This is a genomic window from Bacillus sp. S14(2024) (assembly GCF_050473785.1).
Lineage (GTDB): Bacteria > Bacillota > Bacilli > Bacillales > Bacillaceae_G > Bacillus_A > Bacillus_A yunxiaonensis.
In genome coordinates this window covers 1249063-1306733 of record NZ_JBFLUP010000006.1, presented here as the reverse complement: position 1 = coordinate 1306733, position 57671 = coordinate 1249063, and the positions used below count along the sequence as shown (strand labels likewise).

Genomic DNA, 57671 nt, shown 5'->3' with positions numbered 1-57671 from the left:
CGACACCTGGAAGATTCGTTAAATAGAACGAAGCATTTTCCATTCCAATATTGTATCCACTCTTATCAATACCAGAGTGGGCCAATGCAACAATAATATCTGCACCTTCAGCTTTCATTTTTGGAACCATTTTTTTCGCTGTCTCTACAATATCTTTCGCTTTTACTTTTCCTTCTAAATTTGCTTTATCCCAGCTCATAATTTGCGGTGGAACAAAGCCCATTACACCAATTTTTACTTTATGTTTCTGACCGGACTCATCTTCTACCTCTTTTTCAAATATATGATACGGTTTGAAGTAATTTTGGTCATTTTCTTCATTACTATCTTTGTCATCTTTATATACATTAGAGTTAATTACAGGAAACTCTGTTTTGCTAATCGCTTTGTTTAAGAAGTCTAAACCATAGTTAAACTCGTGGTTTCCAAGAGAAATAACGTCATACTTCATCATGTTCATTAAACGATATAATGGATGCACATAGTTTCCATCTAGCCCTTTTACTTTTGCTACATAATCGCCAAGCGGTGTTCCTTGCAGTGCGTCTCCATCATCAAATAAAACAGAGTTTTTTGATTCTTCCCTCGCTTGCTTCACAAGAGTCGCTGTTTGAACTAATCCTACTTTATTATCTGTTTTTGTTTGATAGTAATCATAATTCATTAAGTTTACATGAATATCAGAAGTTTCTAATATTCTTAGTTTTACAGTACTTTCCTCCCCCTCTGCATATGCAGGTGTAGGCCATACTTGCGGAGCAATCACTCCCATTGCAAGTGCAGCACCAGCTAACGTTTTTGTCGATTTTTTCACATAAAATCCCCCTTGTAAAATAATCCCATGCGACTAAATAGAATAATAGTGTGTATCCCTTCACACCGTCAAATTCTGAAAGAAGTTAGGTGTCTTACTTCTTCTGAGAACATAATAAATCTACCTGTCTGACATCTATCATAACGAACAGGAATTTATATCGTCAATGTAATTTGACAGATTTCTACAAATCTTCCGTAAAAATAATGTAAATTTTTTTGAAGGCATAATGCCTATCCCATTACTCCCCCTAATGAATATGGTACAATAAGCATCTATAAGGAGAGTATAACGATGAAAAAGGTCATTTTATCTGCACTTTGTCTCCTCCTTCTTATCATTACACTTCTGTATTATGATCAGGATCATGAGACAAATGTTCAAAAAGAATCTTCAGCTGCTGCTGTTCCGCACTGGATTGATACTCAAACAGGTGCAACACTTCATCATCTTGTCTTAGGCGATTCTCTTGCAAAGGGCTACGGCTCTACACAAGGTGGATATACACAAATTGCTTCTCATAGATTAGAAGAGCAATTACAAAAACATATTATCGTCGATAACCTTGCTGTAAACGGCTTAACAACAGATGGTTTACTTCAAATGATACAAACAGAAGAAATAAAACAAAAAATAAAAGATGCTCACATTATTACAATTAGTATTGGTGGGAATAACGTTTTACACATAAACAGAAATGTCGGTATTATAGAAGGAATGAAATTATTAAATGAAGAAAAAGATCGTTTTGAACGAGATTTACAAAACATTGTAAAAACCATTCGTATGTCTAATCCGAATGCACTCCTCATTTTCTCTGAGCTCTATAACCCATTAAAGCTCGAAGATTCCATTGCTTCTTACGCAAGTATTTTCTTAGATAGCTGGAATAAAACAATATATTCAATTTCAAAAGAAAATCAGCCTTCACTCGTATTACCGATTCGTAAATTATTACCAAATGATCAAAAAGACTTACTATACGACCAAGTTCATCCGAATGATAAAGGATATGAAAAAATTGCAGAATCCTTTATACAGCAAGTGTTGTCATATAAAGTGAAACTTCCATAAGTAGGTGGTTTTCCTACTTATGGTTAGTTGAACCAATCGGGCCCTTACAGGCGGTTTTACGTCTTAGATTCCCCTAAACTACCGCCTGTTTGGGCGGGATAAAGTGAAACTTCCATAAGTAGACGATTTTCCTACTTATGGTTAGTTGAACCAATCGGGCCCTTACAGACGGGATTCCCTCTTATACCGCTCACACATACCGCTTGTTTGGACGGAATCAAGATACAAGCAAATAATTCTATTTTTATACATCATAATTTTTTGTTACAATAAGAATAGAAGGGGGCCTGTTATATGGAGTCACGTGAGTGGGAGCGTATCGTTGATCATCTTCTTTCGTTAGTGCCTCTTTTTTATCGCAAGTTTATGCTTCCTGGAGAGTTCTCTTCTCGTAGACATATGCCACCATCACATACACAGGTGTTATTGTTATTGCATGAACGAGATACATTAGCGGTTTCAGAAATCGGAAAACGGTTAGCTATTTCAAGACCGAATATGACACCATTGCTAAATAAACTCATTCAAGAAGAACTTGTAGAGCGCCATTATAGCGAAAAAGATCGGCGTGTTATTTTAATGTCTCTTACAGCCGAAGGAAAATTATTGGTAAATCAATACAAACAATTCCTTTTAGAAAAACTGAAGGAAAATTTACAAACGTTATCATCAAGCGACCGGGAACAACTGACCCATTCGCTACAAACAATTCAAAACTTAATTATGAAAGCAAATATATAAAGCTGCTTCTAGACAGAAGCAGCTTTATGTTTCGTAATAGTTTCCATAATATACATTGGAATACGGCCAAGTAGTTAAATACGGTTTACTTTCTTGTGATGGTTGAATCTGTCTTACGTACGGGACAGGATAATATACAATACGCTGATAGTACCTAGGAGCATAATAAGAAAAAAACATCAACTTTCCCCCTTTTTAGAAGCATATTCAAAAAGGAAATTTGATGTGCATTCATTATATTTGTGCAATTGGTCTTTTTATTTGTTTCTTTCTTTTCGTCAATCTCAGTTTGCGGTTTTTCTCATATAAATAGTACATAACAAAATAGGCAATTATGCCGAGTACGATCCCTAAAATTGTCATACCTATTAATACATATACTTCATTTTGTAACAGGCTTTTTAACATTGTTAGTGCATTCCAGGAAAAAAAGTCTCCTATTGTATAATGCTGATGGTGAATTTTTTTTATCTTAAATGGACAAATAAATTTCCCCAATGCATGTGCGAAAGGAATTAAAAGAACAGGTAAAAATGATACTTTCCCAATAATATTACCAATGACAGCCGCCGGAAACGAACCTTTCAACAATCGAACAAGCGGATAAAAAACAAGGTATATAAGAGAAGCCGTATGAATGACTAGCATTTCTATTCCAAAACCAACAGCAAATCCTCTTGATACAATTTTCGCGCCTTCTGGTGCACGCAATAATTTATAATAATTTAACTTCATTCCTCGCCAAATACGCTGAAGAAGTGAATACGTTTTCTTATTTACTCGCATCTGAATCAACTCTCTTATATTTTTCTATTGTTTATACTATTATAAAGTATAAAAAGAGAAAATGCGAAGCCTAGATAAGACATTTTAAATAAAAAACAACCTCCTCTTATTTAAGAAGGTTGTTTTTCTTGTAATAAACTAACTAATAATGCCTTTTGTACATGCAAACGATTGCCGGCTTGCTGAAATACAATTGATTGTGGGCCATCAATAATTTCTGCAGTTACTTCTTCTTCACGATGAGCTGGCAAACAATGTAAAAAATGATAGGTTGATTTTGCAAACTGAGTGAGCTGCTCGTTTACTTGATACGGCTGAAATAATTCATATTTCTCCTTACTATCTTCTTGACCCATACTCATCCAAACATCTGTATAAATAAAATCCGCTTCTTCAACAGCTTCTTTTGGATTATACGTAACTTCAACTTTCGCACCTGTTCCTTTTGCAATTTCTATCGCACGTTTTACAATCGCTTCATCCGCTTCATATCCTGGAGGTGTTGCAACTGTAATATTCATTCCTACTTTCGCACTCGCAAGCAGCAATGAATGACAAACATTATTTCCATCCCCAACGTAAGCAAGTTTGATATCTTGGAATGTATTCGCTTCTTCATAAATTGTCATTAAATCCGCAAGCGCTTGACATGGGTGATGTTCGTCTGTTAATCCATTAATAATTGGAATTGTTGCCTCTTTTGCTAATTCTTCTACTTCTGCATGTGAAAATGTTCGTATCATAATTCCATCAATATACTGTGACAACACTTTAGCCGTATCAGCAATACTTTCTCCTCTGCCGAGCTGTAATTCTTTACCGCTTAAAAACATGCCATGCCCACCAAGCTGAATCATGCCAGCTTCAAATGATACACGTGTACGAGTAGAATGTTTATCAAAGATTAATCCTAAAATTTTCCCATTTAAAAACGGTAATGTTTTTTCTTTTTTTACATACATCGCAAATTCGATAATTGCAATTATTTCTTCTTGCGTTAACTCTTCTAATGTTAAAATATCCTTTGTTTGAAGTTTAGGTACAGCCGTTGTTTTCATGCAAAATTCCCCCTCTATTTAATCAATGTTTGTTTGCATACACGATTCATCATATGCACCGCTTCATCTATTTCCTCTTTCGTTACGATAAGTGGCGGTAATACACGCAGTACATTGGGCCCGGCTTGCAAAACAAGCAGCCCTTCTTTCTCTAGCGCGGCCACCATAGCACTAACTTCTCCCTTGCAAACAACCCCAATCATAAGCCCTTTCCCGCGAATATCAATAATCCAATCTATATCCTGCAATTCTTCTTGTAATTTTCGTAAAAAATATGTACCTTTTTCTTGTACTTCTTGCAAGAAAGAAGACTGTGAAATGATTTGTAATACTTCTTTTGCTGCTGTCATAGCAATAAAGTTCCCACCAAACGTCGAACCATGTGTTCCTGGAGAAAAAACAGACCCTAACTCTTTCTTACCAAGCATCGCTCCAACTGGAATACCATTTCCAAGTGCTTTTGCGACTGTGACAATATCAGGTGAAATTCCCATTTGTTCATATGCAAATAACGTCCCTGTTCTCCCGATTCCTGTTTGCACTTCATCAATGATAAAAAGTGCTCCGTATACATGACACAACTTCTCGATTTCACGTAAAAATGTGATATCTGCTGGAAGAACACCACCTTCTCCCTGCACAATTTCTACCATAACAGCTGCAACCTCTTCATTCATTGCCTCTCGAAATGCAACAATATCATTAAAAGGTAGATGCAGAAAACTTGGGAGGAGCGGGCCGAATCCATCGTGGATTTTAGATTGTCCTGTTGCACTCATTGTTCCAAACGTTCGTCCGTGAAACGATTGTTTACACGTAATTACGACTGATTTCCCTGTATACTTACGGGCTAACTTCAGCGCTGCTTCATTCGCTTCAGCTCCGCTATTACAAAAAAATGCGTAGTCTAATTCTCGATCTTTCGTTAATAACGCGGCTACTTCTTCTTGCACTGTATGCGGAAATAAATTTGAAATATGCCATATTGTTTTTAATTGCTTTTCTACAGCATTTACGACCGCTGGATGACAATGTCCTAAATTGCATACTGCAATTCCAGAAGTAAAATCTAAATATTGCTTTCCTTGTTTATCTGTAACCTTTGTGCCGCTGCCTTTCACAATTTCAATGTTTCGTCTACTGTATGTTGGAAAAACATGCTGTCCCATTATAGATCCCCCCCTTTTTTATTGTTGTACCAACCCACTCTCCTTTATTTGTCAGAAAACGTTGCGTACCGTTTACAATTACAACATCCTTCACACCTAGTTCCAATGACATCAGTGCTGCTTTTACTTTCGGAATCATTCCACCAGTAATAATTCCATTGTCTATAAGCTCAAGAAGCTGCTTTTCCTCTGCTTGCTCAAGGAGCTCCTCCTTATATATGACACCATCTACATCTGTAATAAAAATTAAATTTTTCGCATTCATCGCTGTCGCAATTGCTGCTGCCGCTGTATCTGCATTGACGTTGTATACTTGCCCATCCATTACTCCAACAGGCGCAACAACAGGAACAAATCGATTTGCCAACAAATGTTCTAGCAGCATTGTTTGAACATATTGCACTTCACCAACAAAGCCAAATTCCTCTTCTAATGGAGCAACTTTCAATAGCATTCCATCACAACCGGATAATCCAATCGCTCCAAGCTCTTGTTCATTTAGCTTTGAAACCAATGTCTTGTTTGTACTACCGCATAATACCATTTGCACAATTTCCATTACCTCTGCTGTTGTCACACGTAATCCATCTTTCTTTTCAATCGGGATACTTAATTTGTTTAGCATCGCATCAATTTCAGGTCCACCGCCATGAACAATAATCACATCATACATTTCTACCATTTGTTTCATGCATTGGAAAAATGTTTCACCTAAATGAGCTAACATACTACCGCCACACTTTATTACAATACGCTCTCTCATCTCTTCTCTCCTTATGTGTGATAACAAGCATTAATTTTCACATATTCATAACTTAAGTCGCATCCCCATGCTCTTCCGCTTGCTTTGCCAATATGTACATATACATCCATAACAATCTCTGATTGCTGTAACATTTGTTTCATCTCTTCTTCTGAAAAATGTTGCGGTTCACTACCTTTTAATACGGCAATGGACTGGATATAAATATCAACTGTACTTGGCTCAATGACAATGCCGCTTTGTCCAATTGCGCTAATAATACGACCCCAGTTTGCATCCTCACCGTATGCAGCTGCTTTCACAAGATTGGAACCAACGATTTGCTTCGCAATCATATTTGCTTCTTCTACAGTTCGTGTGCCATGCACATTTATTTCAATTAACTTGGTTGCTCCTTCTCCATCTTTTGCAATTTGTTTTGCTAAATCTTCACAAACCTTTCCAAGCGCCATCAAAAATTTCTCCCATTCTGGATGCCCTTCACATATTGCGGTTGTATTTGATAGGCCGCTTGCCATAACAAGTACCATATCATTTGTAGATGTATCACCATCAACTGTAATTTGATTAAATGTTTGATTCGTAATTTGGGATAAAGCTCTTTGCAATGCTTCACTTTCAATATTCACATCAGTCGTAATAAACCCAAGCATCGTTGCCATATTCGGATGAATCATCCCTGATCCTTTTGCAGCCCCGGCAATTGTAACCTCTTTTCCTTCAATAGAGAGCTTATAGCACGATTGTTTCGCAACTAAATCTGTTGTCAAAATAGCTTCATAAAATGATGTAGCAATTTCTACTTCTTTTGATGGTTGTAAAGAAGCAATACCACTTCGTACTTTCTCCATTGGTAGAGGCTGCCCAATAACTCCTGTAGATGCTACCGCAACGTAATGCTCCTCTATATGAAACTGCTTGGCTACTAATGCACGCATTTCATATGCATCTTGCAGTCCTTTTGCCCCTGTACAAGAATTTGCATTTGCACTATTGACAATAATGGCTTGTAATTTTTGCTTGGCAGCAATACTTTCTTTCGTAACAACAAGAGGAGCTGCTTGAAATTGATTTTGCGTATAAACAGCCGCACAGCTAGCTGGTACTTCACATAGGATTGCCCCTATGTCTTTCTTCTCTTTTCTTAATCCTGCATGAATTCCAATCGCTGCAAACCCTTTTGGTGTTACAATCGAACCGTTTTCTATCTTCGTACATAATACCGTTTCAATCATCTTTCTTCCCCCTTACGGATACAACGGCATAAAGTGTAAATTCTTCGTTTCTTCCACTCCTGCCAATATATTTGCATTTTGCACAGCCTGCCCAGCTGCACCCTTCATTACATTATCAATAACTGCTACAATCGTAATTCGTCCTGTCCGCTTATCATAAGCCGTTCCAATGTCACAAAAGTTAGATCCCCTTACTTCTTTCGGACTTGGAAAAATTCCCTTTTCTCGTATTCTTACAAACGGTGAGTGGCAATAACTCTCTTCATAAACCTGTTGAAGTACATCATCTGTTATTTCCCGCTTTACCTTTGCATAGAGCGTTACCATAATTCCCCTTGTAATTGGAATAAGGTGTGTACTAAATGTGATTGGTTTCATGTTCTCATCCCACTCTTGCAACATTTGCTCAATTTCCGGGACATGCTGATGTTCGTTTACCTTATAAATGTATAAATTATCGTGAATTTCTGGAAAATGCGTCATACTTGTTGGTGTTTTTCCAGCTCCAGAAACCCCTGATTTTGCATCAATAATAAGTGAATCCACTTCAATTATGCCGTTTTTTACTAACGGCGCGGCCGCCAGCAATGTTGCAGTTGCATAACATCCCGGATTCGCAATTAAGCTTGCAGTTGCAATTTCACTTTTTTTCCACTCCGTCAATCCATATACAGCTTGTTGTAATACTTCTTCTTTCGCAGCTGTTTTTTTATACCACTCTTCATATATAGACGACTTTCGAATTCGAAAATCTCCAGATAAATCAATAACTCTCATACCAGACTCTAGTAAACTTGGAGTCAAATTCGCTGATACCCCAGCCGGTGTTGCTAAAAATACAAGATCTGCTTCTTTTGCAATTCCTTCAACATCTACTTCTTCTAATGTATGAGAAATAAAAGTAGATAAATGAGGATAAGGTGTTGTCATAACTTCTCCAATTTGCGAAAAAGAATGTACCGATGTCACCGTAAAGCTTGGATGATGTGTTAATAACCGTAAAAGCTCAATTCCTCCGTATCCAGTTGCCCCAATAATTGCCGCTTTCATAATTCCTCCTCATTACCTTTTAGATTTAAGTATGATTATAATATTGTATATTTATGAAGTCAATTAAATATTTATAAATTTTTTAATAATAAAAATTGATACAAAAAGTTGTTTTACTAATAAAACTTTTAAAATACATGAATTTTTATGCAAATTAACAATATAGAGACTTTCTTTTCTAATTCAAGTACAATAAAAACAATACATATATACATGTAGGTGGGAAAAATCATGAATGAAAAACTAATTCAAAAAATGATTATAAAAAGTTTTCAACAATATCAATGTACGCCAACTTCACAAGAAGACTATAAAATGCTTGTAGAACGTATTCAAAACATGATTTCTAATAATACAGAGATTGATTTGTATGAGGCTATAGAGGATGTTGTATATGAATACATTACGCTATCGTAGAGATTGAGAAACTTATAACATGTTAAAGGAGTAGGAAGCATGAAAAGGAGATTATAAAAAATGAAAAAAATTTTTATTCTTCTCGGATTACTTACTTTCTTTTTAACAGCTTGCCAAGATAGCATCATAAACTTTACGGACATTTATCCTCATGTTCATGTAACAAAAGTAGAAATAACGAAAGGAAACGGAGAAAATACGATTATCACAAATCAAACACATATCGATGAATGGATCAATCGCATGCAGTCTATTACATTCACAATAGAAAAAAAACAAGAAAAAATAGTCGGATATTTATATTCCGTAAAGATGTATAAAAAGAACGAAGAAGTAGGCCGTTTCACGACTTCTGAAATTAACGGATATTATTACAAAAAAAATACTGAACTAGAATCAGCAATAGAAAATTTAATGAATAAAAAATAGGAGATTCTCAAAAAGAGAATCTCCTATTTTTTACTTAGTGATTTTCCAGCTACACGCTCAAATAACCCTGGAAACAATGAAAAAATAATCGGCCCTAAACTCATCCACTTGGGTAGATTTACTTCACGCTTTTTCATTTCAATTGCTTTTACAACTTGATGCGCTACATAGTTTGGTTTTAATATGTAACGTCCCACACTTTTTACGTATGTACCAGATTGATCTGCTATCGTATGGAAGTTTGTATCAATTGGACCTGGATTAATGGCTGTTACAGTAATATTTGTATTTGCAAGTTCCATGCGCAAACTATTGGTAACCCCTAATACTGCATGCTTTGTTGCTGCATATGCACTTGATTTCGGTGTTGCAATTTTCCCTGCTAGCGAAGCAATATTCACAATTTGTCCACTATTTCGTTTAATCATATAAGGTAAAACCGCCTTCGTACACGCTACTAAACCAAATACATTTACATCAAACATATCCTTTACCTCTTGAACGGATGCATCAACGAATGTTTTAAAAACACCAAAACCAGCATTATTGACTAATATATCAATACATCCTATATCCTGAAGAATTTGTGTAAAAACAACCTCCACTTCTTCTTCATTACTAACATCCAAAACATAATAATGGCAAGGCGTACAATATATGCTTTCAATTTTTTGTTTGAGCGCTCGTAATTTTTCTTCTGTACGGGCAATTAATACAGGAGTTGCACCTTGCTCCGCTACTTGCAACGCTATCTCTTCTCCAATTCCACTGGAAGCTCCTGTAATGACGATTACTTTATCTTGTAAACGCCGATTCATAGATGTCACCTACTTTGCATAGTAAATCCATTGTTTAGATGACTTGTCAATCATCACTTGTTGATTATATGCTAAAAAATCTAATTGTCCAACTGTTTCAGAGATGGTAAGCGGTAACTGCTTTTCATATAGCGTAGGAAATAGTTTGACACACACCTCGAATGCTGTCATCGGTTGTGCTTTTAATAAATTTAATACTTTAAAAGCTCGTGCCTCTTGTTTTTGTAATCGCTCATTTACTAGTCCTACCACATCAAGAACATCTTCTCCATGCCCTGATAGAACACGTGAAATATTCATACGAGCTAAGCGCTTTAATGTTTCATTGTACTGCAGCATCGGTTGTGCTCGTTCTATTTCTCCCTCATATGGCGGTTCTAGAATTGGATTAGAAGAAATATGCCCAATCAACACATCCCCGCCAATTAACACCCCATCTCTTTCACGATATAAAGAAATATGGGTAGAAGCATGACCCGGTGTTTCAATCACCGTAAACTCCGGTAAAGAAGCAATACGATCTCCTTCTCGTACAGTATGTGTAAGCGAACGTTTACAGGAGTAAATCATTGTTTTCGTTAACAATGCACCTTGTGGTAACAAGACTTCTGGAACTCCAAACTGTACAGATGCTTCTAAAAAGAACTGTTGATAACGCTTTATAAATTGCGGATTTTGTGTAATCCATGGCTCATTCCACGGATGACCGACAATATTTGTTCGTTCAGAAAATATATCCAGCAATCCGCAATGATCTGCATGGTGGTGTGTAAGAACAACCGTTTCAATGTCTTCTACTTTATATCCTAATGCAGCTAGTTGTTTCTCCAGTGCAAGTCTCGATTCTTTTGTATTTGTTCCTGTATCAATTAATGTAAGTGTTTCTCCCTCTACTAAAAAAACATTGACTGTTTCAACCGCAAATGGAACAGGAATTTCCATTCGATGAATGACTGTCATACATATTCGCCCCTCTTTCTTTCCGTTTCAAAAAATGAATCTTCCTTCAGTTTACATCTTATATAAAAATTTGTCATTATTTTCAGACAAAAAGAAGGGATTTTCTATACAGAACCGAATGTATGTAAATTTATAAGTTATTCTCATATACACAGTAAAAGGAGGACTCATCATGTCACTACGAAAAATTGCTTTTGTCGGTGCAGGTTCAATTGCCGAAGCTACGCTTGCCGGCTTATTACAAGCTCACGTTGTAAAAGGGGAAGAAATTACTGTCAGTAATCGCTCTAATGAAAGAAGACTGCAAGAGTTACATCATCGCTACGGAGTACATGGTACACATGATAAAAAAGAGCTGCTTGCTCATGCCGATATTATATTTTTAGCAATGAAACCAAAAGATGTTGTGGAAGCTCTTACTCCATTACGGGATTACATTACAGAGAATCAATTAATCATTTCATTATTAGCAGGTGTATCTACGACATCCATTACTAATTTATTACAAAAAAATGTTCCTATCATCCGTGCAATGCCAAATACATCATCAGCAATTTTAAAATCCGCTACTGCTATTTCTCCTTCCGTTCACGCAAAAGAAGAACATATCATGCTTGCAAAAACGCTTTTTGAAACAATTGGTCTTGTTTCTGTTGTAAAAGAAAAACACATGCATGCTGTCACCGCTTTATCAGGAAGTGGACCAGCTTATATTTATTACGTTGTCGAAGCGATGGAAAATGCTGCAAAACAAATCGGCCTAGAGGAAACTGTTGCAAAATCACTTATTCTCCAAACAATGATTGGTGCCGCAGAGATGTTAAAAACAAATACAAAGCACCCTTCCATATTACGAAAAGAAATTACATCACCAGGAGGAACGACGGAAGCTGGCATTGAAATATTGAAAAGCTTTCAATTTCAAGAAGCACTTATTCAATGTATTACAGAAGCAACAAAACGTTCTCACGAGCTTGGTGAAACGTTAGAGAAATTTGTAAATGAAAAATAAAAAACCTTGCTGAGTAAGCAAGGTTTTTCTCTTATTCACTTTTCTTTCCAAAAATTTCCTCTTGCAAACGACGCCCCGTTGGCGTTGCCGCAAGACCGCCTTCTGCTGTTTCACGAAGCGCACTTGGCATCGATTGTCCGATGCGGTACATCGCTTCAATTACTTCATCACAAGGAATAGCACTCGTTACACCAGCTAATGATAAATCAGCTGCAATCATCGCATTTGATGCACCTGCTGCATTACGTTTTACACACGGCACTTCTACAAGCCCTGCAACAGGATCACATACTAAACCAAGCATATTCTTAAGTGCGATACTCATCGCTGTTGCTGCTTGCTCTGGTGTACCCCCAGCCATTTCAACAGCTGCTGCCGCTGCCATACCACTTGCTGAACCGACTTCCGCTTGGCACCCACCAGCTGCCCCGGCAATGCAAGCATTATTCGCTACTACCATACCGAACGCACCAGCTGTAAATAGAAATTCAATCATTTCTTCACGTGTTGGGTTTAATTTTTCTTTTAGCGCAAATAGTACACCTGGTACTGTTCCAGCTGAACCAGCTGTTGGCGTTGCGCAAATAATACCCATAGCAGCGTTTACTTCATTCGTTGCGACAGCTTTACTTACCGCATCTAAAATTGTATCCCCAGACAACCCTTTTCCGCTTTTCATGTACGCTTGTACTTTCACTGCGTCTCCGCCAGTAAGTCCAGTCGGAGATTTTACGCCTTGAATTCCACGCTCTACTGCTTTTTCCATTACAACTAAATTTCTTTCCATACCAGCGATTACATCTTCACGAGAAAGTTTTCTTGTTTCCATCTCACATTGAATCATAATCTCTGCGATTTTTACGTTTTTCTCTTCTGCTTGTGCAACTAGTTCCGCTGCGTTCCGAAACATGTTGTGTCCCCCCTGCTATTAATCCATGATGGTTACTTGACAAATATTTGACTGCGCGTTAATTTCATCGATTATCTCATCTGCTAACAACTCATCCGTTTCAATGACCATTAACGCTTTTCTTCCTTTTTCCTTACGTGAAACACTCATCATACTAATATTGATTTCGTGCTTTGCAAGAATAGATGTAACTGAGGCAATTGCTCCAAAACGATCATTATTTACGATAAGAAGTGCCGGACTTGTACCTGTTAATTGCAAATCAAATCCATTTAGCTCCACAACTTCAATTTTCCCACCGCCGATTGAACAAGCAACCACTTCAATTTCATCCTCAGCTTTATACAAACGAATTTTCGCTGTATTTGGATGTACTGCTTGTGCTTCTTCTTCAATAAATGTAACATCAATTCCACGTTCTTTTGCAATTTCAAGTGCCTGCGGAATACGAGGATCATCCGTTTCAAATCCTAGTATGCCCCCAACAAGCGCTACATCTGTACCATGACCTCGATACGTTTTCGCAAACGAACCATATAAAGAAATGATAATTTTCTCAGGTTCATGACGGAACAGCTGACGAGAAACTTGCCCCATTCTTGCTGCACCTGCTGTATGTGAACTAGATGGACCAATCATAACTGGACCAATAATATCAAAAACTGAGCGATATTTCATAATAGTTCCCCCTAAATCTTCATTATGAAAAAGTTACCTACTAATAATCTATTAATCTGTCGCTTTTTTGTTTTTCTATTTGTACTAATAAATTTATAGAATCAATTTAATAAACTGATACATACCATCAGCTATCATAATATATAAGAGTCATCTTGTCACTTCTTGATTTATTTTATTTTTTTACAAAAACAAACAAAACATAAATTTATTACGTACAAACAACTTGAATACGCTTTCATTATATCTCTTTTTTTACAGAATTTAAATTTTTTAATATTTCAAACTAAAGACGAATTTTTCACACATTCAGTTTAATAGTATTTTACCATAAGTAATTCTTCTCTATTTTACGAAAACGATACAATAAAAAACCATGACAGATACATACGTTATCTCTGTCATAGTTTTTTCATTATTTTGATACAGGAAAACTTTTTAAATCTGCTGCAATTTCCGTGTTTGGAAATACTTGTCTCGCTTCTTCAACGAGCATGTTACATGCTTCACCTTGATAGCGAGAACTAATATGAGTTAAAATCATTTGTTTTACATTTGCTTGCAGCGCAATATTCGCCGCTTGCTGTGTTGTAGAATGATAATAATCATGAGCTTGCTGTGAATCTTCCGCGCCGAACGTCGCTTCATGTACAAGTACATCAGCATCCTGCGCTAATTCAATACTGGCTTCGCAATAACGTGTATCGCCTAAAATTGTAATAATTCGTCCTTTTTGAGGTGGTCCAATGAAATCCTTTCCGCAAAGTATACGTCCATCCTCAATCTCTACTGTTTCTCCATCCTTTAACCGCCTAAAGATTGGTCCCGGTTTAATTCCTTCCTCTAATAATTTATCTACGAGAAGATGCCCTGGAATATCCTTTTCTACAATACGATAGCCAAAACATTCAATTCCATGTGACAACCGTTTCGTTTCCACAAGAAATTGCTTATCTTCATATACAATACCTTCTTCGGTAATTTCTATAATCTCTATCGGGTATTTCACATGTGTTGTACTCACTGCCAATGCTACTTCAATAAACTGTTTAATCCCTTTTGGGCCATATACAGTTAACGGAGTTGTTCCTCCTTGAAAAGAACGGCTGCCTAACAAACCTGGTAATCCAAAAATATGATCCCCGTGTAAATGCGTAATAAATATTTTCTCAATGCGACGCGGGCGCACTGATGTATGTAAAATTTGATGCTGTGTTGCCTCACCGCAGTCAAACAGCCACGTTGCACCTCGTTCTTCTAATAATTGCAAAGCTATCGCTGATACGTTTCTTCCCTTTGAAGGAACACCAGCTCCCGTTCCTAAAAATACAAATTCCACGTTGCATCCTCCAAGCATTTCATAATATCTATCGCTATCTTACGGAATATAAACAAAAATGGCAAATATACTTTGTACAAATCACTCATCTAGACAACTATATAACACGAACGTTTACCACAAAAAACTTTACACTCGTTCGTTTTTTTGTAGTAAAATGATACTATCATTTATACAAGGTGGCTGAAACAATGAAAGAAGTATTTCGTTTACAAACTGACTTTTCTTCTTCTTTTGATCGCTGGGTAAGTTCATTTATTTCTGAAACACCAGCAGAATTACAATGGTCTACATTAAAAGAATTAATTCATGAATATATTGCATTGCATACAGTTCAAGCGGTACCAGAATACATCTCTTCTTCCATCACATATTATGCACAACGCATTTCTACGACGACTAATACAGACATTGTGATTTACGAAAGTCCTTATATCTCATAATATATTTACGTATTAAAACATAAAAAGGTATCGGCTTCCGATACCTTTTTATGTTGGGATGAATAAGCAAAACGGCTGGTTTAAATACAAAATGCCTATCATTTGTCATGTATTGTTGCAAATTGCTTAATCATTTCATTTAAATCCTTCGCTGCTTTTGTAGGAATCTGATGCTTTACATTATCAATGAAATTTAATTTATTACATGGCAATTTTTCATATGAATTTATTCTCTAAATTTTGCTGAAATGTTCTCTCTTGTTGTCGAAACAATTGACTGCCGTGCTGAATAACCTTCGTACCATACTTACTATTTAGTTGTTCCATCACTGTCAAAAGCGGCTCTGCCTTCGCATCTTCTTCAAAAGAAAATAAATCAAGCTGTTTAGTCGCTTCTGTTTTCCATTCCAATTCACAAGCAGTAATGCCAAGTAATCTAACAGGGTCACCATCCCAATGTTTTTTCCATAGCCTTATTGTTGCTTGAAAAATATCTGGTGATTCCCAAATTGCATTTTCTAACAATTTACTGCGCGTAATCGTTCGGCGATTATAGTATTTAATCATAATTTGAATATTATATGTAACGAGAGCACGTTTTTGTAATCTTCGGCTCACAGATTGAGATAAGCGCTCTAACATATCCAGCAATTCCTTCTCTTCGTCCACATCTTTTGGCAACGTAATAGAATTTCCGATTGTTTTATATTGTCCCATTTGACTTGGATCAACATCCCTATTATCTATACCGTTTGCACGTTTTTGTAAATCCAATCCATGACTTCCAATTACAGAACGAATAATATGAGCTTTTCCAGTAGCTAAATCCCCAATTGTATGTATATGTACATCTTTTAATTTTTCTGCTGTTTTCTTTCCAATCCCATGCATCTTTTCAACTGGAAGCGGCCAAAGAAGCTCTTGTACATCTCGTTTACGAAGCACTGTAATACCTAGAGGTTTTTTCATATCAGAGGCTGTTTTTGCTAGAAATAAGTTCGGAGCAATCCCAATGCTGCACGGAAGCTGTAATTCTGTTAGTAATGTTCGTTGAATCATTTGAGCAATTTCTAACGGTGAACCGAGTCCATAACACTCTGTAATATCTAAATACCCTTCGTCAATTGAAACAGGTTGAATTTTTTCAGTAAACCGCGCAAGAATTTGAAACAATGCAAAAGAAGCCTCTCTGTATAACTCAAAATTTGGATGTTTTATAACAAGTTCCGGACATAATCGTTTTGCTTCCCAAACAGGCATTGTCGCACGAATTCCCTTCGCCCTTGCTTCATAACTGCACGTTACAATAATTCCTTTCCGTTCCTTCGCATCCCCAGCTATCGCTAACGCTTTACCTTGCAATGATGCATCATGTGCGATTTCTACAGATGCATAAAAACAATTCATATCAACATGCAAAATGACGCGGCCATTTTTCGGATACATTTCACGCATCGTTCTCACCTCACAGGAACATTCGTTCTTATTTTATCAAAAACATTATAAAAAAATCAATTTTATAGAGGAGGAAATTGCTAATTTATAGAAGTATGTCCACATGGAAATTTCAAGGAGGTTAAGGAGAAAACATGACTACACGTGTAAAACCCCTTTATCTAATTTCACTATCTGTTTTCTGCTTGTTGATCATCTATTTACTACTTCCAGTCATAGGTATCGATGCTCAAGGGCTTCTTTCCTCTCTATTACCATTTTCAACTTTATACATCCTCCCATGGATTTTTCTGTATTGGTTTATTCGCCTCGTGAAGGCGTTGGAATCAAAATAAAAAGAGGCTAGCTTTTATGCTAACCTCTATTTCCACATTACTTCGCTACTTCTTCAATAATCGCAACAACCATTTCTGCTGTTTTTACTAATTCTTCAACAGGAATTTTTTCGTTTGTTGTATGAATTTCTTCATAACCAATTGCTAAGTTTACTGTTGGAATACCATGTCCAGCAATTACGTTTGCATCGCTGCCGCCACCGCTTTGATGAAGAGATGGTGTACGACCGATTTTTTCAGCAGCACGTTTTGCAACCTCTACAACATGATCACCATCAGCAAATTTGAATCCTGGGTACATTACTTTTACTTCTACTTCCGCTTGTCCGCCCATTTCTTTAGCTGTAGATTCAAATGCTTCTTTCATTTTGCGAACTTGCTCTTGCATTTTTTCGTCTACTAAGGAACGTGCTTCAGCAAAAATTTCTACATAGTCACAAACGATATTTGTTTGTGTACCGCCTTCAAAACGACCGATATTTGCAGTTGTTTCAGAATCAATGCGGCCAAGTGGCATTTTTGCAATAGATTTTGCTGCAATTGTAATTGCAGATACACCTTTTTCTGGTGCTACACCTGCATGAGCTGTTTTACCGCGAATAATTGCATTTACTTTTGCTTGTGTTGGCGCTGCAACAACGATTTCTCCAACCTTTCCATCGCTGTCTAATGCATAACCATATTTCGCTGTTATACGTTCACGGTCTAATGCTTTTGCACCTACAAGACCAGATTCTTCACCAACTGTAATGATAAATTCGATTTTTCCGTATGCAATATTTTTCTCTTTTAACACGCGAATTGCTTCAAACATTGATGCAAGTCCAGCTTTATCATCAGCACCTAAAATCGTTGTACCGTCTGATACGATATAACCGTCTTGAATAGACGGCTTAATTCCTTTACCAGGAACAACTGTATCCATATGAGAAGTAAAGTAAATTGTATCTACGCCTTCTTTTGTTGCTGGTAATGTACAAACTAAGTTACCAGCACCGTGACCAGTCTCACCCATTGTATCGTCTTCAAATACTTCAACGCCTAAAGAAGAGAATTTTTCTTTTAATACTTTGCAAATTTCAGCTTCGTATTTTGTTTCAGAGTCTACTTGCACAAGTTCCATAAATTCATTCACTAAACGTTCTTGATTAATCATGAGAATGCGCCTCCTGCATTATGTATGTAACAATGACTATTATAGCAGAATTTCGTAAAATTTTCGAAAGAGATGGTACAAGGTGTTTTTTACATTATTTTTTAATCACAATAACCTTACTACTTTCAATTTTGTCTAAGTAAATCCCTTGTCTCCTTTTTTATTTCTCGTTACAATAAAGTGAAACTTCCATCAGTGGGGGGGTTCTTCCCCCCCACTGATGGAAAGCTCTCACCAATCGGGCGCATGCCAGCAGTTATCCCCCACTTATCTTCTTCGCTTTTCTCTAAATCTTGAGTTGGGGGTCTTACTGCCCGCGAATAACGGGATAAATAGAAGAGATTCGTAAGGAGGATCAATATGAATAAAAAAACTCAAAAAATTATGGTTTATGTTATGTTAATTACAATGCTTATAACAACATTGCTTACTGGGATAAGTATGTTTTGGTAAACAAGGACTGCTTTGTCCTTGTTATTTTATTATAATCACAATACCAGCGATACTAAACGCAAGTCCCATCGCGAGTGCTAGTACAAAGCTGCTGTAATGTTTCTGATAAAAAGCGGCTATTGCAAAAGTAAAATTGAGAAGAGAAATAAAAAAGATAGCTATAGTGAACGGAAAGATATTAAAAATAGCCAATATAAAAGCAATAACAGAAAGAAATGCTACCAAAAATTGAATGTATGGTAAGCTCTGATTTATATACATAACAGCAACCCCTTTTCACCAAGCCTTTATTTACCTCTCATTAACGAACAATAAAGTGAAACTTCCATCAGTAGGGGTCTTACTGCCCGCGAATAGCGGGATAAACCTCCCTCAAGAAAGGAAATTTCAATTTATCTTCATAAACGCATTCTATATGTACACGTATCAAGACAAGATTCAATACAATAAAAAGCCAACATATACTGCTGGCCTTTTTCGTAAGCAATCGCGCCTTTTTCTTTTGCAAGCTGCTCAAATGATTTTTTTGATTTAACAATCCATACTTTTGTTCCAATTGGAACCTGATCGTATAAATACTCTACATCTTTTTTATACATGCGAATACACCCTTGCGAAACATATTTGCCAATCGAGCTTGGCTGATTCGTTCCGTGTATTCCATATTTACTGCCATCCGTACCTCGGGCATTAAACCCAATCCATCTAGAACCGAGTGGATTTTCCGGTGAACCACCTGGAATATTCTTTGCAATATAATATGGATTTTTTACTTTCATCACAACATCAAATGTACCCTCTGGCGTCAAATCATTCGTTTTACCTGTTCCAACTGGAAATGTATTTTGTATCTTTCCATCATGAATATATGCAAGTTGGTTCGTTTGTTTATTGACGATAATAAGCGGATCGCCAACACGTGGATTTTCACCGAGCGGCCAAAGCGGCGATAGGGAAATAAATAATATGAATGAAAGAAGATATGGCATATCTCATTCCTTCCTTCTTATATTAATTCTTTGATGTTATATTTCCCTTTGAATCGACTTTTAATGAGTAAATATTGCTCTATTTCATAGACGAGTTGAAAGAGCTTAGCACGCGTTTCAAATTCTTCTCGCGTTTTTGGAAGCGGCATTTCCCGAAAGATTTCTCGCATCTCCTGCAGTTGCCTTAATGAAATAACCCCCGTACTTTCTGGGCTAATTGCAGTCCCAATATTTTCAATTACATCCGCCACCATACCCGCTTGTTCATATGACCAAGATAACGAAGCGGCTAACGGCATGATTCTTTCTAAAATTTCATACTGCTGCTGGCGCATTTGAAAATAACGATAGTAGTAATCATCTTCACGCATAAATTGATTTTCTAACTTTTTGAAAGACAAATCTTTTGCCTTTTCAAGTAATTCTTCCGTTTCAATTAACTCTTTTCCATTCCACAAACTATCACGATTTCTTAAATATACGGCCATTTCAAACAGAATTGTCTTAAAGTTAGATTCTATTTTTTGTTGGTACTCTCTTAACTTATTTTCAACACTTGGCATGTACAAATTAATTAACAAAGCAACACTAATTCCAACCGTTAAAATTGCAATCTCATTTCCAACAATTGACCACGTAATTTTTTGCAATGAAAATAAATGCATAACAATAACAGAGCTTGTAACAATCCCTTCTTGAATCTTAAGCATAACTGCAGTTGGAATAAACAGAAGTAATAAAAGTCCAAGTGCTAGCGGTGTATACCCTATCGATTCAAAAATAAAAAATGCAAACACCATAGAAAGTAAACAAGCTAAAAAGCGATGAATAGATACTTCTAATGATTTTCTTTTTGTATTTTGTACACATAAAATAACAAGAATACCGGCTGTGCTATAAAACTCCAAATGAAAGAATTGAGCAATCCACACAGCCAAGGCAGTTCCAGCTGCTGTTTTCACTGTTCGATATCCAATTTTAAACATATTAACGCTCCTATTATGTACGAACTACTTTCAAAATAAGTATACAGTGAAACTTCCATCAGTGGGGGATTTTTTCATCCCCCACTGATGGTTAGTTGAACCAGTCGGGCTTTTACGGGCAGTTATCACCCACCTATCTTCCTTGCTTCTCTCTGAATTTTGAGGTGGGGACTTACTGCCCGTTAATGCGGGATAAAAAAAAGGATGACGCAATGTCATCCTTTTTCCATTATTATTCACGCAACTTTTATATATTACAACATTTTTTGCAAAAATTCTTGGGCACGCTTGCTTTCCGGTGCTGTGAAAAACTGCTCTGGCTTCGCATCTTCTACAAGTTTTCCGCCGTCTAAAAAGAGCACACGATCGGCCACTTCTTTTGCAAAGCCCATTTCGTGCGTTACAATCGCCATCGTCATTCCTGTCGTTGCAAGAGATTTCATAACTTCTAGTACTTCTTTTACCATCTCTGGGTCTAGTGCTGAAGTCGGTTCATCAAAAAGCATAACATCCGGCTCCATTGCTAATGCTCTTGCAATTGCAACACGCTGTTTTTGTCCACCAGAAAGGCGATTTGGATATGCATCCTTTTTCTCAAGTAATCCCACTTTTTCTAATAATTCTTCAGCCTTTTTTACTGCGTCATCCTTTGAGATACCTTTTACTGTAAGAGGAGCATACGTAATATTTTCTAACACTGTCATATGAGGGAATAAGTGAAAATGCTGAAATACCATCCCAACATGCTGACGAACTTCCATAATATCTGTATTCGTATTTGTTACCTCTTGATTGCCAATCCAAATTTGTCCGTTCGATGGTACTTCTAATAAATTCATGCAACGTAAAAACGTTGATTTCCCTGAACCAGACGGCCCAATAATCGCTACTACTTCGCCCTGTCCAATTGTTGTTGTAATATCTTTTAATACTTCGTTATTTCCAAATGATTTATGAAGGTTTTTAACTTTAATCACTTTTCTTCATTCTCCCTTCAACAGCTTTTCCAATGAATGTAAGAATAATAACGAGAATGTAATAAATCATACCGACAAATAAAAGTGGTTCAAAATATGACAATGTCTCACCGCCAACAATATACGCGCGGCGCATTAAGTCTGTTGCGCCTATCACAGTAACAACTGCTGACTCTTTCGTTAATGTAACAAATTCATTTACTAATGCTGGTAAAATATTCTTTAATGCTTGCGGTAAAATAATATTTCGCATCATTTTTCCATATGGAACACCGAGTGCCATCGCTGCTTCTGTTTGTCCTTTATCCACCGCCTGAATTCCGGCGCGAATAACTTCCGACATATATGCACCTGAGTTTAAACTAAATGCTAAAACTGCTGCTAAAAATGCCGAAATATCATACCCTGTAAGTTGAGGGAGACCATAATAAATAAGCATTAATTGTAGTACAAGCGGTGTACCACGGAAAATAGATGTATAGAAATCAGCAATAATACCTAAAACTTTAACTCTAGCAATTTTACAAAGCGCCAAAAGCGTACCTAGCGCAAAACCAAGCAAAGAAGCTACAAAAACAATTTTTAACGTTACTTCTAATCCCTTTAATATATACGGTATTGATGGCGTAATTTGCGAAAAATCCAAGTTCATCCTAAGTCAGTCCTCTCCAGAAGATGGAAAGGCGGCTTATTTCTCGCCGCCAAACCATTTCTTCACTAATTTATCCATTTCTCCATTTTCTTTCATTTTCTTAATCACTTTATTAAACTCCGCTGTCTTATCACTATTTTTCGGAAGCGCAATTGCTGAACCAGCTTCATCCGCAGCTTCCGGAATTTCTACACTCTTTAACTCTTTATTTTTTTCTAAATACCCTTTTGCTACTGTATCTTCTAAAATAATTGCATCAAAACGGCCTGCTTGAATTTCTTGAATTAGTTCTGGTATACGGTCACGTCCTTCAAATTGGAACGATACTTGTTTTTGTAAATTCTTTGCCTTTTCTTCTTGAATTGATCCTGTTTGTACTCCTACTTTTTTACCTTGCAAATCTTGCAATGTTTTAATATTTGAACCTGCTTTAGAAATAATCAAGTTTTTAGAAGTAAAATAAATGTCCGTAAAATCAGCATTTTTCTTACGTTCTGCTGTCGGTGTCATCCCAGCCATTACAAAGTCAACTTTTCCAGCTTCTAATGATGCTAACAATCCGCTAAAATCCATGTCTTTGATTTTAACTTTATAGCCTAATTCTTTACTGATATAGTTCATAACATCAATATCGAAACCGATAATGTCGTCACTCTTTTTCGCATCGACATATTCAAATGGTTTATAATCTGCAGAAGTTCCCATTACTAAAACTTTATTTTTATTAGTACTTCCTGCTTCTTCACGCTTACTACAAGCTCCGAATATACTTACGATTAATATAAGTGCAAGTGAAATTGATAAAAATTTCTTCATTACTTCTCCTCCTAAAAGTTGTATATTTAATATTTTTATAGAATTTTTATTCGTTGAATGTATTGTAGCAATTAATTTATTTTTATGCAATAAATAAAATAAAAATAAATTAATTTTATTCTCCCTACATATCATTACCAGTATGTAAACTGCATAATTTTATGCATAAACAACTGATTTTATGTATAAAAAAGAACCGTTAAGATTTCATTCTTAACGGTTCTAAAAACGTATATTACATTTCATCACAATGTTCTTCAAAGTACGATTGTAATTTAGCAATAACTTGCATTGGTTCATGACCTTCAATTTCATGACGCTCAACCATTGTCACAATCTTACCGTCTTTTAATAATGCAAACGACGGAGATGACGGTGGATATCCTTCAAAATATTCACGAGCACGTGCTGTTGCTTCTTTATCTTGGCCTGCAAATACAGTAACAAGATTATCTGGGCGTTTATCATAATGAACAGAATGCGCTGCTGCTGGACGGGCAATTCCCCCTGCACAGCCACATACAGAGTTTACCATTACAAGTGTTGTACCTTTCTTTTGCAGCGCTTCATCTACAGCTTCTGGAGTTGTTAATTCTGTATAACCAGCTGCCACGATTTCTTCGCGTGCTTGACGGACAACATCATTCATAAAAAAGTTGAAATTAATCAAAGTTTTCCCTCCTTACATATCTCTATCTGTATCTTACCAATAACCCTTTCTAAAATACAAGTAAACTTACTTGCTTTGTGTAGTTATCATTTACTAAGAAAAACGTCTTAGAGACCTTGCTCTAAGACGTTTTTCTTAGTGACCACGATGCTTCTGTTTCGCTTTCTGCACTTTTAACGCACGTTTTTTCCGTTTTTCTACTTCTCGCATTTCTTTCGATTGCACTTGCTTCTCTTGTTTATGCACTTCATACCATAACTGAATCGCTTCTTGTGCTTTCGTAAATTTTGAAGTTTTTAATTCTCTTGCGGCTTGCCGAATCATGCGCTTTACATTTTTCGGACGTTTTTGCTGTTTAATCTCTACTCCGCATTTAGCAAAACGATCAAAATACGGTAACAACGTATCATTTACAAACAAAAGCACTTCTTCATCAGACGGTTCAGTACCAAAAATGTGCCGTACTGCATACAACTTTCCATTTTCTTCTCTTTCAATCATTCCTACAAAATACTGACCGTCATGATATACTGTCAATTTCATTGACAGCCCCTCCTTTACAAACTTATTCAGAAATGCTGGACATCCCGGAGGGGAAGGTTACTGACATAGAAATTATGCGTCCGGACTACCAACCGGAACTGTGTTTTCACATTTCTCTCTCCATTATATTACATTTTTACTTATTTTGTATCATTTCTACATATACTTCAATCATTCTTTTATGCGATCCTACAATATACTCTGGTAATTCTGTAACCGGAAAAAACTTTAATTGTATTGCTTCTTTTTTGTTTGCAATAGGTTCTCCTTCATAATCATGCGTATAATATGCAGTCGTTACTGCTTGGAATTCGTCACCATTTGCTAGTTTCACAAAATGTTTTGCACCTGAAAACACATTAATGAGCTGCAAATTCTTCACACGAATGCCAGCTTCTTCATACACCTCACGGTATGCAGTTTCTTCTGGTGATTCCCCCAGCTCCATTAATCCCCCAAGAAGTCCCCATTTCCCATACGGTTCTTGTCTTTGTTGTAATAATACTTCCCCGTCTTTATTCAATACGAGAACAACTGAACCGACTAAAATTAAAGGGCGATGACCAACTATTTTCCGTAACTCCTCCACATATCCCATTCCAACAAACCTTTCTTTTTTATTTCCTTGTCCACACCATTGTATCATATGTATAAAATGGAAAAATGCGTAATTTTTTTACTTTTTAAGCAAAATATTTATTTGTCCCTTTTCATCTACCGTCGCTAATTCAATCGATTGAATAGGTCCTCTTTGCTTTAACTCGTCTTTTACCCACTCTTCTGTTTTTTCTATTAAAGCAAGAACATCTTTTTGGATACTCCCATTCTTTACCAAGATAAATGTAATAGGTGATTGTTCTACGTATATTTTCATATCTTTTCGAGAAATTGTTTCATGTGCTGCATATTGAAATACTGAAACGACTCCACTCGCTTCCCATAAAGCTAACTTTACCGTTTGAATATCCGTAATCCCCTGCAATCTCAGCTCAGAAAACAAATATTCTACTGTAATCCGTGCTTTCTTTAAATTATTAAATTGAACGGAACCATTATGTATAAGAATAATAGGAGCAGGTTCTAAAAAGCGTCTCCACCAATCCACCTTTAATGTCAAAATAGAACTTACTATATGAAGTACTACGAGAACAAATGTTGTAATCAGAGAACCGAGAAGGCCTACTCTTTCATCAGATAATGCGTTCGATATATTTCCGCCTAATAATAGCACTAGCACAAGATCTAAAAAACGAAGCTGAGCAATAGAGCGCTGTCCCATTGCCTTTGCAACAATAATCAAAAACATATATGCCAATATGGCACGCAACATCCACTCTCCATTTGAAAGGTGACGTGTCCCTTCAAAAATATGTATATGCATAAATCGCACTCCTCAAGTAAACATTATTACGAAAACTGAATAACCTACTACATTCTCTTTAGTTTATGTTTATTGAGGATACCTATGTAAAAAAACTGATCCGCATACAAACGGATCAGTTTTTTAATCTATATATTCTTTAGCTAACAGAAAACATATACTTTTTGTATGTCTTTCTTACTGCTAATATGAGTCCCACTAGCATCATATTAGAGAACAAGGAGCTTCCTCCATATGATAAAAACGGAAGAGATATTCCTTTTACTGGCATTAACCCAACAATCATTCCAATGTTTTGAAAAATCTGCAGTGCTAAAATACCAATTGCTCCCGCACATACTAATGTACCAAATAGGTTATCTGCTGCAAATCCCACTATGGTTATTCGATAAATAAGAAGAAGAAATATAAATACAATGAAAGCTGCAAAAATAAATCCTCCATCTTCAGCAATAGTAGCAAAAATAAAGTCTGTATGTTTTTCTGGAATATAGACACTTCCATGCCCAATTCCTTTCCCTTCCATACCACCACTACCAACTGCTAAAATTGATTGTTGTGTTTGATATCCTTGATCTGTATAGTCAAAAGGTGCCAACCAACCTAAGATTCGTGACTGTTGATGTGGTTTTAGCAAAGGAATTAACTTATTAAAAAGAATACTTGGATATTCAAAGTAAATATATATTAATGTACCCATTATTACACTTGGAACAACTGTCAATAGTGCAAGCAGCTTCCTCTGAATACCTGACATAAAAATAATACAAACAATTGCTGAACCATATAAGAAAACCATCCCCGTATCAGGTTGCTGATACACAAAAAGCGATGGCGGAATTGCTACTAATACAATTTTCCCTACAAGCAATAAGTCAGTTTTAAATGTTCTTACCATATATTTTTCATTATGCTTTACTGCTAAACTTGCAACTAAAACAACTAAGGCAATCTTAAAAAATTCAGAAGGTTGTATCGACCCTAAAATTGGGAATCTAAACCATCTTTTTGCACCTAAAATTTCCGGTGTAAATTTTGATACTGGTAATATACGAAGTATTACAATAGAAGCAAACCCAACAATGTAAAAAGGCCAAGCTAACTTTTGAATTTGATCCGTATCCATACTTGCAACAAGTAATAGTAATACAGTTCCTATTATATAATTAATTCCTTGTTGCAACGCGAAATTTGTTGTTCCATACTGTCCTGTTTGTTGACTACTGTATATAGCAACTAAACTTGTTACACATAAAATACCTAAGATGAAAAGCAATTTCTTATCCAAACTTTTCTGAAATTCTGCAATAGCCTTCATGATATCCTCCTGAATCAACGTCACACATAAAATGAAACTTTCATGCTTGTACTCTTTATCTATCAAAATAGGAATGCTTTTATTCTGTAGAGCCAAACAAATAAAAAAACAACCGTTATTTATTTTAGCTCTATATATGAGATATTGGCAATGTATTGTAGAAAATTTATAATACATAAACGTTCATTGTAAGATTAACATTGAAAGAAAGAAATTGGATAGAAGAAAAAAATTCCTTTTACAGCAAATCATAGCATATAAAAAGGCTCGCAAGCGCGAGCCTTTTTTATTAATATACAGAAGTATTATCTGCAGACGTATTTTCAAGAATTTCTTTCACACGGCCTAAGAACTTACCACAAATGAATCCATCCAGTACGCGATGGTCAAGAGATAGACATAAGTTAACCATATCACGTGCACCGAACATACCGTTATCCATAATTACTGGACGTTTCACGATAGATTCCACTTGTAAAATTGCCGCCTGTGGATAATTAATAATACCCATAGACTGAACAGAACCGAATGATCCTGTATTATTAATTGTAAATGTTCCACCTTGCATTTCGTCAGCTTTCAATGACTTCGTACGTACTTTCGTTGCAAGCTCAGTAATTTCACGAGCGATACCTTTAATTGTTTTCTCATCAGCATGCTTAATAACTGGAACGAATAGTTCATCGTCAGTTGCAACTGCGATAGAAAGGTTGATATCTTTCTTCTGAACAATTTTATCGCCAGCCCACATAGAATTAATTTGTGGATATTCTTTTAACGCTTGTGCAACAGCTTTTACAAAGAATGCAAAAAATGTTAAGTTGAAGCCTTCACGCTTTTTAAATCCGCCTTTAATTGAATTACGGTATGAAACAAGGTCTGTTACATCCACTTCAATCATCATCCAAGCATGCGGTGCTTCATGCTTACTGCGCAGCATGTTTGCAGCAATCGCTTTACGCACACCAGTCACTGGGATTTCAATATCTCCAGGCATTGTTGGTACAGATACTGGTTTTGCTGCTTCTGTTTTTGGAGCTGCTGGTGTAGCCGCAGCCTTTGGTGCTTCTTGTGTAATTGGTGCAGCTGCTGCTTCTTTCTTTGCACCTGCTTGTGGAATATTTCCAGATTCCACTAATTTTAAAATATCTTTACGCGTAATACGGCCATTTGTTCCCGTACCTTCTACTGCATCTAAATCAATATTATGTTCACCTGCAAGTTTTAATACAGCTGGTGAAAAGCGCGGCTTACCATCAGTTGGTTGCTTCGCTTTTGGCGCTGCTGGTGCTGATGCAGCTGTCTCTGCTTTTGGCGCCTCTTCTGTTTTTTCTTCTACAGCTGTTGCAGCTACTTCATCCGCACCTTCAACTTGAATCATACAAATCACTTCACCGACAGCTAATGTATCACCTTCGCCAGCGATTAACTCAGTAACAACCCCAGTGAAAGAAGATGGTACTTCTGCGTTTACTTTATCTGTCATTACTTCTGCAAGCGGATCATATTTATTTACATGATCACCAACAGAAACAAGCCATTTACTAATTGTACCTTCCGTTACACTCTCCCCAAGCTGAGGCATCGTAATTTTTTCTACAGCCATGTATAGTCCCCCCGATTAAAATTCCGCAAGTTCGCGCATTGCTTTTTCAACTTTATCTGGATTTACCATAAAGAATTTTTCCATTGTTGGTGCATATGGCATTGCTGGAACGTCTGGACCTGCAAGACGAGCAATTGGTGCATCAAGGTCGAATAAGCAATTTTCTGCGATAATTGCTGCTACTTCACTCATAATGCTTCCTTCTTTATTATCTTCCGTTACAAGAAGAACTTTACCTGTTTTTGAAGCTGCTTCAATAATTGCTTCCTTATCTAACGGATATACAGTACGTAAATCAAGAATGTGAGCAGAAATGCCATCTTGTGCTAATTTTTCAGCAGCTTGAAGAGCAAAATGAACACATAATCCGTATGTGATAACAGTAATATCGTCACCCTCACGTTTTACGTCTGCTTTTCCGATTGGTAATACATAATCATCTTCCGGCACTTCACCTTTAATTAAGCGGTATGCACGTTTATGTTCAAAGAATAATACTGGATCTTCATCACGAATTGCTGCTTTTAATAAACCTTTTGCATCATACGGTGTAGAAGGAATAACAATTTTTAAACCAGGTTGATTTGCAAAAAGTGCTTCTACAGATTGAGAATGATACAATGCACCGTGAACACCGCCGCCAAATGGTGCGCGGATCGTGATTGGACAAGTCCAGTCATTGTTAGAACGGTAACGAATTTTTGCTGCTTCGGAAACAATTTGGTTTACCGCTGGCATAATGAAGTCAGCAAATTGCATTTCTGCAATTGGGCGCATTCCATACATCGCTGCACCGATTGCTACCCCAGCAATTGCCGATTCTGCAAGTGGTGTATCAAGCGCGCGCATTTCACCAAATTGATCATATAATCCAGTTGTCGCTTTAAATACGCCACCTTTTTTACCAACGTCTTCTCCTAATACAAATACTTTCTCATCGCGTTCCATTTCCTCGCGCATCGCTAATGTAATCGCGTCAATATAAGACATTACAGCCATGAAACGTTCCCCCTTATTCCGCGTATACGTGCTTTAATGCAGATTCTGGATCCGCATACGGAGCATTTTCTGCATATTCTGTTGCTTCGTTTACGATATGCATCACGTCATCTAACATTTGTTTTTCAGATTCCTCTGTTAAAATGCCTACTTCTTTTAAGTAGTTTGCAAATGTATAGATTGGATCTTTTTTCTTTGCTTCTTCTACTTCTTCTCTATCACGATACACACGATCATCATCATCACTAGAGTGTGCTGTTAAACGATAAGATACTGTTTCAATTAATGTTGGACCTTCACCACGGCGGCCACGATCTGCCGCTTCTTTTACAGCTTTATATACTTCAAGCGGGTCATTTCCGTCTACTGTGTATCCTGGCATACCATAACCGATTGCACGATCAGATACATTTTTACAAGCTAATTGTTTTTCAACTGGGATAGAGATTGCATATTTGTTATTCTCACACATGAAAATAACTGGTAATTTGTGTACTCCTGCAAAGTTTGCACCTTCATGGAAGTCACCTTGGTTAGAAGAACCTTCTCCAAATGTAACAAACGTTACTAAATCTTTTCCTTCCATCTGTCCTGCTAATGCAATACCTACTGCGTGCGGCACTTGCGTTGTAACTGGTGAAGAACCTGTTACGATGCGATTTTTCTTTTGTCCAAAGTGTCCAGGCATTTGACGTCCGCCAGAGTTTGGATCTTCTGCTTTTGCAAATCCAGATAGCATAAGCTCTTTTGCCGTCATACCAAATGCTAACACGACACCCATATCACGGTAATATGGTAATGCGTAGTCCTTTTCGCGATCAAGTGCAAATGCTGCGCCTACTTGTGCAGCTTCTTGCCCTTGACAAGAAATTACAAAAGGAATTTTCCCTGCACGGTTTAATAACCACATACGCTCGTCAATTTTACGTGCGAGTAACATCGTGCGATACATTTCTAATACTTGCTCATCGCTTAAGCCAAGCTCTTCATGGCGCTTTGCTTTTACTTCAGCCATTTTAACACCCTCCTAAATCCTTTTTACCACGCTCTATTATAAAGCAAGAACGATACACTATCCATTCCCACTGGTTCGCTTTTACCCGTGTAACGCTTTTCCATCAACTGCTAATGCAGCTTCGCCAATTGCTTCTGATAATGATGGATGCGGATGAATTGTATGTGCAACTTCCCAAGGCGTTGCATCTAATACTCTTGCAAGACCTGCTTCTGAGATCATATCAGTTACGTGTGGTCCAATCATGTGAACACCAAGAATATCATTTGTTTCTTCATCAACAACAAGTTTTACAAAACCATCAGACTCTCCGTACACAAGCGCTTTTCCGATTGCACGGAATGAAAATTTACCTACTTTTAATTTGTAGCCTTTTTCTTTTGCTTCTTGCTCTGTTAAACCGACAGAAGCAACCTCTGGGCTACTATATACACACTTAGATACCATAGAGTAATCAATTGGCATCGGCTCTTTTCCAGCAATATGTTCAACTGCTACAATTCCTTCATGAGAAGCAACGTGCGCAAGTTGCAAGCCGCCAATTACATCGCCAATCGCATAAATGTGCGATTCTTTCGTTTGATAATATTCATTCGTTTGAATATAACCTTTTTCAACAACGATATCTGTATTTTCTAAGCCGATATTTTGTGTGTTTGCTTGTCTTCCAACAGATACAAGCATTTTTTCAGCTTTAAATTCTTTATTTTCACCGTTAAGTTCCGCTTGAATCGTAACACCATTGTCTTTTACTAAAGTTTCTGGTAATACTTTTGCACCAGTTACAATTTTAATGCCTTTTTTCTTAAGCAAACGTTGCATTTCTTTAGAAACGTCTTGATCTTCAAGTGGAAGAACATGTTTTGCATATTCAAGTACAGTTACTTCCACACCGAAATCAGCAAGCATAGATGCCCACTCAATACCGATTACACCGCCGCCAACAATAATGACAGATTCAGGAAGCGCTTCCATTTTTAGAGCATGATCAGATGACATAACATATTCACCATCAAGTTCAAGTCCTGGTAAAGAATTTGGACGTGATCCTGTTGCAACGATTACATTTTTCGGAATAAGCATTTCATTCTCTTCTCCGCTCGCTAATTCAACAGAAATCGTTCCTGGCATCGGTGAGAAAATAGATGGGCCAAGAATACGACCAATTCCTTCATACACATCGATTTTCCCTTGCTTCATTAAATGCTGAACACCTTTATGAAGCTGGCTAACAATTTTTTCTTTACGTTCTTGTACTTTTGCAAAATTTAATTCTACATTGCTCGTTACAACACCGAATTCTTCACCTTTTTTCGCAGTTGCAAAAACTTCAGCACTGCGAAGCAACGCTTTACTTGGAATACAACCTTTGTGTAAGCAAGTACCACCTAGGTTCTCCTTTTCAACAAGCGCTGTTTTTAGTCCTAATTGTGATGCACGAATAGCAGCAACATATCCGCCTGTACCGCCGCCAACAATAACTAAATCGTACTCTTTTGCCATATTTCTCAACCCCTAGCTACGGTTTCTTTTTCCCTTACAACATACTCTTTTGCAGCTTCTTCTTCACGAAGTACACGAAGCGCACCTTCTGCTAATGCTTGTAGTTCATCTTCTCCTGGATGTACAATGACATCAGCAATCCAATGAACACGCTCTTTAATTTCATCAACAAGAATTTTACTATATGCAAGTCCACCAGTTAAAACAATTGCATCTACTTTGCCATGAAGAACTGCACTTGCCGCGCCGATTTCTTTTGCAATTTGATATGCCATTGCCGTATAAACAAGTGTTGCTTCTGGATCACCTTGTTCTACCATCTTTTCTACTTTAATTGCATCATTTGTACCAAGTAAGCTTACTAAGCCTCCTTGTCCAACGATTTTTTTCATCATTTCGTCACGGTAATAGTCACCAGAGAAGCACATTTCTACAAGCTGACCTACCGGAACTGTTCCTGCACGTTCTGGACTGAATGGCCCTTCTCCATTTAAACCGTTATTTACATCAATAACTTTTCCTTTTTTATGAGCACCAACTGAAATACCGCCGCCCATATGTGCAATTAGTAAGTTTAAATCTTCATATTTACGATCAAGTTCTTTCGCAATTTTACGAGCTACTGCTTTTTGGTTTAGTGCATGAAAAATACTTCTTCGCTCCATGCCAGCTATTCCGCTAATACGGGCAATATCATCCATTTCATCTACAACTACTGGATCAACAATAAACGCTGGAATGTTAAGTCCAGAAGCGATTTCATATGCTAAAATACCTCCCAAATTGGAAGCATGATGACCACTATAACCATTTTTTAAATCTTCTAGCATAGCTTCGTTTACTGTATACGTACCACCTTCAATCGGACGAAGTAATCCTCCGCGCCCGCATACAGCATTTAACTTAGAAATATTAATACCATGAGAATGAAGCACCTCTAAAATAGTTTGCTTACGAAATTCATATTGATCAATAATACGCTTATATTTCCCAATCTGTTCTTCGTCATGACGAATTGTTTCTTCTAAAACAGGTCTTTCGTTATCAAAAACACCAATCTTCGTAGATGTACTACCAGGATTAATGACAAGAATTCGATTCACGGACAAGGCTGCTCCCTCCACCATTTATTTAGAAAGACAGCAGCAACTTCTAAATGAAGCCGCCACTGCTTTCACATTTACTTTTTCTATTAATTAGCGACGGCTTAAAATGTTATGGCCGTTACTTAAAAATGTGCTGCGTGTATTTTTTAAGCTTGCGATGCGCTCTTCAGCAAGACGATCTGCCGCTACATATGTTGGCACGCCATCACGTTTTGAAATTTCGATTACTTTTGCAATTGTGTCATAAATTGCTTCTACGCGTTTTAATGCACGCTCTCTATTGTATCCATATAACTCATCCGCTACGTTAATTACGCCACCTGCGTTAATTACATAGTCTGGTGCATATACGATACCCATTTCATGAACGATATCACCATGACGATCTTCTTTTAATTGGTTATTTGCAGAACCAGCAATTACTTTCGCTTTTAATTGTGGAATTGTTTCATCATTTACTGTTGCTCCTAATGCACATGGTGCATAGATATCACATTCTACACCGTAAATTTCGTTTGGTTCAACAGCAGTTGCACCAAATTCTTCTACAGCACGTTGTACCGCTTCTTTATTAATATCTGTAACAATTAATTTTGCACCTTCTGCATGTAGGTGTTTACATAAGTGATAAGCTACATTTCCTACACCTTGAACAGCAATTACTTTACCTTCTAAGCTATCTGTACCGAACGCTTCTTTTGCAGCTGCTTTCATACCAACGTATACGCCGTAAGCAGTTACTGGAGATGGGTTACCAGAAGAACCGAATGAAGGTGAAATACCTGTTACGAAATCTGTTTCTTCATGAATAATATCCATATCATCTACAGTTGTACCAACATCTTCTGCTGTAATGTAGCGGCCATTTAACCCTTGAATGTAACGACCTAATGCACGGAACATTGCTTCGCTCTTATCTTTACGTGGATCACCGATAATAACTGTTTTTGCACCGCCTAAGTTTAAACCAGCTGCTGCGTTTTTATATGTCATTCCTTTTGCAAGACGAAGAGCATCTTCAATTGCAGCTTCTTCAGAATCGTATGTCCACATTCTTGTTCCGCCAAGAGCTGGTCCAAGAGTTGTATCATGAATTGCAATAATTGCTTTTAATCCTGATTCTTTATCTTGACAGAATACTACTTGCTCGTAATCGTAAGTTTCTAAGTATTTGAAAATTTCTAATGTCATTGTAATTTCCCCCTCGATATGTTTACCATTTTCAATTTTAGCCCGTTATACTGGACTCATTTCCTTAATCATTAATGAAAATAAAACATGTACTGCAAGAAAGTTTATTTAGAAGCAGTCGCAACTGCCAATGCTAATGAATACACTTTTGTTTCTGCTGAATCTGCGCGAGATGTTAACACAATCGGTGCTTTTGCTCCGGCGATAATCGCTCCTACTTTTGCATTTGCAAAGTATACAAGCGATTTATATAATACATTTCCAGCTTCAATTGTTGGGACGAGTAAAATATCTGCTTTACCAGCTACATCACTTTGAATTCCTTTATGCTCTGCTGCAATTTGTGAAACAGCAATATCTAAAGCAAGTGGTCCATCAATGATACAATTTTTAATTTGTCCTCGACGATTCATTTGCGTTAACATCGCTGCATCAATTGTTGCTTGCATTGCTGGATTTACAACTTCTACAGCAGCAATTGGAGCTACTTTCGGTACCTCTACTCCTATTGCCCGGGCAACTTCAACTGCATTTTGTGCAATCGCCGCTTTTTGCTGCACATCTGGAGCGATATTCATCGCTGCATCTGTTATGATGATAAAGCGATCGTAATTTGGTACTTCAAAAGCTGCAACGTGTGATAACACACTGCCTTTACGAAGACCCCACTCTTTATTCAATACCGCTTTCAAAATGTTAGCTGTTGGAATGTTGCCCTTCATAAGTACATCCGCTTCTCCGCCTCTTACAGCTTTTACTGCTAATTCAGCAGCTTCTGCATTCGATGTAGCGGAAATCACTTCAATATGTTCTGAAGGCTGTAATCCATGTTCCTGTAACATATTCATAATTTTTTCTTGATTTCCATATAGACGAAATTGAGCTAACTGTAATTGAACAGCCTTTGCAACCGCTTCAATTACTTCATGATCTTCAGCTACTGCAACAGCAACTGTTTTTTTCGGCTGCTCTGCTGCCTGATCAATTAAAGTTTGTAACTTCATATTTTGTAATCAACCCTTCCTCGTCGTCCCTCGCTTATATATTAAAGCAAATATCGTGCCAACTTTTAAATTCCTTTTAAATATTTTTGAAAACGCCTTCAAAACGTAGAAAAATCAACATTTTGTAACTAAATAAAAAATTCTGTCTAATTTCGTCGCATTATATTCACCGTGCAATTTATTGCACGGTATGAAATTTATTGCATGCCATTTTTTGCACGTTCGTATTTTTCTAGCTTGTAATACAAATTCCGAACGGAAACCCCTAATGCCTGAGCTGTTTTTGTTTTATTCCCATCAAATCTAGATAAATACTCATGTATAATATTCCCTTCAAATTCAGCTACTAAATCCTCAAGAGGCTTTTCTTCTAATTCAGGAAGTAAATTACTCCCTTTCAGTTCAGATTGATCCTCTTGATGTAACGGAGGTAAATGATGTACATCAATATACATTTCATTATAATTCATAAAAATAATTGCTCGTCCTAAAATATTTTCAAGCTCACGAACATTTCCAGGCCAATCATACGACTGCAAATACTGTACGGCCGATTCCGTTAATCCTTCAACATTACGCCCATAATCTTGATTAATTTTTTGAATCAACCGATCAGCAATTTCAGCAATATCCTCTTTGCGCTGGCCGAGTGATGGAATATAGATCGGAATTTTATTTAAGCGATAATATAAATCTTCCCGAAAATTACCATCTAAAATTGCTTTTTCTAGATTCACATGCGTTGCGGCAATGACTCGAACATTAATAGGAATCGGCTTTGTACCTCCAACCCTCACGATTTCTTTCTCTTGCAAAACACGGAGTAATTTTGCCTGTGTATTCGCAGACAATTCGCCTATTTCATCTAAGAAAATACTTCCATTATTTGCTTCCTCAAAAAAACCTCGCTTCCCTCCGCGGCGCGCACCGGAGAATGCCCCTTCTTCGTAACCAAATAGTTCACTTTCTAATAACGATTCGGAAATTGCCGCGCAATTTACCCGAACAAACTTATTGTACTTCCGATTGCTGCCATTATGAATGGCGTGTGCAAATAATTCCTTTCCAGTTCCTGACTCTCCGCGCAGGAGTACTGTCGCTGGTGTATTCGCTCCTAGTTTCGCTTGTTCAATTGCTGCTACAATCCCTTCAGACGTTCCAACAATATCATCGAATGAATATTTTGCCTCCAACGTACGAATAATTTGTCTGGCCCTATTTAGTTCATTTGTTAACTTTTGAATTTCGGATACATCACGAATGACACCAACACTTCCCTTTAAAATCCCATCAACAATAACCGGAGCTACGTTTACAATAACATCTCTCTTTTTTTGACCAATCTTCATATGAATACCACGTACCGCTCTGCGCGTCCGAAGCACCTTCATATGCATACTTTCCCCTTCTACAATATCCGTTGTCGCTGGTTTACCAATAATATCTTCTTCAGAAAGGCCCGTTAATTTTGTATAGGCTGGATTAATAACAAGCCCTCTCCCTTGTTCATCAACAACGGAAATCGCTTCTTCAGAAGAATGGATAATCGCTTCTAGCAACATTTGAATTTCTTTTAAATCCGTTACTTCTTCAGCTAAATTTACAATTTCGGTAATATCTTTGAAAACTGCAAACGCCCCTTGCACTTCTCCAACTTCATTTAATATCGGAATGCGCGTTGAAATAATTTTCTTTCCATTGTGTAATGTTAATTCTTGATTAATCTCAAGTTGCTTCGTACGAATAATACGAAGCAACTTACTTGTTGGAATTACTTCTAATATGTATTTATTAACAACATCTTCACTTTTATACCCTATCATTCTTTCCGCACTTTTATTGAATAATAGTACATTCCCATCTTTATTAACAACAATCATACCGTCATGCGTTGAATTTAAAATCAGATCACGCTGCTGCGTTTGTTCTTTTAATTGCCCAATCAACATTTCTTTTTCATGTGCAAGCTTAACAACAATATTCGCAACATCTCCCGGGACAAGCAGTACATCTTCTTTTTTCTTCACCAAAACCTTTTCATACACACTGTAATCACCTGTCATATCAAAAATGACATCAATATCCTCTCGTATAAAGGCTTCCCAGTCACTCCCTGTAGAAATATAAAGCCCCTTTGCAACTTGTATACCTTTTGCGTTTTCATTAATATCCACAATTGCAACCACTTCAAATATATTCGATTTTTGCAACAGACTTAGAATCGCACTGCCTCCAGCACCTGCTCCAATAATTAATGCTCTTTGTCTCATATATCATCACTCCTTCCGCAGCAAGTCTGCAAAATTTTTCACACCTCTATCTTACTTCTTACAAAACCCCTTGACAAATGAATACAAATTATAACATCATTTTGTATATACTAAATTGTCTGAAAAGGAGTTTTCTGCATGCAACGTTACCTCGCTCTTCTTTTAGCAGTTATCCCTATTTTACTAGCTGTAGTAGGCATTAAACTGATGAGAGATACGGTTTTCGGCATTCTTTTCTCTCCAATCCCTACATTATGGTTGCAATTTTTAATTGGAGCACTCTGTTTTGCGATTGGTTTTTATATTTTTGGCGGCTTCGTTTTATATCGTGATCGAAAACGAAATAAAGTACAAGCTCGATTTCGAAGATAAAGTGAAACTTCCATCAGCGGGCTCTTACTACTCGCAAATAGCGAGATAGAATTCTTCAACTTGAAACACTCCACAATATCAAACGTTCACACAAAAATGAGACCTTCTCTGAAGAAAGGTCTCATTTTTCATCTTGCAATAGCCTTTTTGCAAGTCCTGGAAAGTCTGTAATAATAGCGGTCACATTCATCTCCAAAAACTTTCTCATCACTTCTTCATCATTAATCGTATATGGACGCACCGCTACACCATTTATCATTGTTAATTCTATAATCCCATCCGAAATATAACGATAGTTCGGATGAATGGCACTGGCGCCCATCTTTTTCGCATAAGCCCAAGGGCTATGCAACCCTTCTTTATATAAAATCGCTGTTTCAATATCAGGAGCCATCATATGACACTTTTTCATACTATGATGATTAAAAGAAGATAGAATAATTCGCTCCTCCATACGATATTTCCGAATAAGTGTAATCACCTCTTCTTCTAAACCTCGATACGGCACCTTATTATTCTTTAATTCAATATTAAGAAAAAGATTGTTTTTTCCTAGCCATTCTAACACCTCTTCTAATAAAGGAATGCGGCACACACCAACCTTATTATAAAATGTATAACTGGCATCCAATGCACGCAAATCTTTATATAAATAACTCCGGACTGCTCCTTTTCCATTCGTCGTTCGATTTACTGTTTCATCATGAATGACAACAATTTTGCTATCTTTTGTGAACTGAACATCCAATTCAATTCCATCGGCTCCGAACTGCTCCGCCGCTTGAAAAGAAACCATTGTATTTTCCGGATATGTTCCCGCAGCCCCGCGATGCCCAAAAATAAGCGTCATCTTATCACCTCAAATCTTATCTGCTCTATCGGCTAGCAAGAAATCATTACAAGTTACTAACCTTACGAGTTGCTGCCATCAGCAAGTCTCCCACCGATGGATGCTCCACTTTATGTTATACTATACAAAAAGGAGGTACTTTTATGAAACCATTACAACTTTCACCAGAAACAGCTATTAAGTTATCTAAAGCTCTCGGTGTTCCACTTGAACAACTTATGCATATGCCTCAGCATATTTTAATCCAAAAACTTGTTGAATTAGAAAAACAAAATCAAGATAAAGAATAGACAGTCCTGTTGTGTACAGGACTTTTCTTATAAGGTTCCAATCCACTAACACATCTTATCTCTCTTTTATTACCAAAATGACATGGAACACTTAAGTATTCCATCTACTCAAAAGAAAACCTCCGATACCACCACTGAAATAACAAATATCCCTATTGATAGAAAGTTCACTTTATATATGAATGACTTATTCGTTAACAAGCAACTTATGCTCATCTTTCGCATTCATCTATTGTAGCGACCAATCTTTTTAGACATAACTTGGGATTCATTTATTAAACAAAAGGTTTCCGACTATATATTTAATTTTCAGGATTTTCCAGGCGATAATGTTAAATTCGCCAAAAATAAAAACCACCTTCCATTAATTTGTATTTTCACAAACCAATAAAAGACGGCTCTTATTAAAATTAACGTTATTTATTAGTACAAAAAGAAGTTTGTTGATAACTTTACATTACCGCCAAGCATTAAAAAACTTACAATATCAATCTTTACGAAGCTTTATGTTCCAATCTCAACTTATCTGCCACCATCGCGATGAACTCACTATTTGTAGGCTTCGCTTTTGACATAGATACCGTATAACCAAATAAAGAAGAAATGGATTCAATATTACCTCGGCTCCATGCAACTTCAATCGCATGACGAATTGCACGTTCTACACGACTTGCTGTTGTATTATATTTCTTTGCGATATCTGGATATAGTACTTTGGTAATTGAACCAAGCAATTCAATATCGTTATATACCATAGAAATTGCTTCTCGCAAATACATATACCCTTTAATATGAGCTGGTACACCAATTTCATGAATAATACTCGTAATGCTCGCATCTAAATTTTTTGGTTTCCCATCAGACGTTGTGGCAGAACGAAAAGCTGGCAGTGGACGTTTAATTGTAGCGCTTGATTTTCCGCTCACTTGACGAATATGACTAGTTAAGTTTTCCATATCAAATGGTTTCAGAATAAAATATGATGCACCTAAATCAACAGCCTTTTTTGTCACATCCTCTTGTCCAAACGCTGTTAGCATAATAACATTCGGCTGTTTGAAACGGTCAATATGACGCATTTTTTCTAGCACTGCAAGTCCATCTAAATGTGGCATAATAATATCAAGAACGAGCACATCCGGTTGTCTCTCTTTTAATAAATTTAAGCACTCTTGACCATTGTAAGCTACACCAATCACTTCCATATCATCTTGAGCGGCAACATAACTCTCTAACATAGATACAAGTTCTTTATTATCATCCACGAGACACACTTTAATTTTCTCCACAACTTTTCCTCCCTACTAATGATTTCTCCCGACATAAAGTATTAGCTTCTAGACTACATGAATTGTTCGACAATTATGTGAAAATCCCCTTTAAAACTTTCTTAAATTCCGAAAAAATCACAAAAAAAACATCTTTATCGTTCATTTCTTAGTTTTCTTTTACATATTCCATCATATGATTACAACCGAATATACATACTTTACTTTTATTTTACAACAAAAAACAACCATTGCGAAACTTTTGTAAATTTTCAACGACTTTATAAAGTGAAAATTCCTTTCATGAATGCTTTTTTTCACGAAAAGTTAGTTGAACCAATCAAGCTCTTACTGTCCGCGAATAGCGGAATAGATCAAAAAAAAAAAAAAACAAGCTGAACTTATTCAGCTTGCTTTTTTCTGATCGGTATAAATATTAATACCCGCTTCATGTAGCATCCACTCAATATGAACACCATATCCAGATGTTGGATCATTGACAAATACGTGTGTTACAGCACCAACTAATTTCCCATCTTGTATAATAGGACTACCACTCATTCCTTGTACAATTCCACCTGTTTTTTCTAATAGACGTTTATCTGTAATCTTAACAACCATTCCTTTTGTCGCAGGGAATTTTTGCGGAACTGTACTTACGATTTCTATATCGAACGCTTCCACTTTATCTTGATCAATAACTGTCAAAATTTTTGCAGGTCCTTCTTTTACTTGATACGAAAGGGCAATCGGAATTGCCTCATCCATAATTCCATTTTTCATTCCTGTATTTAATTTACCAAAAATACCAAATGGACTATTTGTTGTGATATTACCAATAATTTCATGATCTGGTGAAAATCTTGCTAATTTTTCCCCCGGATCACCATTACTACCACGTTCAATGGATGTTACCGTCGAACGGACAATTTGCCCATCTTCAACTTGAATTGGTTTCTTCGTATCATTGTCAGAAATAACATGACCAAGTGCACCGTACTTCATTGACTCTGGATGAATAAATGTCATCGTTCCAATGCCTGCAGCTGAGTCACGAATATACAATCCAATTCGATACGACTGTTCTCCCCCATCTTTTTGAGGCGTTAATTTTGTTCGAATATATTTTCCATCTCGCAATAAAACAAGATTAAGCGATTCTCCTGTTTTCCCGCTATCATGAATAAATGGTGCAATGTCACTCATTCTTTCAATAGTCTTACCATTTATTTCAGTAATCATATCTCCTACTTGTACACCTGCAAGTTCACCCGGGGATACTTTTCCTTTTTCTGTTTGGATTAAATGATGCCCTACAACTAGTACCCCTTTTGCATTTAACTTTACTCCTATTGATTGCCCGCCTGGAACCACCCTAAAATCTTTTAGTACTTTTACATTTACTTTTTTCACCGGCAATCCCGCAAGCTCATAAACCATATCAGCTTCTCCGCTTTGATGAGGATTTACTGCAATTGTTTTTTCGCCAGCATGTTGAGAAGCAATTGTAAAAATCGTTTCATCTGTTGATTTTGTTTGAAATACAGGTAAAGAAGATACTTGTGAATCTTGATTTTGAAACATAACAAGTTGCTTTGGAAGTGAAATAAACTCACGGAGCGGTTTATAACACCCAATAAAGACAAGCGAAACAAGGAGACAGATTCCTATGATTTTTCGAAATTGCTCTAATTTCAATCCTTTCACTCTCCTCGCTCCTAACCCACATTCAGCCATGCGGCTTCACTTTTTAATCTCTCCTTGCTACCCTTTCTTTATAACCGGAAGAATTAAGAAATCATTGTTGTTACCAAAAAAGCTATCCATTATTGGATAGCCTCTGCTGCTTGTTTAAAACGATGCGCTTGCGAGAGCAGCTCTCTTGCATGCTCTGTTGTTAAATCAGTAATTTCCACACCAGAGATCATGCGAGCAATTTCTGTTACTTTTTCTTCCTGATTCAGTACAGTAACAGATGTAACTGTTCGCTCATTGACAATTTGTTTACGAATAAACAAATGAGAATCTGCCATAGACGCAACTTGCGGTAAATGCGTAATACATAGCACTTGTGAATTGACAGAAACACGATAAATCTTTTCAGCAATTGCCTGTGCAACACGCCCACTTACCCCAGTGTCTACCTCATCAAAAATGACAGAAGCAACACCTTGATGTTTAGAGAAAATACTCTTTAACGCTAATATAATACGGGATAATTCTCCCCCTGAAGCTACTTTAGAAAGCGGCTTTAGCGGTTCTCCTGGATTTGTAGAAATATAAAATTCCACACAGTCATATCCATCTTGGTTCATTTTTACAGGAGCTCCTTCGACAAGAGGATCGTCAATTGTCCCTTCTTTTTTCTTTATCATTACTTCGAATTTTGTCTTTTCCATGTACAGCTCTTTTAACTCTTGATGAATTGCCGTTGTTAATCGGTTCGCAAGATTGTGGCGCATATCACTTAAGGATTTTGCTTCTTTTAATATAAGCTGTTCTATTTCTTTTAATTTCTTTCTTGTCGTTTCAATGTGTACATCTTTATTTTCAATGGTAAATATTTCTTGTTCAATTTCATCCGCATACGCTAAAATCTCTTCTACAGTATTTCCATATTTACGTTTTAACATACGAATTTCATTTAAACGCGTTTCAATTTCATCTAAACGATTAGGATCATACTCCATCATATCTAACTTTTCACGCAGCTGATAAGCGACCTCTTCCAATAAATAATAACTATTTGCAATTGCATCATAGTTTTCTTGATATGCAATATCTAAATCCGTAATGCTCTCCATTTGATTCATTGCATTTCGAACATGATCTAAACCAGAACGGTCTTCAGTTAAAGAACGATACGAATCACCCAGCGCCTTATAAATCTTTTCGAAGTTTGAAATCTTCAATCGTTCTTCTAATAAGTTTTGTTCTTCATCTATTTTCAAGTCTGCATTCCGAATCTCTTCATGTTGAAATTGAATCAAATCTAAACGATGCGCCATTTGTTGCTCGTTCTCTGTTAAAGAGAGCAATTGTTTTTTTAATTGCTCGTATTCTCTATAAACATTTTGATACTTTTCTAACTGAACTAAGATATGGTCCCCATCAAAATGATCAAGCATAAATAAATGACGGTCTTCATTCATTAAATCTTGCGTTTCATGTTGCCCATGAATATCAACAAGCGTTTTCCCAATTTCCTTTAATAGACTTAATGTAACCAACTTTCCGTTTACGCGGCATACACTTTTCCCATTCACAGAAATATCTCGTTTTAAAATCATCATGCCATCTTCAATTTCAATATCAAGTTCTTCTGCTTTCATAACGCAAGGATGATTTTCATCCTCAATATAAAATAACCCTTCAATTTCAGCTTTCTCTGTCCCATAGCGAACAAATTCCGCAGAACCGCGTCCTCCAACAAGAAGACTAATCGCATCAATAATAATGGATTTCCCTGCACCCGTTTCACCGCTTAAAACAGTCAGCCCTTTTTGAAAAGAAATATTCAATGATTCAATAATAGCAAAGTTTCTAATCGATAATTCTGATAACAATGCCTCATTCACCTCGTTATCTAATTCACACTCCGCACTGGAGGCTTAAACTATTCTCACATACATTCTTCTGTTGATTCTCTTCTTAATGAAGAATATGTCATGTAACCTGCTTCATTGTACCAAACATTTGTTTTTACGGTCAATGTAACAATAATGATATTTTGATATGGAGATGTGTATTTTCACATGCAATTTTGGATTTTTATCCCACATTAACAGGCAATAAGCCTTCCCCATTGATGGAAGTTTCACTTTATATTTCTTCATAACAAAAATATCTTGCTTACTTTTCACTCTTCTGAGCAATAAAGTAAACAAGATTCTTTTTGTTACAGCATATTTAAAAAACGATTCGATACAACTCCTGTATCTTCAGATGTACGGCAAATAATTAAACACGTATCATCACCGCAAATTGTGCCAATAATTTCATCCCATTCTAAATGATCAATAAGTGCACCAAGAGCATTTGCGTTACCTGGCAATGTCTTTAACACAAGCATATGACCAGCTGAGTCTAATTTAACAAACGAATCGATAAGATTACGCTTTAATTTTTGAAGTGGGTTAAATCGTTGATCGGCTGGTAAACTATATTTATACCTTCCGTCATGAAGTGGTACCTTTACTAAATGTAATTCCTTAATGTCTCGTGATACTGTCGCTTGCGTTACATTAAAACCTTCATTACGCAAAATATCTACTAGTTCATCTTGTGTTTCAATTTCTTTACTCGCAATAATTTCTCGGATCTTAATATGGCGCTGCCCTTTATTCATGTCTTTGCACCTCGCACTATCTCTTACCTTAGTTTAACGTTGGTATACTTCTCTTATTTATGTTAACGTATAACCGGTTACTTGTACACAATTGTTTTTACAATTGTATTTACAACGCTAACTTTCTATATGATAAAAAAAGGAACAACGATTGTTATTCCTCTTTTCCTTTTTGCTTCAGGGCTTCGTGAGCTTCTGTTACAACTTCCTCTACTCGAATAGGAGAATGATTTTCCCCTTGTGCACGCTCACCATGCCATTTTAAATGAATTAAAAATTCAATATTCCCATCTCCGCCTGTAATTGGGGAGAACGTTAAATTTTGAACATCGTAACCCTCATTTAATGCAAAATCGACAATCATTTCTATAACCGCTTCATGCACTTTACGGTCGCGAACAATTCCCTTTTTCCCCACTTGCTCTCGCCCAGCTTCAAATTGCGGCTTAATGAGGGCTGCAACGTCACCACCAGGAGTTAACATTGTTTTCAGTACAGGTAAAATTAATTTTAAAGATATAAATGATACATCAATACTGGCAAATTGCGGTAACCCTTGCTGCAGATCAGCAGGTGTTACATAACGGAAATTCGTCCGTTCCATTACCACAACGCGCTCGTCCTGACGCATTTTCCACGCAAGCTGATTATAACCTACATCTAACGCATATGATAACTTCGCTCCGTTTTGCAAAGCACAATCGGTAAATCCACCAGTTGAAGAACCAATATCTAACATAATTTTGTCTTGCAAATCTATTTGAAACGTCTCTAATGCCTTCTCTAGTTTGTATCCACCACGGCTTACATACCGCATCACTTGGCCTTTTACTGTAAGCTCTGTATCTTGCGGTATTTTTTCACCAGGCTTATCTAAACGCATTTCATTAGCATATACAAGACCAGCCATAACAGCTCGCTTTGCTTTTTCTCTTGTTTCTACAAGTCCTCGTTCTACTAATAGTACATCTACTCTTTCTTTTTTTCCGCTCATTTGTTACGCCCTTTTTTGTTTTAATGGAATCATTGTACAAATGCGTTCAACAACTGCATCTGTTGTTAAGCCAATTTCTTCAAGAAGTTTAGATACACTGCCATGTTCAATGAAATGATCAGGAATACCCATACACTCAATTAATGCATTATGGTACCCTTTCTCACTAGCAAATTCTAACACGCCAGAACCAAATCCCCCCATTAAACACGCCTCTTCAATTGTTAAAATTGGCATATTCTTTCCTAACAGCTCATGTAAATATGCTTCATCCATAGGCTTAATAAAGCGAGCATTTACAACCTTTACAGAAATACCTTTCTTCTCGAGGCATTCTGCTGCCTCCATTGCCATCGGAATTGTCGTACCAAATGTTAAAATGGCTGCTTGTGAACCTTCACGAAGCGTTTCCCATGTACCGATTGGAATTTCTTTAAACTCCTCATCCATAGGTACACCAAGCCCATTTCCACGTGGATAACGAAGTGCAATTGGTCCATTTTCATAATTAATAGCCGTATATACCATATGTTGGCCTTCATTTTCATCTTTTGGCATCATGAGAACGATATTCGGAAGATGGCGTAAAAATGCAATATCAAATATACCTTGATGCGTTTCTCCATCAGCTCCTACCAACCCTGCTCGATCAATTCCAAAAAAGACATTTAAATTTTGACGACACACATCGTGAACAACTTGATCATAAGCACGTTGTAAAAACGTAGAATAAATCGCTAAAAACGGCTTCATATCTTGCGTCGCTAAACCAGCTGCCATCGTTACCGCATGCTGCTCAGCAATCCCTACATCAAACATGCGATTAGGAAACTCTTTCGCAAATTTTTCAAGCTTTGATCCAACCGGCATTGCTGGTGTCACAGCAACAATACGCGGGTCATTCTTCGCTAGCTTGCGAACCGCCTCACTAATAACAGAACTCCATGCCGGCGCAGCTTCTTTCGGTTTCACGAAATCACCAGACTCAATTTTGTATGGCCCTGTGCCATGCCAAGTTCCCACCACATCACTTTCAGCCGGCTTATAGCCTTTTCCTTTTTTCGTAATGACGTGGACAATAACAGGGCCCTTTGTTTTCTTTGCATATTGAAGATTTTCAAATAAACTTTCATAATCGTGACCATCAACAGGGCCTAAGTATGTAAAGCCTAACTCTTCAAAAAATACACCAGACACAAGTAAATATTTCAAACTGTCTTTTACTTTTTCTGCTGTTGCTGCTACTTTACCGCCTACTGCTGGGATTTTCTTCAGTAAGTATTCTAATTCATCTTTTACCCATTGATATTTCCCTGCTGTACGTAAACGTCCAAGTACGTTATGCAATGCACCAACGTTCGGGGCAATCGACATTTCATTATCATTTAAGATAACCGTCATATCTGTTTGCTCATGTCCAATATGATTTAGCGCTTCCAGTGCCATTCCACCTGTTAGCGCACCATCACCAATAATTGGAACAATATACTCTTTCGTTTTCTTTAAATCACGCGCAAGCGCCATTCCCATTGCGGCAGATAATGAAGTAGAACTATGTCCTGTTTCCCATACATCATGCTCACTTTCGCAACGCTTTGGAAAACCGCATAATCCTTTATATTGTCGTAATGTACCAAACTCCTTTGCACGCCCTGTTAAAATTTTATGTACATAGGATTGATGTCCTACATCCCATAAGAATTTATCCCTTGGACTATTAAATACTTTATGCAAAGCAATTGTGAGTTCTACTACACCTAGGTTTGGAGCAATATGTCCACCAGTTTGAGAAAGCTCTTCAATTAAAAACTTTCGAATATCTTCGCTTAACGCCTCTAATTCACTTATAGACATATCCTTCAAAAAACTAGGATTTTGAATTTGCGTCAGATCCACAAGGATCACTCACTTTCGTTTCATAATCTGTCATCGTGTCAACTATTATACAAAATACCTATAAAACATAGTTGTACTTAATTGTATTAAAAAAATCAAGCATATTCTTTAATTTTATACGATGAAAAAAGAGCCGCTAACACAAAGTGATAACGGCAATGTAATCTACATATATTTTTGCCAATAACAAGAAAAGAAAAACCTTTGTCTACATTTATACCATAAAATCCTGAATGGCTCAACAAACGAAAACGTTCTTAATACTAGTGATTACGCTTTGCAATTAAATCACAAATTGTTAACAAATATTCATCTTGTAATTGCAAAGAAGAAATTGCGTCTTTTGCTTTTGCAATTGTCTCTTCTAAAATTTGCTTCGCTTCTTCTACTGTAAACAACGTTGTATATGTGCTTTTTTCATTTGTCATATCGCTTCCGACTGGCTTCCCAATTTCTTCTTCTGTTCCTTCTACATCTAGAATATCATCACGAATTTGAAAAGCAAGTCCAACATATTTCGCAAATGTAAGTAGTTTTTCTTGTTGCTCAGTCGTAGCCCCTGATAATAGTGCACCGGCTAATACTGCAAATTCTAATAAACGGCCGGTTTTGTGCTTATGAATATATTCTAACTCATGAAGAGTTAACTGTTTTCCTTCCGCTTCCATATCCGCAACTTGTCCCCCAACCATTCCTTCTGGTCCTGCTGCCTTTGCAAGTTCTAACGCAATGCGCAGCTTGATTTCAGGAGTAACGTCTGTATGCTCTTGCTCTGTTACAACTTGGAATGCATATGTTAACAATCCATCGCCGGCTAATACAGCCATCGCTTCACCAAATACTTTATGATTTGTCGGTTTCCCGCGGCGTAAATCATCATCATCCATACAAGGCAAATCATCATGAATTAAAGAGTATGTATGAATCATTTCTAGTGCACAGGCTGTACCTATCCCTAAATCTCTATCTTTCCCAAACGCTTGAAGCGTCGCAAATAAAAGTAACGGCCGGAGACGCTTTCCGCCCGCTTCTAATGAATATGCCATCGCCTCGCGAAGCACATTCGGACATTGCAATGTATTTGCATAACGCACAAGCTGTTCTTCAACAAATGCTTTGCTCTCTTTCATAAAAGCATCAAAAGCTACATACGCCATTATGCTTCATCTCCTAGGGCAGTAAAAGGACGAAGTTCACCGTCTTCACCAAGTATAACTGCCATTTGGTCTTGTACATCTTTTAATTTTTCATCGCAAAGCTTAGAAAGTTCCATACCTTCTTTAAAATATGAAATTGCTTCTTCAAGCGGAACATCGCCTTGTTCAAGCTTAGAAACAATTTGCTCAAGCTTTGCAATCGCTTCTTCAAAGCTCACATTATTTTCCATCGCCTAGTTCACGCTCCTCTATTCCACATACATTACATTCTAACAAACCATCTTGAAGCTGTACTGCAACCGCATCTCCAAGGTCAATTTCCTTCACGCTTTTTAACACCTGTTTTTTATTGTTATACACAAGACCGTAGCCTCGCATCATCACTTTAAGAGGACTTAAGGTTTCTAACTTCTCTACTGCTCTTGTAAAAGCAAATTCTTTCGCTTGTAAAAGAGTTTGCATTTCGCGTTGCAGTTGTTTTTGCAATGCATCCACCGTAAGCTTTGTTTGTTCAATTTTTTGAGAAGGATGATGCTTTCCTAAATAAAAGGACAGCTTCTGAAGCTGATTCGCCTTCTTCTCTATGTAACGTTCTTTCGTTTGCATCAGCTTATCAATTGTACGATCCAATTGTTCTTCCTTTTGCTCATACAGTTGTTTCGGATATCGAAATGCATATGATTTTTGTAATGCTTGCAGATGTTCCTGCTTATATTTCATCATCTCACGCATCGCTCGCGTTAACCGAAGTGTACGCTGCATCACTTTTTCTTCTAATTCAAGAATGTGAGGAACTGCCAATTCAGCTGCTGCTGTTGGCGTTGGCGCTCTTAAATCCGCAACAAAATCAGCAATTGTAAAATCCGTTTCATGACCAACTGCAGAAATAATCGGAACTTTACTCGTAAAGATTGCTCGGGCCACTGTTTCTTCATTAAACGCCCATAGTTCTTCAATTGAACCTCCGCCGCGCCCAACAATTAATACATCCATATCGTTCATTTCATTTGCCTGTTCAATAGCCTGTACAATCGAGGGAGCTGCGAACTCCCCTTGTACAAGAACTGGAAATACAATTACATTTCCAATAGGATAACGGCGTGTAATCGTCGTTATAATATCCCGAATGGCCGCACCCGTTGGTGACGTAATAACACCGATTGTTGTTGGATAAGCAGGAATTGGTTGTTTATATACTTGTGAAAACAGCCCTTCCTCCTCTAAACGAGCCTTTAACTGTTCATATGCTAAATGAAGATTCCCTACTCCATCTGGCTGCATATCATGAACATAAATTTGGTATGAACCACTTGCTTCATAAACAGAGATCTTCCCTTTTACAAGCACCGTCATCCCGTCTTCTGGTCTAAATTTCATATTACGATTGTGACTTGCAAACATGACCGCAGCAATTCTTGCATTTTCATCTTTTAATGTGAAATACATATGACCGCGGCTATGATATTTAAAATTTGAAATTTCTCCTTTTAACCAAACAGACTGTAAATGAGGATCATACTCTATTTTTGTTTTCATATAACGAGTTAATGCTGTAACGGTTAAATATTGCTTATCCATCTTTCTCTCCTCATAGCCGCTTTGTAATTACTTACAAACAACACCTGCGCGCTCTGCAGATAGTACTGTATTTTCTAGTAGCATTGTAATCGTCATTGGACCTACACCTTTTGGTACTGGAGTAATATAGCCTGCAACGTTTAATACATCTTCAAAGTCAACATCACCACAAAGTTTTCCTGTTTCTAAACGGTTTACTCCGACATCGATTACAACTGCACCTTCTTTTACATAGTCAGCTGTTACCATTTTTGCTCTGCCAACTGCAACAATTAAAATATCAGCTAGCTTTGTTAATTCTTTTATATTCGCTGTTTTTGAATGACAATAAGTAACTGTCGCATTTTCATTTAAAAACAGTTGTCCTACTGGTTTTCCAACAATATTGCTTCGTCCAATAACAACAACGTGTTTTCCTGTAATATCAAGGTTCGTTTCTTTTACTAATTCTAAAATACCGTGCGGTGTACATGGAAGGAATGTATCTTGTCCTGTCATCATACGGCCGATACTAATTGGATGGAAACCATCCACATCTTTCTCAGGAGAAATTTTTTCAATGATAGCCTTCTCTTCAATGTGATTCGGCAAAGGTAATTGCACTAAAATACCGTGAATACGATTATCGTTATTTAAACGATCGATTTCTGCTAATAAACGATCTTGTGTAATTGTATCAGGAAATGTAATTAATTCAGAATAAATGCCAACTTGTTCGCACCCTTTTTCTTTTCCCTTTACATACGAATGAGAAGCTGGATCATCCCCAACTAAAATAACAGCTAATCCTGGTACAATTCCTTGTTCTTTTAGTTCTGCAACTTTCTCCTTTAACTGTGCTCGCTTTTTCTCTGCAACTTCATTTCCTTTGATGATTACTGCTACCATGTTAAAATTCCCCCTTAAAAAATTATAAAGCTATTTTTCTTCTACCCCGCTCTAACGAGCAGTAGAGCCCCCATCTTAAAGGTTTGAAAATTCAAAGAAGATAGGTGAGGGTTAACTGCTCATAAAAGCTTAATTAGTCTTACTAACCATCTGTGAGGAGATGAAACTCCCCCCAGATGAAAGTTTCACTTTATCCCACTACTTTTGGGCAGTATGATTCCCACCTTAAGATTAAAAAGAAACGACAAAGATAGGTAGGGAATAACTGTTCATAAGAACCCGATTGGTGAAGGCTTTGCATCTGTAGGGAAAATCTCCCCACAGATGCAAGTTTCACTTTATACTAGATAAAACGCCGTTAATAAAACGACGAGATTCCTCGTCCCCATATGCTTTTGCAATTTCGATTGCCTCGTTAATAGATACGCTGTGCGGAATATCTTCCATGTATTTCATTTCATACACAGCAAGTCGTAAAATACTGCGATCAACAATGCTAATGCGCTCTAATTTCCACTTTTTTAAATTTTGACGAATAAGCTCATCAATTGCTTCTTTATGCTCTACACACCCGAAGACAAGTGTTTCTAAAAATTCATTTGTACTTTCGCCTTCTTCAAGTGCGTTTTCTACTGCAGCTTTCGGATTATATTCTCCGGTAATATCCATTTGATAGAGTGCTTGCATTGCTCTTTCTCTAGCCGTCCTACGTTTCATTATAACTCTCCTTTATACTTCAAGTCTTTCTTATGTTTTGTTATATTATTATAATTTATAAGCCGTCGAATTACTTACTCTTTATAAATTCCGCTGAGTTCTCAACCTTATAATACAATGATAATACCACAATTTATCGTTTCATACACGGGTTCCCTAACGGAAAAATAATAAAAAGATTAACTTCAAGTTCCATATCATACCACAATGTACGTTTTTTTCAAAAATACGTATTTACCCTTAAATATTTTTCATTTTTCCGAATGATATTATGTTTCTGAAATTAAGGTAAAAGTATACAAAACGATAAAAAAGGTGCCTGTATAACGAGGCACCTTTTTTAGTATTACACTGGCTCAATTTCTGTCTTTGGTGTTTCAAATGTTACACCAACGATATGCACGTTTATTTCTTTCGGTTCAAGGCCTGTCATTGTAAGAAGCGCTTGACGGATATTATCTTGAATGTTTTGTGCAACAACTGGAATTGCTACACCAAAGTACATTAATACATAAACATCAACGATAATGTCATCGTTTGCTAACTCTACTTTTACGCCCTTTCCGTGATTTTTCTTTCCTAACTTCTCAACAACATCTGTTGCAAAATTACCACGCATTGCTGCTACACCTTCTACTTCAGAAGCAGCAATACCTGCAATTACTTCAATTACTTCCGGTGCGATTTCTACTTTACCAAGGCTTGTGTCTTGCCCCATGTCTAACATATGATCAGCCATGAAAAAACCTCCTTTAAATGTATCAGTGCGCCGTTAAATCATGCTGTTCTAGAAACTTAGTGTTAAATTCACCTTGTACAAACTCAGGATGGTCAAGAAGTTGTAAATGAAACGGAATCGTCGTATGTACACCTTCAATGACGAATTCACTTAACGCTCGCTTCATTTTTGCAATTGCTTCTTCACGTGTTTTTCCGTAAACAATAAGCTTTGCAACCATCGAATCGTAATAAGGCGGAATCGTATATCCAGGATATACAGCTGAATCGACGCGAATACCAAATCCTCCTGGTGGTAAATACATTTCTACCTTTCCTGGAGATGGCATAAAGTTTTTGGCAGGGTTTTCCGCATTAATTCGGCACTCAATTGCCCAACCGTTAAATTGTACATCTTCTTGCTGCAGCGATAACCGCTCTCCTGAAGCAACACGAATTTGCTCTTTAATAAGATCTACCCCTGTTACCATTTCAGTTACAGGATGTTCGACCTGAATCCGTGTATTCATTTCCATAAAATAGAAACTTTTCGTTTTATATTCGTAAATAAATTCAACTGTTCCAGCACCTGTATAATCTACTGCCGCCGCTGCTTTTACTGCCGCTTCTCCCATTTGTTGACGAATAGTAGCATCTAAAGCTGGAGAAGGTGACTCTTCTAACAGCTTTTGCAAACGACGCTGAATTGTACAATCACGCTCTCCTAAATGAATGACATTACCATAGTTATCTGCCATCACTTGAATTTCCACATGACGGAAATCTTCAATGTATTTTTCTAAATATACACCAGGGTTTCCAAAAGCGGTACTTGCCTCTTGCTGTGTAATTTGAATTCCTTTCACAAGCTCTTCTTCAGTGCGCGCAACGCGAATACCTTTACCGCCGCCGCCCGCTGTTGCTTTAATAATAACAGGATATCCAATCTCCTCTGCGAGTGCTACAGCTTCTTCGATATTCTTAATGATTCCTTGTGAACCCGGTACAATCGGAACCCCTGCTTCTTTCATTGTATCACGTGCAACGTCTTTTGTGCCCATTTTTGAAATAGCTTCTGGACTTGGACCGATAAAAATTAAATTACATTCACGACAAAGCTCTGCAAAATCAGCATTTTCTGCTAAAAATCCATATCCAGGGTGAATTGCATCACAACCTGTTAATTTCGCAACACTAATGATGTTCGTTAAGTTTAAATAACTCTCCTTTGATACGGTTGGACCAACGCAGTATGCTTCATCGGCTACTTGTACATGAAGCGCTTCTTTATCTGCCTCAGAATAAATCGCAACTGTTTCAATGTTCATTTCTTTACAAGCACGAATAATTCGTACAGCAATTTCCCCGCGGTTCGCAATTAATACTTTTTTAATCATAATTCAAGACTCCCTTATTATGCTTTTACAAGAAATAGCGGTTGTCCATATTCAACAAGCTGACCGTTATTCACAAGGATTTCAACGATTTCTCCATTTACTTCTGATTCAATTTCATTAAAGAGTTTCATTGCTTCTACAATACAAACAATTTTCCCTTCTGATACGCGATCTCCTACATTTACATATACAGGTGCATCTGGTGATGGAGATGCATAGAACGTTCCGACCATTGGAGAAGTAATCTTTTTCAAGTTCTCATCTTGTACTGCCGGTTTCTCTTCTTGTTTTGGCGTTTCACCTTGAGCTGGTGCAGCAACTACTTCTGTTGCGATAGCTTGTACAGGTTTTTGTGCTGCAAGAGCAGGTTGCACAGCAACTACTTCATTGCCACGCTTTTTCATCTTAATTGTAGTACCATCTTTTTTGTATTCAAATTCATCAATATTAGAATCATCAATCAACTTAATTAATTCACGAACTTCTTGAATTTTAAACATATAAAATCCACTCCTATATACTTGTTTGTCCTGCTGCAATAGCTTGGTTGCTTCTACAAGCCATCATTCATAAACGCCATTGATGGAAGTTTCACTAAATCTTGCTATAACAGACAATAATAAATTACTTCGCGTACTCTCAATAAAAAACTACTATGAAGTTTCACACTATATATTCATCTTACGATAAATATTTTTAACATTCCAACTTATTTTTTCTTTATGATAAATAAAAACTCCTGTGAAAATAACAGTATATTATATTTTATCACCTAGTAATAATACCAAGCTTCACTCAAAATTGGCAAGACCACTTCTGAAAAAACAGTGACATATACCTTATTATGTAATTTTATTTATTTTTTACCAAATATTAAAGGTTTATTTACCTCCACTTCATATCCCCTTCATATAAAAGGAGTATCGTCAAAGTAGAATCCTATACAGTGAGGTGCGAAAACGTGAACATTTGGCTTATTCTCTTTCTACCAACTGTTATTATTTGGGTTATGGCTCTTGCTATTCAAATGAAATGCGGACAAAGTAATCGCCTTCATCAAGAACCGATGATTTTTTGCTCACAACGAATTTCTCCTATAAAAGTAAAAGAGGCTGAATTACAATTGCTAGACTAACTTCTAATAAACAAAAAAGGCTATCGAAAAATCGATAGCTTTTTACTTTGCGATTTCAAATCGAACGTCTGCCATTAAGCCCGTTTCACTTTTTACAAGCTGCATAATTTTATTTGCTTCTTTCGCAGAAAGCTTCGCTGCTTTCACTGTCACTTTAATGTCATTTCCATCTGCACGTACAAGTGCATCTTTATAGCCACCTTCTGTTTTAATCAATGTTTCTAATAATGTTTCTTTTGCTGCTAAATCACTTAATGCATTAAAGTCATCTTTTGCTTTACTTCTCTCTTCAGCAGAAGCGTTTGTTGAGTTCATTACATCTTGCAATTTTTCTTTCACTTCACTGCGCTGATCTTCCATTTGCAAACGTAGTGCTGTGAAACTATCATCACTAGCAGATTGACTAGATACATTACCTTCTTTTTTACTTGTTTCTTTTTTACTTGTTTCCTTTTGAGTTCCTTGCTTCTCTTTCGTTACTTCTTCAAGAGATGTTGTAACAACCTTACTTTTATTATCTGGCGTCATTACATAGTATACCGAAAGAACAACAACTAAACTTAACATCGTTAATAACCAAACTGTTTGTTTTTTTAGCACTTTATTTCCTCCCTAATTCTTTTTTGGCAAGACAGATACACGGTGGCTTGGGACATCAAGCATACGCGTAACAGCTTCTTTTACCATTTGTTTTACTTGTATATTATCCACTCCTTTTGCAACAACAAGAACACCTCGAACTTTCGGCTTCTCTTTTCGAAGTACAATAGGAGTTTCTTTATCCCCTTGACGTACAATCACGGTTTTATCATCGGTAGACTCATCCTCAACTTTTCGTGTTCCACCTTCTTTATCTGTTTCATTTGTCGTTTGCGATCGCTTCACCGTATTTTTGTCGAGTATTATTTCTTCAGATGAATCAAGATTGACTGTAATTGTTACATCTTTAACACCTGTAATACTTTCTAATGCTTCTTTTAATTGTTGCTCATATTCTTTTTCATATTTATCAATGATAGATTTATTGTCGCTGTCCTTTTGTCCAAACGTCGGTACATCTTTAGGCTGTTCTTGCCCTGTCTGCGATTTCAAAACAGGTACTTCTGGTTTTTTCGCTTGAAAAAGATTACTAGAAAACATAAGAAGCATACCGAGTATAAGCAAAACAATTAAAAACTTTGATGTTATTTTTTTCTCTTTCTCATCTTTTTCATTTCCTTTAAAAAAATTGCGAAAAAATTGAAATTTGTTATTCATTTGCTTTTTCTGCCCCCCCTTCCATCTGAACTTTAATTTTGTTCTCTTCTAATTGCCATTTGTTTGAGAAGAATTGTTTCATTTCAGCTGTGTTTTGTTCTGATGTCTTTCGAGGTTCTTTCGAATTAATTTCTACCTTTTGAATTGTTTCAATAGCTCCTTCTCGATTACGATCCTTTTTTTGAAGCATTACGACAACAGACTGAATATCTTGCTGAGATTTCACTTCCTTTTTTTCTTCTGGTACTTGTATCTGCAAACTCATAACGGCCATACCATATTTTTCTTCCAGTTCTTTTCCAATTTGTTTTTTCATTTGGACAGCCATCTGTTCTAAAATATATGCACGTTGTGAGGCTTGTATTTCTTTTTTCTTTGTATCAATTTGATTTTCTACTAATCCATTGGCCACATACTTGTCTTGACTAACGTTTGCAATTACATCTTGAATGTCTGTTTGCAATAATTTAAACAAGGGCGTTAAGATTAAAACAACTAGAAGCAAACTAACAACAAATTTGACATACTTTTGTAATTTTGAATTAGGAAGTAACATATGAAGCATCGTCGCTAATAGTAGAAACACAATAATATTCCGAATCCACTCTACTACAAATTGCAACCTGATCACCCCCTAACGCATCATTAACGTAATATTTCCAGCTGCGATAATAATAGTGATACTT

64 protein-coding genes and 1 pseudogene (2 of these 65 only partly in view) are annotated in these 57671 nt (G+C 36.8%); 11 read left to right on the top strand and 54 right to left on the bottom strand.

Features of this window, described 5'->3' with window-relative positions; translation table 11 throughout:
• A protein-coding gene (locus tag AB1279_RS07020) for a bifunctional 2',3'-cyclic-nucleotide 2'-phosphodiesterase/3'-nucleotidase (RefSeq protein WP_429758258.1) crosses the window boundary here: on the bottom strand, positions 1 to 814 show its 5' end (the start). The gene continues 1385 nt to the left of window position 1, outside the view; 814 of the gene's 2199 nt are visible here — the first part of the coding sequence; it begins with the start codon at positions 812 to 814; its stop codon lies off the left edge, out of view.
• A 294-nt stretch (positions 815 to 1108) separates the two neighbouring features.
• Between AB1279_RS07020 and AB1279_RS07015 the strand changes: the two genes are divergently transcribed.
• Entirely contained in the window at positions 1109 to 1888 is a 780-nt protein-coding gene (locus AB1279_RS07015; protein WP_429758257.1) for a GDSL-type esterase/lipase family protein, read from the top strand.
• Between the two features lie 294 nt (positions 1889 to 2182).
• Positions 2183 to 2629, top strand: a complete 447-nt coding sequence (locus AB1279_RS07010) for a MarR family winged helix-turn-helix transcriptional regulator (protein WP_336481546.1) — start codon at positions 2183 to 2185, stop codon at positions 2627 to 2629.
• Between the two features lie 24 nt (positions 2630 to 2653).
• Here AB1279_RS07010 and AB1279_RS07005 read toward each other — a convergent pair whose 3' ends face one another.
• From AB1279_RS07005 to argC, 7 genes are all read right to left on the bottom strand, one after another.
• On the bottom strand, positions 2654 to 2809 hold the full coding sequence (locus AB1279_RS07005; protein ID WP_336481547.1) for a hypothetical protein: 156 nt from the start codon (positions 2807 to 2809) through the stop codon (positions 2654 to 2656).
• A gap of 54 nt (positions 2810 to 2863) precedes the next feature.
• Positions 2864 to 3415 (bottom strand): DUF2062 domain-containing protein, encoded by a 552-nt coding sequence (locus AB1279_RS07000; RefSeq protein ID WP_429753961.1) that lies wholly within the window; start codon positions 3413 to 3415, stop codon positions 2864 to 2866.
• Between the two features lie 110 nt (positions 3416 to 3525).
• Positions 3526 to 4473 carry an ornithine carbamoyltransferase gene (argF, locus tag AB1279_RS06995; RefSeq protein WP_429758256.1) on the bottom strand — a complete coding sequence of 316 codons (948 nt, stop codon included), beginning with the start codon at positions 4471 to 4473 and terminating at the stop codon, positions 3526 to 3528.
• Positions 4474 to 4487: 14 nt separating this feature from the next.
• Entirely contained in the window at positions 4488 to 5642 is a 1155-nt protein-coding gene (locus AB1279_RS06990; protein WP_429753959.1) for an acetylornithine transaminase, read from the bottom strand.
• Entirely contained in the window at positions 5611 to 6405 is a 795-nt protein-coding gene (argB, locus tag AB1279_RS06985; RefSeq protein WP_429758255.1) for an acetylglutamate kinase, read from the bottom strand. The genes AB1279_RS06990 and argB overlap by 32 nt, the downstream gene beginning before the upstream one ends.
• Positions 6406 to 6416: 11 nt before the next feature.
• Positions 6417 to 7640 carry a bifunctional glutamate N-acetyltransferase/amino-acid acetyltransferase ArgJ gene (gene argJ, locus AB1279_RS06980; RefSeq protein WP_429758254.1) on the bottom strand — a complete coding sequence of 408 codons (1224 nt, stop codon included), beginning with the start codon at positions 7638 to 7640 and terminating at the stop codon, positions 6417 to 6419.
• Between the two features lie 12 nt (positions 7641 to 7652).
• Positions 7653 to 8690 carry an N-acetyl-gamma-glutamyl-phosphate reductase gene (gene argC / locus AB1279_RS06975; protein ID WP_429758253.1) on the bottom strand — a complete coding sequence of 346 codons (1038 nt, stop codon included), beginning with the start codon at positions 8688 to 8690 and terminating at the stop codon, positions 7653 to 7655.
• Positions 8691 to 8921: 231 nt separating this feature from the next.
• Between argC and AB1279_RS06970 the strand changes: the two genes are divergently transcribed.
• Together AB1279_RS06970 and AB1279_RS06965 are read left to right on the top strand one after the other, a co-directional pair.
• Complete coding sequence (locus AB1279_RS06970; RefSeq protein WP_336481553.1) at positions 8922 to 9107, top strand: YqzH family protein; 186 nt, start codon at positions 8922 to 8924, stop codon at positions 9105 to 9107.
• Positions 9108 to 9167: 60 nt separating this feature from the next.
• Entirely contained in the window at positions 9168 to 9536 is a 369-nt protein-coding gene (locus AB1279_RS06965; protein ID WP_429758252.1) for a hypothetical protein, read from the top strand.
• A 23-nt stretch (positions 9537 to 9559) separates the two neighbouring features.
• On the opposite strand, the gene AB1279_RS06960 is transcribed toward AB1279_RS06965, so the two are convergent.
• Both AB1279_RS06960 and AB1279_RS06955 read right to left on the bottom strand, forming a co-directional pair.
• A complete protein-coding gene (locus AB1279_RS06960; protein ID WP_429758251.1) occupies positions 9560 to 10354 on the bottom strand; it encodes an SDR family NAD(P)-dependent oxidoreductase in 795 nt (264 codons plus the stop codon).
• Positions 10355 to 10363: 9 nt separating this feature from the next.
• Positions 10364 to 11314, bottom strand: coding sequence for an MBL fold metallo-hydrolase (locus AB1279_RS06955; protein WP_429758250.1), 951 nt, complete (start codon positions 11312 to 11314; stop codon positions 10364 to 10366).
• 172 nt (positions 11315 to 11486) lie between these two features.
• Here AB1279_RS06955 and proI point away from each other — a divergent pair, with 172 nt between their 5' ends.
• Entirely contained in the window at positions 11487 to 12326 is an 840-nt protein-coding gene (proI, locus tag AB1279_RS06950; protein ID WP_429758249.1) for a pyrroline-5-carboxylate reductase ProI, read from the top strand.
• A gap of 31 nt (positions 12327 to 12357) precedes the next feature.
• Here the strand turns inward: proI and sdaAA are convergent, their stop codons facing one another.
• The 3 genes from sdaAA to rnz all read right to left on the bottom strand — a co-directional run bounded on the left by sdaAA (position 12358) and on the right by rnz (position 15253).
• A complete protein-coding gene (gene sdaAA / locus AB1279_RS06945; protein ID WP_336481558.1) occupies positions 12358 to 13236 on the bottom strand; it encodes an L-serine ammonia-lyase, iron-sulfur-dependent, subunit alpha in 879 nt (292 codons plus the stop codon).
• An 18-nt stretch (positions 13237 to 13254) separates the two neighbouring features.
• A complete protein-coding gene (gene sdaAB, locus AB1279_RS06940; protein WP_336481559.1) occupies positions 13255 to 13914 on the bottom strand; it encodes an L-serine ammonia-lyase, iron-sulfur-dependent subunit beta in 660 nt (219 codons plus the stop codon).
• A gap of 415 nt (positions 13915 to 14329) precedes the next feature.
• Positions 14330 to 15253, bottom strand: a complete 924-nt coding sequence (gene rnz, locus AB1279_RS06935; RefSeq protein ID WP_429758248.1) for a ribonuclease Z — start codon at positions 15251 to 15253, stop codon at positions 14330 to 14332.
• A gap of 191 nt (positions 15254 to 15444) precedes the next feature.
• On the opposite strand from rnz, the gene AB1279_RS06930 reads away from it, so the two are divergent.
• Positions 15445 to 15696, top strand: a complete 252-nt coding sequence (locus tag AB1279_RS06930; RefSeq protein WP_429753951.1) for a DUF3932 family protein — start codon at positions 15445 to 15447, stop codon at positions 15694 to 15696.
• 98 nt (positions 15697 to 15794) lie between these two features.
• On the opposite strand, the pseudogene AB1279_RS06925 reads toward AB1279_RS06930, so the two are convergent.
• Positions 15795 to 15917: pseudogene (locus tag AB1279_RS06925) on the bottom strand (alpha/beta fold hydrolase); the annotation flags it as partial.
• The gene (locus AB1279_RS06920) at positions 15913 to 17151 is read right to left on the bottom strand and encodes a DNA polymerase IV (protein ID WP_429758247.1); all 1239 of its coding nucleotides are present in this window, start codon (positions 17149 to 17151) and stop codon (positions 15913 to 15915) included. The pseudogene AB1279_RS06925 and the gene AB1279_RS06920, both read right to left, overlap by 5 nt.
• A gap of 134 nt (positions 17152 to 17285) precedes the next feature.
• Here AB1279_RS06920 and AB1279_RS06915 point away from each other — a divergent pair, with 134 nt between their 5' ends.
• A complete protein-coding gene (locus AB1279_RS06915; protein ID WP_429758246.1) occupies positions 17286 to 17486 on the top strand; it encodes a hypothetical protein in 201 nt (66 codons plus the stop codon).
• Positions 17487 to 17523: 37 nt separating this feature from the next.
• Here AB1279_RS06915 and AB1279_RS06910 read toward each other — a convergent pair whose 3' ends face one another.
• Positions 17524 to 18642 (bottom strand): tripeptidase T, encoded by a 1119-nt coding sequence (locus AB1279_RS06910; protein ID WP_429758245.1) that lies wholly within the window; start codon positions 18640 to 18642, stop codon positions 17524 to 17526.
• Positions 18643 to 19002: 360 nt separating this feature from the next.
• On the opposite strand from AB1279_RS06910, the gene prli42 reads away from it, so the two are divergent.
• Positions 19003 to 19095 (top strand): stressosome-associated protein Prli42, encoded by a 93-nt coding sequence (prli42, locus tag AB1279_RS06905; RefSeq protein ID WP_336481567.1) that lies wholly within the window; start codon positions 19003 to 19005, stop codon positions 19093 to 19095.
• 21 nt (positions 19096 to 19116) lie between these two features.
• Here the strand turns inward: prli42 and AB1279_RS06900 are convergent, their stop codons facing one another.
• The 19 genes from AB1279_RS06900 to AB1279_RS06810 all read right to left on the bottom strand — a co-directional run bounded on the left by AB1279_RS06900 (position 19117) and on the right by AB1279_RS06810 (position 38121).
• Complete coding sequence (locus AB1279_RS06900) at positions 19117 to 19356, bottom strand: DUF3894 domain-containing protein (protein WP_429753947.1); 240 nt, start codon at positions 19354 to 19356, stop codon at positions 19117 to 19119.
• Positions 19357 to 19493: 137 nt separating this feature from the next.
• A complete protein-coding gene (locus tag AB1279_RS06895; protein WP_429753946.1) occupies positions 19494 to 20084 on the bottom strand; it encodes a L,D-transpeptidase in 591 nt (196 codons plus the stop codon).
• A 17-nt stretch (positions 20085 to 20101) separates the two neighbouring features.
• On the bottom strand, positions 20102 to 21070 hold the full coding sequence (locus tag AB1279_RS06890; protein ID WP_429758244.1) for an aromatic acid exporter family protein: 969 nt from the start codon (positions 21068 to 21070) through the stop codon (positions 20102 to 20104).
• A gap of 254 nt (positions 21071 to 21324) precedes the next feature.
• On the bottom strand, positions 21325 to 22047 hold the full coding sequence (locus AB1279_RS06885) for an amino acid ABC transporter ATP-binding protein (RefSeq protein ID WP_429758243.1): 723 nt from the start codon (positions 22045 to 22047) through the stop codon (positions 21325 to 21327).
• Complete coding sequence (locus AB1279_RS06880; protein WP_429753943.1) at positions 22040 to 22699, bottom strand: amino acid ABC transporter permease; 660 nt, start codon at positions 22697 to 22699, stop codon at positions 22040 to 22042. Before AB1279_RS06880 ends, AB1279_RS06885 begins: the two co-directional genes overlap by 8 nt.
• A gap of 36 nt (positions 22700 to 22735) precedes the next feature.
• Entirely contained in the window at positions 22736 to 23515 is a 780-nt protein-coding gene (locus tag AB1279_RS06875) for a transporter substrate-binding domain-containing protein (RefSeq protein ID WP_429753942.1), read from the bottom strand.
• A gap of 235 nt (positions 23516 to 23750) precedes the next feature.
• Positions 23751 to 24164, bottom strand: a complete 414-nt coding sequence (locus AB1279_RS06870) for a BrxA/BrxB family bacilliredoxin (RefSeq protein ID WP_429754442.1) — start codon at positions 24162 to 24164, stop codon at positions 23751 to 23753.
• 156 nt (positions 24165 to 24320) lie between these two features.
• Entirely contained in the window at positions 24321 to 24728 is a 408-nt protein-coding gene (locus tag AB1279_RS06865; RefSeq protein WP_429758242.1) for a YjdF family protein, read from the bottom strand.
• Positions 24729 to 24864: 136 nt separating this feature from the next.
• Positions 24865 to 25326, bottom strand: coding sequence for an NUDIX hydrolase (locus AB1279_RS06860; RefSeq protein ID WP_429753940.1), 462 nt, complete (start codon positions 25324 to 25326; stop codon positions 24865 to 24867).
• A 78-nt stretch (positions 25327 to 25404) separates the two neighbouring features.
• Positions 25405 to 26109 (bottom strand): DUF421 domain-containing protein, encoded by a 705-nt coding sequence (locus tag AB1279_RS06855; RefSeq protein ID WP_429758241.1) that lies wholly within the window; start codon positions 26107 to 26109, stop codon positions 25405 to 25407.
• Between the two features lie 139 nt (positions 26110 to 26248).
• On the bottom strand, positions 26249 to 27427 hold the full coding sequence (locus tag AB1279_RS06850) for an FtsW/RodA/SpoVE family cell cycle protein (RefSeq protein WP_429758240.1): 1179 nt from the start codon (positions 27425 to 27427) through the stop codon (positions 26249 to 26251).
• Between the two features lie 289 nt (positions 27428 to 27716).
• Positions 27717 to 29033 carry a dihydrolipoamide acetyltransferase family protein gene (locus AB1279_RS06845; protein ID WP_429758239.1) on the bottom strand — a complete coding sequence of 439 codons (1317 nt, stop codon included), beginning with the start codon at positions 29031 to 29033 and terminating at the stop codon, positions 27717 to 27719.
• Between the two features lie 15 nt (positions 29034 to 29048).
• The gene (gene bfmBAB / locus AB1279_RS06840) at positions 29049 to 30032 is read right to left on the bottom strand and encodes a 3-methyl-2-oxobutanoate dehydrogenase subunit beta (RefSeq protein WP_098310601.1); all 984 of its coding nucleotides are present in this window, start codon (positions 30030 to 30032) and stop codon (positions 29049 to 29051) included.
• 13 nt (positions 30033 to 30045) lie between these two features.
• Positions 30046 to 31047: a 3-methyl-2-oxobutanoate dehydrogenase subunit alpha gene (bfmBAA, locus tag AB1279_RS06835; protein WP_098310600.1), complete on the bottom strand. Its 1002-nt coding sequence runs from the start codon at positions 31045 to 31047 to the stop codon at positions 30046 to 30048.
• A gap of 81 nt (positions 31048 to 31128) precedes the next feature.
• Positions 31129 to 32550, bottom strand: a complete 1422-nt coding sequence (gene lpdA / locus AB1279_RS06830) for a dihydrolipoyl dehydrogenase (protein WP_429758238.1) — start codon at positions 32548 to 32550, stop codon at positions 31129 to 31131.
• A gap of 5 nt (positions 32551 to 32555) precedes the next feature.
• Positions 32556 to 33659, bottom strand: a complete 1104-nt coding sequence (buk, locus tag AB1279_RS06825; protein ID WP_429753935.1) for a butyrate kinase — start codon at positions 33657 to 33659, stop codon at positions 32556 to 32558.
• Positions 33660 to 33746: 87 nt separating this feature from the next.
• A complete protein-coding gene (locus AB1279_RS06820) occupies positions 33747 to 34847 on the bottom strand; it encodes a leucine dehydrogenase (protein WP_377880645.1) in 1101 nt (366 codons plus the stop codon).
• Positions 34848 to 34951: 104 nt separating this feature from the next.
• Complete coding sequence (gene yqiS / locus AB1279_RS06815; RefSeq protein ID WP_429758237.1) at positions 34952 to 35851, bottom strand: phosphate butyryltransferase; 900 nt, start codon at positions 35849 to 35851, stop codon at positions 34952 to 34954.
• A 197-nt stretch (positions 35852 to 36048) separates the two neighbouring features.
• Positions 36049 to 38121, bottom strand: a complete 2073-nt coding sequence (locus AB1279_RS06810) for a sigma 54-interacting transcriptional regulator (RefSeq protein ID WP_429758236.1) — start codon at positions 38119 to 38121, stop codon at positions 36049 to 36051.
• A 138-nt stretch (positions 38122 to 38259) separates the two neighbouring features.
• On the opposite strand from AB1279_RS06810, the gene AB1279_RS06805 reads away from it, so the two are divergent.
• The gene (locus tag AB1279_RS06805; RefSeq protein WP_429753932.1) at positions 38260 to 38493 is read left to right on the top strand and encodes a DUF2627 domain-containing protein; all 234 of its coding nucleotides are present in this window, start codon (positions 38260 to 38262) and stop codon (positions 38491 to 38493) included.
• Positions 38494 to 38614: 121 nt separating this feature from the next.
• On the opposite strand, the gene AB1279_RS06800 is transcribed toward AB1279_RS06805, so the two are convergent.
• The gene (locus tag AB1279_RS06800; protein WP_429758235.1) at positions 38615 to 39343 is read right to left on the bottom strand and encodes a glycerophosphodiester phosphodiesterase; all 729 of its coding nucleotides are present in this window, start codon (positions 39341 to 39343) and stop codon (positions 38615 to 38617) included.
• Positions 39344 to 39486: 143 nt separating this feature from the next.
• Between AB1279_RS06800 and AB1279_RS06795 the strand changes: the two genes are divergently transcribed.
• Positions 39487 to 39633 carry a YycC family protein gene (locus tag AB1279_RS06795; protein ID WP_429711776.1) on the top strand — a complete coding sequence of 49 codons (147 nt, stop codon included), beginning with the start codon at positions 39487 to 39489 and terminating at the stop codon, positions 39631 to 39633.
• A gap of 494 nt (positions 39634 to 40127) precedes the next feature.
• Here AB1279_RS06795 and spo0A read toward each other — a convergent pair whose 3' ends face one another.
• From spo0A to accB, 14 genes are all read right to left on the bottom strand, one after another.
• The gene (spo0A, locus tag AB1279_RS06790) at positions 40128 to 40922 is read right to left on the bottom strand and encodes a sporulation transcription factor Spo0A (protein ID WP_429758234.1); all 795 of its coding nucleotides are present in this window, start codon (positions 40920 to 40922) and stop codon (positions 40128 to 40130) included.
• 384 nt (positions 40923 to 41306) lie between these two features.
• Positions 41307 to 42608 carry a SpoIVB peptidase gene (gene spoIVB, locus AB1279_RS06785; RefSeq protein ID WP_429758233.1) on the bottom strand — a complete coding sequence of 434 codons (1302 nt, stop codon included), beginning with the start codon at positions 42606 to 42608 and terminating at the stop codon, positions 41307 to 41309.
• A gap of 119 nt (positions 42609 to 42727) precedes the next feature.
• Positions 42728 to 44467, bottom strand: a complete 1740-nt coding sequence (gene recN / locus AB1279_RS06780) for a DNA repair protein RecN (RefSeq protein WP_429758232.1) — start codon at positions 44465 to 44467, stop codon at positions 42728 to 42730.
• A 332-nt stretch (positions 44468 to 44799) separates the two neighbouring features.
• On the bottom strand, positions 44800 to 45249 hold the full coding sequence (gene argR / locus AB1279_RS06775; RefSeq protein WP_429753927.1) for an arginine repressor ArgR: 450 nt from the start codon (positions 45247 to 45249) through the stop codon (positions 44800 to 44802).
• A gap of 154 nt (positions 45250 to 45403) precedes the next feature.
• Positions 45404 to 46243 (bottom strand): TlyA family RNA methyltransferase, encoded by an 840-nt coding sequence (locus AB1279_RS06770; RefSeq protein WP_429753926.1) that lies wholly within the window; start codon positions 46241 to 46243, stop codon positions 45404 to 45406.
• Between the two features lie 3 nt (positions 46244 to 46246).
• Entirely contained in the window at positions 46247 to 48139 is a 1893-nt protein-coding gene (gene dxs / locus AB1279_RS06765; protein WP_429758231.1) for a 1-deoxy-D-xylulose-5-phosphate synthase, read from the bottom strand.
• A gap of 263 nt (positions 48140 to 48402) precedes the next feature.
• Complete coding sequence (locus AB1279_RS06760; RefSeq protein ID WP_429758230.1) at positions 48403 to 49296, bottom strand: polyprenyl synthetase family protein; 894 nt, start codon at positions 49294 to 49296, stop codon at positions 48403 to 48405.
• Complete coding sequence (locus AB1279_RS06755; protein ID WP_429758229.1) at positions 49296 to 49526, bottom strand: exodeoxyribonuclease VII small subunit; 231 nt, start codon at positions 49524 to 49526, stop codon at positions 49296 to 49298. Before AB1279_RS06755 ends, AB1279_RS06760 begins: the two co-directional genes overlap by 1 nt.
• Entirely contained in the window at positions 49516 to 50874 is a 1359-nt protein-coding gene (gene xseA / locus AB1279_RS06750; protein ID WP_429758228.1) for an exodeoxyribonuclease VII large subunit, read from the bottom strand. The genes AB1279_RS06755 and xseA overlap by 11 nt, the downstream gene beginning before the upstream one ends.
• Positions 50875 to 50901: 27 nt before the next feature.
• The gene (gene folD / locus AB1279_RS06745; RefSeq protein ID WP_429758227.1) at positions 50902 to 51762 is read right to left on the bottom strand and encodes a bifunctional methylenetetrahydrofolate dehydrogenase/methenyltetrahydrofolate cyclohydrolase FolD; all 861 of its coding nucleotides are present in this window, start codon (positions 51760 to 51762) and stop codon (positions 50902 to 50904) included.
• A gap of 333 nt (positions 51763 to 52095) precedes the next feature.
• Positions 52096 to 52479 (bottom strand): transcription antitermination factor NusB, encoded by a 384-nt coding sequence (gene nusB / locus AB1279_RS06740; RefSeq protein ID WP_429753920.1) that lies wholly within the window; start codon positions 52477 to 52479, stop codon positions 52096 to 52098.
• A 346-nt stretch (positions 52480 to 52825) separates the two neighbouring features.
• Positions 52826 to 53218 carry an Asp23/Gls24 family envelope stress response protein gene (locus tag AB1279_RS06735; RefSeq protein WP_336481597.1) on the bottom strand — a complete coding sequence of 131 codons (393 nt, stop codon included), beginning with the start codon at positions 53216 to 53218 and terminating at the stop codon, positions 52826 to 52828.
• A 22-nt stretch (positions 53219 to 53240) separates the two neighbouring features.
• On the bottom strand, positions 53241 to 54593 hold the full coding sequence (gene accC, locus AB1279_RS06730) for an acetyl-CoA carboxylase biotin carboxylase subunit (protein WP_429753918.1): 1353 nt from the start codon (positions 54591 to 54593) through the stop codon (positions 53241 to 53243).
• Between the two features lie 17 nt (positions 54594 to 54610).
• On the bottom strand, positions 54611 to 55093 hold the full coding sequence (gene accB, locus AB1279_RS06725; protein ID WP_429753917.1) for an acetyl-CoA carboxylase biotin carboxyl carrier protein: 483 nt from the start codon (positions 55091 to 55093) through the stop codon (positions 54611 to 54613).
• Positions 55094 to 55554: 461 nt separating this feature from the next.
• On the opposite strand from accB, the gene AB1279_RS06720 reads away from it, so the two are divergent.
• Positions 55555 to 55728 (top strand): DNA recombination protein RecO, encoded by a 174-nt coding sequence (locus AB1279_RS06720; RefSeq protein ID WP_429758226.1) that lies wholly within the window; start codon positions 55555 to 55557, stop codon positions 55726 to 55728.
• A 42-nt stretch (positions 55729 to 55770) separates the two neighbouring features.
• On the opposite strand, the gene AB1279_RS06715 is transcribed toward AB1279_RS06720, so the two are convergent.
• The 4 genes in view from AB1279_RS06715 to spoIIIAE are tightly spaced (at most 12 nt apart) and all read right to left on the bottom strand, a layout consistent with a single transcriptional unit that may run on beyond the window.
• Complete coding sequence (locus AB1279_RS06715; protein WP_429753915.1) at positions 55771 to 56328, bottom strand: SpoIIIAH-like family protein; 558 nt, start codon at positions 56326 to 56328, stop codon at positions 55771 to 55773.
• 12 nt (positions 56329 to 56340) lie between these two features.
• Entirely contained in the window at positions 56341 to 56985 is a 645-nt protein-coding gene (gene spoIIIAG, locus AB1279_RS06710) for a stage III sporulation protein AG (RefSeq protein WP_429758225.1), read from the bottom strand.
• A complete protein-coding gene (spoIIIAF, locus tag AB1279_RS06705; protein WP_429753913.1) occupies positions 56978 to 57607 on the bottom strand; it encodes a stage III sporulation protein AF in 630 nt (209 codons plus the stop codon). The genes spoIIIAG and spoIIIAF overlap by 8 nt, the downstream gene beginning before the upstream one ends.
• 12 nt (positions 57608 to 57619) lie before the next feature.
• Positions 57620 to 57671 carry the end of a stage III sporulation protein AE gene (gene spoIIIAE / locus AB1279_RS06700; protein WP_429753912.1) on the bottom strand. The gene runs 1118 nt beyond the window's last position, so 52 of the gene's 1170 nt are visible here — the last part of the coding sequence; the start codon falls outside the window, past its right edge — the gene reads right to left on this strand; it ends in the stop codon at positions 57620 to 57622.

Excerpts from the sequence above, each read along its gene's own strand:
- AB1279_RS07015 (WP_429758257.1), top strand. The coding sequence starts at position 1,109 with ATGAAAAAGGTCATTTTATCTGCACTTTGTCTCCTCCTTCTTATCATT.
- AB1279_RS07010 (WP_336481546.1), top strand. The coding sequence starts at position 2,183 with ATGGAGTCACGTGAGTGGGAGCGTATCGTTGATCATCTTCTTTCGTTA.
- AB1279_RS07005 (WP_336481547.1), bottom strand. The coding sequence starts at position 2,809 with ATGTTTTTTTCTTATTATGCTCCTAGGTACTATCAGCGTATTGTATAT.
- AB1279_RS07000 (WP_429753961.1), bottom strand. The coding sequence starts at position 3,415 with ATGCGAGTAAATAAGAAAACGTATTCACTTCTTCAGCGTATTTGGCGA.
- argF (WP_429758256.1), bottom strand. The coding sequence starts at position 4,473 with ATGAAAACAACGGCTGTACCTAAACTTCAAACAAAGGATATTTTAACA.
- AB1279_RS06990 (WP_429753959.1), bottom strand. The coding sequence starts at position 5,642 with ATGGGACAGCATGTTTTTCCAACATACAGTAGACGAAACATTGAAATT.
- argB (WP_429758255.1), bottom strand. The coding sequence starts at position 6,405 with ATGAGAGAGCGTATTGTAATAAAGTGTGGCGGTAGTATGTTAGCTCAT.
- argJ (WP_429758254.1), bottom strand. The coding sequence starts at position 7,640 with ATGATTGAAACGGTATTATGTACGAAGATAGAAAACGGTTCGATTGTA.
- argC (WP_429758253.1), bottom strand. The coding sequence starts at position 8,690 with ATGAAAGCGGCAATTATTGGGGCAACTGGATACGGAGGAATTGAGCTT.
- AB1279_RS06970 (WP_336481553.1), top strand. The coding sequence starts at position 8,922 with ATGAATGAAAAACTAATTCAAAAAATGATTATAAAAAGTTTTCAACAA.
- AB1279_RS06965 (WP_429758252.1), top strand. The coding sequence starts at position 9,168 with ATGAAAAAAATTTTTATTCTTCTCGGATTACTTACTTTCTTTTTAACA.
- AB1279_RS06960 (WP_429758251.1), bottom strand. The coding sequence starts at position 10,354 with ATGAATCGGCGTTTACAAGATAAAGTAATCGTCATTACAGGAGCTTCC.
- AB1279_RS06955 (WP_429758250.1), bottom strand. The coding sequence starts at position 11,314 with ATGACAGTCATTCATCGAATGGAAATTCCTGTTCCATTTGCGGTTGAA.
- proI (WP_429758249.1), top strand. The coding sequence starts at position 11,487 with ATGTCACTACGAAAAATTGCTTTTGTCGGTGCAGGTTCAATTGCCGAA.
- sdaAA (WP_336481558.1), bottom strand. The coding sequence starts at position 13,236 with ATGTTTCGGAACGCAGCGGAACTAGTTGCACAAGCAGAAGAGAAAAAC.
- sdaAB (WP_336481559.1), bottom strand. The coding sequence starts at position 13,914 with ATGAAATATCGCTCAGTTTTTGATATTATTGGTCCAGTTATGATTGGT.
- AB1279_RS06930 (WP_429753951.1), top strand. The coding sequence starts at position 15,445 with ATGAAAGAAGTATTTCGTTTACAAACTGACTTTTCTTCTTCTTTTGAT.
- AB1279_RS06920 (WP_429758247.1), bottom strand. The coding sequence starts at position 17,151 with ATGCGTGAAATGTATCCGAAAAATGGCCGCGTCATTTTGCATGTTGAT.
- AB1279_RS06915 (WP_429758246.1), top strand. The coding sequence starts at position 17,286 with ATGACTACACGTGTAAAACCCCTTTATCTAATTTCACTATCTGTTTTC.
- AB1279_RS06910 (WP_429758245.1), bottom strand. The coding sequence starts at position 18,642 with ATGATTAATCAAGAACGTTTAGTGAATGAATTTATGGAACTTGTGCAA.
- prli42 (WP_336481567.1), top strand. The coding sequence starts at position 19,003 with ATGAATAAAAAAACTCAAAAAATTATGGTTTATGTTATGTTAATTACA.
- AB1279_RS06900 (WP_429753947.1), bottom strand. The coding sequence starts at position 19,356 with ATGTATATAAATCAGAGCTTACCATACATTCAATTTTTGGTAGCATTT.
- AB1279_RS06895 (WP_429753946.1), bottom strand. The coding sequence starts at position 20,084 with ATGCCATATCTTCTTTCATTCATATTATTTATTTCCCTATCGCCGCTT.
- AB1279_RS06890 (WP_429758244.1), bottom strand. The coding sequence starts at position 21,070 with ATGTTTAAAATTGGATATCGAACAGTGAAAACAGCAGCTGGAACTGCC.
- AB1279_RS06880 (WP_429753943.1), bottom strand. The coding sequence starts at position 22,699 with ATGAACTTGGATTTTTCGCAAATTACGCCATCAATACCGTATATATTA.
- AB1279_RS06875 (WP_429753942.1), bottom strand. The coding sequence starts at position 23,515 with ATGAAGAAATTTTTATCAATTTCACTTGCACTTATATTAATCGTAAGT.
- AB1279_RS06870 (WP_429754442.1), bottom strand. The coding sequence starts at position 24,164 with ATGAATGATGTTGTCCGTCAAGCACGCGAAGAAATCGTGGCAGCTGGT.
- AB1279_RS06865 (WP_429758242.1), bottom strand. The coding sequence starts at position 24,728 with ATGAAATTGACAGTATATCATGACGGTCAGTATTTTGTAGGAATGATT.
- AB1279_RS06860 (WP_429753940.1), bottom strand. The coding sequence starts at position 25,326 with ATGGGATATGTGGAGGAGTTACGGAAAATAGTTGGTCATCGCCCTTTA.
- AB1279_RS06855 (WP_429758241.1), bottom strand. The coding sequence starts at position 26,109 with ATGCATATACATATTTTTGAAGGGACACGTCACCTTTCAAATGGAGAG.
- AB1279_RS06850 (WP_429758240.1), bottom strand. The coding sequence starts at position 27,427 with ATGAAGGCTATTGCAGAATTTCAGAAAAGTTTGGATAAGAAATTGCTT.
- AB1279_RS06845 (WP_429758239.1), bottom strand. The coding sequence starts at position 29,033 with ATGGCTGTAGAAAAAATTACGATGCCTCAGCTTGGGGAGAGTGTAACG.
- bfmBAB (WP_098310601.1), bottom strand. The coding sequence starts at position 30,032 with ATGGCTGTAATGTCTTATATTGACGCGATTACATTAGCGATGCGCGAG.
- bfmBAA (WP_098310600.1), bottom strand. The coding sequence starts at position 31,047 with ATGGCTGAAGTAAAAGCAAAGCGCCATGAAGAGCTTGGCTTAAGCGAT.
- lpdA (WP_429758238.1), bottom strand. The coding sequence starts at position 32,550 with ATGGCAAAAGAGTACGATTTAGTTATTGTTGGCGGCGGTACAGGCGGA.
- AB1279_RS06820 (WP_377880645.1), bottom strand. The coding sequence starts at position 34,847 with ATGACATTAGAAATTTTCAAATACTTAGAAACTTACGATTACGAGCAA.
- yqiS (WP_429758237.1), bottom strand. The coding sequence starts at position 35,851 with ATGAAGTTACAAACTTTAATTGATCAGGCAGCAGAGCAGCCGAAAAAA.
- AB1279_RS06810 (WP_429758236.1), bottom strand. The coding sequence starts at position 38,121 with ATGAGACAAAGAGCATTAATTATTGGAGCAGGTGCTGGAGGCAGTGCG.
- AB1279_RS06805 (WP_429753932.1), top strand. The coding sequence starts at position 38,260 with ATGCAACGTTACCTCGCTCTTCTTTTAGCAGTTATCCCTATTTTACTA.
- AB1279_RS06800 (WP_429758235.1), bottom strand. The coding sequence starts at position 39,343 with ATGACGCTTATTTTTGGGCATCGCGGGGCTGCGGGAACATATCCGGAA.
- AB1279_RS06795 (WP_429711776.1), top strand. The coding sequence starts at position 39,487 with ATGAAACCATTACAACTTTCACCAGAAACAGCTATTAAGTTATCTAAA.
- argR (WP_429753927.1), bottom strand. The coding sequence starts at position 45,249 with ATGAATAAAGGGCAGCGCCATATTAAGATCCGAGAAATTATTGCGAGT.
- AB1279_RS06770 (WP_429753926.1), bottom strand. The coding sequence starts at position 46,243 with ATGAGCGGAAAAAAAGAAAGAGTAGATGTACTATTAGTAGAACGAGGA.
- AB1279_RS06760 (WP_429758230.1), bottom strand. The coding sequence starts at position 49,296 with ATGGCGTATGTAGCTTTTGATGCTTTTATGAAAGAGAGCAAAGCATTT.
- AB1279_RS06755 (WP_429758229.1), bottom strand. The coding sequence starts at position 49,526 with ATGGAAAATAATGTGAGCTTTGAAGAAGCGATTGCAAAGCTTGAGCAA.
- xseA (WP_429758228.1), bottom strand. The coding sequence starts at position 50,874 with ATGGATAAGCAATATTTAACCGTTACAGCATTAACTCGTTATATGAAA.
- folD (WP_429758227.1), bottom strand. The coding sequence starts at position 51,762 with ATGGTAGCAGTAATCATCAAAGGAAATGAAGTTGCAGAGAAAAAGCGA.
- nusB (WP_429753920.1), bottom strand. The coding sequence starts at position 52,479 with ATGAAACGTAGGACGGCTAGAGAAAGAGCAATGCAAGCACTCTATCAA.
- AB1279_RS06735 (WP_336481597.1), bottom strand. The coding sequence starts at position 53,218 with ATGGCTGATCATATGTTAGACATGGGGCAAGACACAAGCCTTGGTAAA.
- accC (WP_429753918.1), bottom strand. The coding sequence starts at position 54,593 with ATGATTAAAAAAGTATTAATTGCGAACCGCGGGGAAATTGCTGTACGA.
- accB (WP_429753917.1), bottom strand. The coding sequence starts at position 55,093 with ATGTTTAAAATTCAAGAAGTTCGTGAATTAATTAAGTTGATTGATGAT.
- spoIIIAG (WP_429758225.1), bottom strand. The coding sequence starts at position 56,985 with ATGAATAACAAATTTCAATTTTTTCGCAATTTTTTTAAAGGAAATGAA.